The following is a 57,348-nucleotide window of genomic DNA, read 5'->3' as shown; positions in this document are numbered from 1 at the left end:
ATTCCGTCCCAAGCCACCATTTAATATTAGCATGTTTGGCGATTGTGGCGAAGTGGTTAACGCATCGGATTGTGGTTCCGACATTCGTGGGTTCGATTCCCATCAGTCGCCCCATTATATCTTTATGCGGGTGTAGTTTAATGGTAAAACCTCAGCCTTCCAAGCTGATGTCGTGGGTTCGATTCCCATCACCCGCTCCAATTATGGGCCTATAGCTCAGCTGGTTAGAGCGCACGCCTGATAAGCGTGAGGTCGATGGTTCGAGTCCATTTAGGCCCACCATATCCAATTGTTCCGCAGTAGCTCAGTGGTAGAGCAACGAGCGAATCCTCCATGATTTGCTACGAGTTGTACTCATCGAGCCGCATCTTGATTTTGCATACCGAGATGAGGACATTCGGCTATGCTAAAAGATGTTTAGGAAGTTATATTATTGTTCCGCAGTAGCTCAGTGGTAGAGCATTCGGCTGTTAACCGAACGGTCGTAGGTTCGAGTCCTACCTGCGGAGCCATATGGGGAAGTACTCAAGAGGCTGAAGAGGCGCCCCTGCTAAGGGTGTAGGTCGGGTAACCGGCGCGAGGGTTCAAATCCCTCCTTCTCCGCCATATGGCCCCTTGGTCAAGCGGTTAAGACACCGCCCTTTCACGGCGGTAACACGGGTTCGAATCCCGTAGGGGTCATTATTAAAAAAGACTGTATACATTTTGTATGCAGTCTTTTTTGCGTTCTTTTTTATTTCTGTAAATGTAGGAAACCCACTTAGCTTTGGCATACTATTTCTAAAAATAGTCCTCAGTTCGACAAAACTCTCTTATTTCCTTCCTTCGTAAGGGTTTATGATTAAGAAGTAACGGGTATATAATTATGTTGAATTATCGGTCTGTTTTCGTTGTAGCATCTTGTTATTACTTTTTTCATATAGCAATAACACTGTGAGTTTATATACAAATATAGCTTTTAATGGGAGGAAACCTTTTTAAAAACATGAAAAATTCGGAGTGTGCTTGAAAAATTTGTCGAATAAGTTTTAGAAAATTATTAAGATTCATACAGGAATAATAATAAAAATAGAGAATCAAATAAAATAGAAGCCTATTAGATGAGACAGGAGTGGACACATTGGTACAAGGTTTTCCTACAGATTATGAAATACATCTTTTCCATGAAGGGAACCTGAACGAGGCTTACAACCTATTTGGCAGCCACTTGGTTGAAAACGGAGGAACGGTTCATACCCGATTCTGTGTCTGGGCCCCGCATGCCAGAAAAATAAGGCTGACAGGGAGCTTTAATTCTTGGGATCCAGAAGGGTATGATTTGACTCGTATTAATAATGAAGGTATTTGGTTTATAACTGTTCCTTTTAATGCAACGGGGGCTCTATATAAATATGAAATAGAATCCGAGGATGGAAAGACTTTTCTTAAAGCAGATCCTTATGCATGCTATGCAGAATTACGGCCAAACACAGCTTCCATTGTTCATTCCTTAGATGGTTATGTGTGGCAGGACAGACATTGGCAACGGAAGAAGAAGTCTGAAACATCCTCAAGCCCTATTGCGATTTACGAATTGCATTTTGGTTCATGGAAGCTTAAAAAGGATGGAATTCTTTATTCTTACCGGGAGATGGCTGATGAAATTATTCCATATGTTAAGGAACGGGGATTTAACTTTATTGAAATTCTCCCTCTGATAGAACACCCATTTGACCTCTCATGGGGTTACCAAGGGACAGGCTATTTTGCCCCCACTAGCCGTTACGGCACTCCGCAAGACTTCATGTATTTTATAGACCGCTGCCATCAAAGCGGTATCGGCGTCATTCTTGATTGGGTCCCAGGCCATTTTTGTAAGGACGCACACGGGCTGTATATGTTTGATGGAAAACCTCTCTATGAATACCGTGACCAACAGCATAGGGAAAATTTGGTTTGGGGAACTGCCAATTTTGACCTCGGGAAAACAGAAGTTCAAAGCTTCCTAATTTCTAATGCAAGGTATTGGATTGAGCATTTTCACATCGATGGTTTTCGTGTTGATGCTGTTGCCAATATTATATTTTGGCCAGGTGGGGATGGAGGATACGAAAATCCATATGCTATCTCATTCCTGCAAAAGCTAAATGAAACTGTGAAACAATACAACCCGAATTTTTTAATGATGGCTGAAGATTCAACTGACTGGCCAAATGTCACTTCAAGAGCTGGATATGGCGGACTTGGTTTTGACTATAAATGGAATATGGGATGGATGAATGATGTGCTTACTTACATGGAGGCCCCTCCTGACTTGCGTTCTAGCCTTCACCATAAGCTCACATTTTCTTTAATGTATGCTTTTTCGGAAAACTTTATTTTGCCTCTTTCCCATGATGAAGTGGTACATGGCAAGAAATCGCTGCTGGATAAAATGCCGGGCCAATATGAGGAGAAGTTTTCACAGCTGCGCCTTCTTTATGGATATATGATGGCTCATCCCGGAAAGAAGCTCTTGTTCATGGGCGGGGAGTTCGGCCAATTTGCGGAATGGAAGGATAAAGAACAGCTTGACTGGAATTTGCTTGAATATGGAATGCATCAAAAAATGGATGCATACACTAAAGAGTTGTTATTTTTTTATAAAAGATCTAAAGCCTTATATGAGCTGGACAATGATCCTTCAGGGTTTCAATGGATTGATGTTCACAATAATCAGCAATCAGTTCTGTCGTTTATCCGAAGGGGAAAAAAGGAAGAAGATTTCCTTGTAATTGTATGCAACTTTAGAAATCATGCATACAGCGATTATAAGATTGGTGTTCCACAGAAACGAGAATACAGAGAGGTATTAAATTCTGATCGGGCAGATTTCGGGGGCAGCGGACACGTAAACAAGAAGGTCATAAAGAGCCATGAGGGAGTCTATCATGGAAACCCTTTTTATATAACAATGAATGTACCGCCATACGGAATTTCAATTCTTCGGCCAGTCCAAAAAAGAAAGGGGCAAGAGCAAAATGGTAAAGACAAAATGCGTAGCAATGTTATTGGCGGGGGGAAAGGGAAGCAGGCTTAATTCTTTAACGAAAAACCTTGCAAAACCGGCAGTACCTTTTGGAGGGAAATACAGGATTATTGATTTTACGTTGAGCAATTGCACGAATTCAGGGATAGATACTGTTGGGGTCTTAACGCAGTATCAGCCGCTTGTTCTTAATACTTATATTGGAATTGGCAGCGCATGGGATCTGGACCGCAAAAATGGAGGAGTTACAGTGCTTCCCCCCTATGCAGAGTCATCTGAGGTTAAGTGGTATACAGGAACAGCGAGCGCCATTTATCAAAATTTGAATTATATTGAAAGCTATAATCCGGAATATGTTCTGATTCTTTCAGGAGACCATATTTATAAAATGGACTATGATCTAATGCTCAGCTTTCATGAGGAAAAGGAAGCTGATGTCACGATCTCTGTTATCGAGGTTCCCTGGTATGAGGCAAGCCGGTTCGGGATTATGAACACAAATAGCGATCAGGAAATTATCGAGTTTGACGAGAAGCCTAAACAGCCAAAGAGCAACCTGGCCTCAATGGGGATCTATATTTTTAAATGGGAGGTTCTAAAGGAATATCTGGAAAAAGATGCACTAAATCCAGATTCAAGCAGGGATTTTGGAAAGGATATTATCCCGATGCTCCTGGAAGATGAAAAGAAGCTTATGGCCTATCCATTTAAGGGTTATTGGAAGGATGTAGGAACGGTAGAAAGCCTTTGGGAGGCTAACATGGACCTGCTTGATGAGAAATGCGAGCTTGATTTATTCGACCATTCATGGAGAATCTATTCGGTAAATCCAAATCAGCCTCCTCAGTATATTGCCCCTTATGCAAAGGTTGAAGAGTCGCTGATTAATGAAGGGTGCATGGTGGAAGGGAAGGTTGAGAAATCTGTGCTTTTCCAGGGCGTTACAGTCGGGCGCCATTCACAAATATCTGAATCAGTCATCATGTCTGATGCGGTTATTGAGGAAAATGTCATAATTGAACGTGCCATTATACCACCCAACTCAAGAGTACCTGCAGGAACGATTATCCGGCCGGAAGAGGGAAAAGAAAAAATCGTATTGGGGCCAGAAGAATATTGCCAATTAATAAATAACAGTAATTAAACACAGTTAATATAGATAATCACGGAGAGGAAGATAGATAACCATGAATAACAAGAGGATGCTAGGAGTAATCGATGCTACAACCTTTCATGAACCCCTTAGGGACTTGATACAACATAGGACACTTGCTGCTCTTCCGTTTGGTGGGAGGTACCGGCTGATCGATTTCGTTCTTTCAAGCATGGTTAACTCAGGCATCTCTAGTGTGGGAGTTTTCCCTAAACACAATTACCGGTCTCTTATGGATCACTTAGGGTCAGGAAAGAATTGGGATTTAAACCGAAAGCGGGATGGGCTTTTCTTTTTCCCGGCTCCGGTCCTGGACTTACCTGAAGAAATGGTCGGATCATTTCACCATTTTGACAGCCATATGAGCTATTTTAACCGTAGCAGAGAAGAGTATGCTTTAGTAGCAAACTGTTATTCCGTGCTGAATATGGATTTCAAGGCAGCCCTTGAGAGGCATATTCAGAATAGCTGCGACATTACAGAAATTCATCAGATGGGCCAGCCGATGGAAATCTATTTATTGAAAAAGGATCTTCTTATTGACCTGGTAAAGGATAAAGATAATACGGGTTATCGCAGCATCAAAGACGTCATAGAGAGCGGGGATCCCCGTTACACTTTCTGTACCTATGAATACACAGGATATGCAGCGCAGATCGATTCTATTGAAAAGTATTTTAAGTCGAGTATGGAGCTTTTAAATCAAAGCAAATGGCATGACCTCTTCAGAAAGGATAATCCGATTTTCACTAAAGTGAAGGATGAGCCGCCAACCAATTATAAAAAAGGAGCTACTGTAAAGAACTCCATGATTGCGAACGGCTGCGTGATTGAGGGACATGTGGAAAACAGCATCATTTCCAGATCAGTAAAAATCGGAAAAGGCACTGTCATAAAGAACTGTATCATCATGCAAAAGTCAGTTATAGGAGAAAATTGTCAGCTTGATTCGGTAATCCTTGATAAAGACGTGAAAATTACGGATAATACGGTGCTCGTTTCTGAAGCATATACCAGTCCGATTGTAATAAAAAAGGGAGTCGTGCAGGGAGAGTTGATGCAGTCGTGAAAGTATTGTTTGTCGTTTCAGAATGCGTTCCCTTTGAGAAGTCAGGAGGCCTTGCTGATGTAGCGGGTTCACTGCCAAAAGAACTGAAGAAGCAGGGGACCGATGTTAGGGTCGTAATGCCTAAATATGGCTCCATCCCTGAACATTTTCGTTCTGAAATGGAAAAAAAGGCAGAGTATACCGTTCAGGTCGGATGGAGATCGCAGTACTGCGGGATTGAAGTGCTTGAGAGTGATGGCTTAATCTATTATTTTATCGATAATGAATATTATTTTAAAAGAGGCAGCAGCCTGTATGGACATTATGACGATGGAGAAAGGTTCTCCTTTTTTTGCAGGGCTGTGCTCGAAATGCTGGAGAAGGTTAATTTTATTCCTGATGTTTTGCATTGCCACGACTGGCACACAGGCATGATACCGTTTTTATATAAAACTGAGTACCAGCGGCGAGCGGGTTATGGCCATATCAAAAATGTTTTTACAATTCATAATCTGCAATTCCAAGGGATTTTTCCTCGTGAAATTCTTGGTGAAGTGCTTGGCGTCAGTGATTATTACTTTCATCCGGAACAGCTCGAGTTCTATGGTAATGTCAATTTTATGAAAGCTGCGTTAGTTGCTTCCGATTTTATCACAACAGTCAGCCCTACCTATACGTCTGAAATACAAACCCCGTATTTCGGAGAGAGGCTGGATAGTCTGCTTCGGTATCGAAAAAAAGACCTTACAGGGATTCTCAATGGAATTGACGATGAGGTGTACAATCCTGAAAAAGACTCGTTCCTAGCAGCAAACTTCAGTTCTCAAAAGCCGGCAGGAAAAGCAAAGAATAAAGCAGCTATCCAAAAACATTTTGGTCTCCCCGAAATAGCTAATAAACCACTAATTGCAATGGTGACAAGATTAACAAAGCAAAAAGGCCTTGATCTGGTTCAAGCGGTATTGCACGAAATAATGGAGGAAGACATACAGATGATTGTCCTTGGGACAGGGGACAGGGAGTTTGAAAATTTCTTTCGTGAGATGGCTGCCCAGTACCCTGAGAAGCTGAGAGTGCAAATTGGATTCGATGAACGCTTGGCCCATAAAATTTACGCAGGAGCAGACTTGTTTTTAATGCCTTCCCAGTTTGAACCCTGCGGTTTGGGACAGTTAATAGCCATGCGCTACGGCGCTATTCCGGTTGTAAGGGAAACTGGCGGACTTAATGATACAGTCACTGCCTTCCGTGAGGATACAGGGGAAGGAAACGGATTTTCATTCACGAATTTTAATGCTCATGATATGCTTTTTACGATTCGGAGAGCGATTCATTATTATCATAATAAAACCATTTGGAAAACACTTTTGAAGCGGGCAATGGAACAGGATAATAGCTGGGCGCAGTCTGCTTTTAAATACAATTCCCTGTATGCTGGCCTGGGAAGCAGGAGTGAAAGCCATGTTTTCTAATAAAGAAGAATTTAAACAATCTTTTATTAAAAAGCTGGAGATGACGTATGGAAAAAGCTTCGAGGAAACCTCCAAGGAAGACCAGTTTCAGACTCTCGGCCAGATGGTCAGGGAATATATAAGCGAAAATTGGATAAAAACAAACGAATTATACCGTTCTTCTAAAACGAAGCAAATCTATTATTTTTCAATTGAATTTCTGCTGGGAAGACTGCTCAGCAGCAATCTATTGAATCTTCGAATAACCGGGGTTGTAAAGGAAGGGTTAGAAGAGCTGGGGATTTCATTGGACGAAATTGAAGAAGTAGAATCAGATGCAGGGCTCGGGAATGGGGGCCTTGGACGGCTTGCTGCTTGCTTCCTGGATTCACTCGCTTCTCTTAATCTGCCAGGGCATGGAAGCGGCATACGCTATAAGCATGGTTTGTTTGAACAAAAGATCGTTGATGGCTTTCAGGTTGAACTCCCTGAGCAGTGGCTGCGGCATGGGCATGTTTGGGAGGTTAGAAAGTCTGATTTAGCTGTTGAGGTCCCATTCTGGGGGAAGGTAGAAGCGTATATGAATAATGGCCGGCTTAACTTTCGCCATGTGGAAGCCGTAACGGTTATGGCTGTCCCTTACGATATGCCTGTTGTCGGCTATCATACAGAAACAGTCAATACGTTAAGGCTTTGGAGTGCAGAACCCTCACCTTTCCCGATTCATAAGGATGTACTTCAGTATAAGAAGGAGACAGAAGCTGTCAGTGAGTTTCTTTATCCGGACGACACGCATGATGAAGGGAAAATCCTTCGTTTGAAGCAGCAGTACTTCCTTGTTTCGGCAAGCCTGCATTCCATAATCAGGTCAGTTAAAAAGAAGTTTCCCCGAATTCAGGATCTTCCTGAAAAAATTGGGATACATATTAATGATACCCACCCTGTCCTCGCCATCCCTGAATTAATGAGAATATTAATTGATGAAGAAAAACTGGGCTGGGAAGAAGCCTGGGATATTACCGTAAGGACAATATCCTATACGAATCATACGACATTATCGGAAGCGCTTGAAAAGTGGCCGATTCGGATATTCAAACCGCTTTTGCCGAGGATTTACATGATTGTAGAAGAAATAAACGAACGTTTCTGCCGGCAGCTTTGGGAAGAATATCCGGGGGATTGGAACCGGATTGAGGAAATGGCGATCATTGCCCATGATCAAATCAAGATGGCTCATATTGCTATTGCCGGAAGTTTTAGTGTAAACGGAGTGGCTGAACTTCATACCGAAATATTAAAAACCAGGGAAATGAACCAATTCTTTGAGGTCTTTCCTGAGAAGTTCAACAATAAAACAAATGGTATCACCCATCGCAGATGGCTGCTTAAGTCCAATCCGGAACTCACAGGGCTGATTAATGAGTCCATCGGCGAGGATTGGATTAAAAACCCAATATTGCTGAGTGAGCTGGAGGCCTTTAAGGATGATAAATCTTTTGCCGGTAAGCTAAAAGATATAAAGCAGCAAAAAAAGGAGACCCTTGCTAAGCGGATTGAACTGCAATCCGGATTAAAAGTTAACCTGGATTCGATTTTTGATGTGCAGGTTAAACGGCTGCATGCTTATAAACGACAGCTGCTAAATGTGCTGCATATAATCCATTTATACAACAGGATAAAAGAGGACAGCAGCTTTCAGCCGTATCCGAGAACGTTTATCTTTGGAGCGAAGGCTTCACCGGGTTATTATTACGCGAAAAAAATTATTAAACTTATAAATGCTACGGCAGAATTGGTTAACAATGATCCAAAAGTCAACAAATATGTTCAGGTTGTCTTTTTGGAGAATTATCGCGTTTCTCTTGCTGAACAGGTATTTCCGGCCACCGATGTCAGCGAGCAGATTTCTACTGCAGGTAAAGAGGCCTCAGGTACTGGAAATATGAAGTTTATGATGAATGGTGCCATTACTTTGGGAACCTTGGATGGAGCAAATGTTGAAATTCTGGAACGGGTCGGCGATGAAAATATGTTTATCTTCGGGCTGAAGGCTGAAGAAGTGCTTCGTTATTATCTAAATGGTGATTACAGGGCAAGAGAGTATTACCATCATGATAAACGTATTAGACAAGTCATTGATCAATTAGTAAATGGATTCTTTCCTGATGCATTCGGCCAGTTTGAAGCTATTAATGATTCCTTATTGGTTGAGAATGACCAGTACTTTGTCCTTCGTGACTTTGCATCTTATGCCGAGGCTCATGAAAAAGTAGCGGAAGCCTTCGTAGATAGGGACAGGTGGATGAAAATGAGCATTGTTAATATCGCCCAGTCTGGGTATTTTTCAAGCGATCGGACGATTCAGGAATATGCTGAGGAAATATGGAATATCCAAAAAGTAAAATTGACTTCTTATAAATAAATCGTTTCAAAACTAAAACCCTTACCAAATGCGTAAGGGTTTATTTTTCTGAAGAAAAAGGGGGCTGCGCCGATAGTTCGTCGTAAAATTAATTAAATAAAAAATTTAAAATCTCTTAGAAAGTTTCGCTCAACACCGCATCTATTGTATTAGCATATGCTAATTATTTATCCGTATTTCCAGCTAAAGTCTGAGAGTAAAAGGGGTCTATAAACTACTTTTTATCGACATAACCATCAGACTTTTTATATGGCACATTGCCGAACGGGGCTTCAAGATTCTCGTCATCTAATTCTTGTTTGTATTCATCCTTGCGCTCTGAAGGGTACATGCTTCTGCCGTTGCCTTTAATATCGGTTCCAATAAAGCTTTCTATCGATTCCGTATAGCCATCATGGTTATCATCTTCGTCTTTATTGTAAATATGATCATAGCTGTCGAGATCGGCTACATAATCTCCTGGGGTTTCAGAAGTCCCATATCGGGCAACTTCAGCAAAGCTATCTTTACTATCAACGATGTCTGAATCTCTCCTGCGCTCAAATGAATCGAGGTGAGGTGGTTCTAATCCCTCCTCCTCGACAGGACGGCCTGAAGCAGGAGGGATCCGCTCAGGAGTATGATCGACACAGTGTAAAGCGGTTGGGATAATCTCCAGGCGTTCAAACGGTATCTCCTTCCCGCATTCGCGGCATATACCATAAGTCCCCTCCTCGATTGCCTCTAGTGCCAGATGTACTTTAGCAAGCCCACTTTCAGCATGGTTGTTAAGAGCAAGGTCTATTTCCCTTTCAGTAAGCTCTGTACCAAGATCAGCTGGATGGTTGTCTAAAGAGGTAAGTTCACCTACTGAATCGGTTTCCTTTTCATCGAATTGGCGCTCTTTTCTTATCATCTCCAATTCTTCCTTTTGCGAAAGCAGTTCTTTTTTTATAGTTTGGATTTCCTCTTTTGTTGGCATTTTTTCTCCCTCATTTCTTAATATATAAAGTTATAGATTTTTCTTAGCACATTTAAATTTGCGGTTATGCTGTAACATTACCCGCAAAAAGAAACAGGGAAACAAGTAAAAACAGCCAGTGACAAAACCAAAGCAGGTCTGCACATGAAAAAACCTTGCCATACTTTCATGGCAAGGTTTTTTACGGGCGTATAGAGCTTCTATTCATGAAAAAACCATAGAAGGGAATTGGGAGCAGCTTTTAGATGAAATAACTGATAAACAGGCCAATGGAGAGAAGGAAACCAAAGACAGTGTTTGTCTGTGCGGTTGCCTTCATCGCCGGCATCATTTGATTAGGCATTGTTTTTCCGATAAAGCCTTTAGTAGCTTTCACGGCTTTAGGTACGCTTAAAAACACAATTAACAGGAATGGGGATACAAGACCTGCAGCCACCATGCCAACAACCCATAAGTACGAAACTATAAACATTCCAGCCAAAAGGTATATTGCTTTCTCATGTCCAAAAAGAATAGCCAATGTTTTTCTGCCATTTTCTTTATCTCCATCAAGGTCTCTTATATTGTTCGCGAGCATGATCGCTCCTACAAGTATGGCTACTGGTATAGAAACTAAAACAGCAGTACTGGATACATATCCAGCCTGGATATAGAATGAGATCAGGATGATCAGAACACCCATAAAAAATCCTGCCATAAGTTCACCGAAAGGAGTGTATGCGATCGGAACCGGCCCTCCTGTATAGAAATATCCAATGGTCATACAGATAGAGCCGATTGCTGCAAGCCACCAGGATGTCTCCATACAAATATAGACACCAAGCAAAAGGGCAGTTCCATAAAAGGCAAGGGCCAATGTCATAACTGTTTTGGGTGTAATTCCTTCACGGACAATGGCCCCTCCGATTCCAACAGAATTTTCGGTATCAAGACCGCGCTTAAAGTCGTAATACTCATTGAACATATTTGTGGCCGCCTGAATGAGCAGGCTGGCAAAAAGCATGGCAAGGAATAATAAAAAGTGGATATCATAAGACTGCATGGCAAGGGCTGTCCCAATGAGAACAGGAACAAATCCCGCTGTTAGAGTATGGGGCCGCAAAAGCTGATACCAGACCCTCCAGCTCCGTTTATTGTTGTCTGCAAGCGGAGCGGAATTTATATCAAAACGAGGTTGCATATAGTATCTCCCTTGAAGTATATTTTGCCCGGGAGCAAGTGACCAGAAAGGACTTGCTGACCTGGAATGTAATAAAAACTTACCACTATTAAGTGTAGAAAAACGATTACTGGGTGTCAATGACTTTTTAGATGTTACACTCACCATAAAAAAGGAAAAATCAATGGATAGGGACCAAGATATATAATAAGGAAAAGAAGGGGTAAAATCAATGGGAAATAGGCCCGCAAAGATTGACATACCTGCAAATGGGGGTGTATCTTTAAATAGGTTTAAACAGAGATATTAGTTTGCAAAAATAAGGGGGGATTTTTTTGGCTATTTCATATGAAACTGAGCTTGCTGAAGGCTTAAATAAAGCCTTGCAAAAAGCTGCAAGAATAAACAAAAAGATACTGTTCAGTGAAGTATTAAGAATCGCTCCAATCGCCCCCCTATCATTTTACCATGCTGGCAAAGACATGTTTGCGGGGGAACGCTTTTTCTGGCAGGATCCCAATAAAGATCTGACTTTGGCGGGTGTAGGGAAGATTGAGACGATTCAAGCAAACCCTGATAGCTCCCGTTATGAAAATATTGAAAACCTATGGAATGGGCGTATTCAAGATGGCGTAAAATCCGGCATCCTGAATATTGCTGCCACTGGGCCATTACTGTTCGGCGGTTATTCATTTGATCCCGAAAAAAGCTCGTCAGCTCTTTGGGACCAATTTGGGGATAATCTATTTTATCTTCCAAAATTCATGGTTACAGTGACCAACGGGGAAACTTACTTAACGACTAATGTGATTTGCTGTCCTGAGGATCGGGCCGATTTATATATAAAATTGCTTCGCGAGCGTGAGCTTCTGCTGAAAGAAAATTTCTATTCTGTTGCTGAGGCAGAGCCCGAAATTACAGATGCAGAAGAAGTGGAGACAGAGCAATGGAAGCAGGCCGTTGCAAATTCCATTGAAGAAATCAAAACAACTGAACTAGACAAAGTGGTGCTTGCCAGGGAAATGAGATTAACTTTCTCAAACTCAGTCAGCTCAGAAGTTGTTTTAAAAACAATAATGGATGAACAGCCGGAAAGCTTTATATTCTGCCTGGAATCCGGAAGTGACTGCTTCTTGGGAGCAACTCCGGAACGCTTGGTAAAGAAGACAGGAAATGAAATTTTCTCAACTTGTCTGGCAGGTTCCATTGCCCGCGGAAAAACAAGTATGGAAGACGAACAGCTGGGGGAAGAACTTCTTGCTGATGAAAAGAATTTAATGGAGCATCAATACGTTGTATCAATGATAGCTGACGCACTGGGTTCCTTATGTAACGAGATTACGGTCCCTGAAAAACCGAAGCTTTTAAAGCTGCGCCATATTCAGCACCTATATACACCTGTTTCCGGAATTGGAAAAAAAGAAGCATCTATTTTTAAGATGATTGAAAAGCTTCATCCAACTCCGGCTCTTGGCGGGCTCCCGAAGGATAAAGCAGTGGTCATAATCCGTGAAGCAGAATTGCTGGAGCGCGGTTTTTATGCTGCCCCAATCGGCTGGACCGATGGATATGGAAACGGAGAATTTGCTGTTGGTATTCGTTCCGCTCTGATTCAGGGTAAGAATGCCTCATTGTTTGCCGGTTGTGGAATTGTAGAAAACTCCAACCCTGAAAGCGAATACAAAGAGACGCAAATTAAATTTAAACCCATGTTAAGCGCATTAGGGGGTCTTAGAAATGAATGAACGGGAAACAATGACCGCGTATCTTTCGGCCTTTGTTGATGAGCTTTCTATAAATCAAATTGAACATGCTGTTGTTTGCCCGGGTTCGCGGTCAACCCCGCTAGCCCTTTTGCTTTCAGAGCACCCTGATATTAAGGTGCATATCAATGTGGATGAACGATCTGCGGCTTTTTTCGCCCTTGGAATGGCCAAAGCTCTAGGTAAGCCAGTTGCGATTCTCTGTACATCAGGAACGGCAGCTGCCAACTTTTATCCCGCGATTGTTGAAGCATATTATTCGAGAGTGCCATTAGTTGTTCTTACAGCTGACAGGCCGCATGAACTCAGGGATGTGGGAGCGCCTCAAGCTATTGATCAAATTCACTTATACGGAAAGCATGTGAAATGGTTTGCCGAAATGGCTTTGCCTGAAAGCAGCCAGAGCATGATAACATATGTCCGGAATGTCTGTGCAAGGGCTGCTGCGACATCAGCCAACGATCCTGCAGGTCCTGTGCATCTTAATTTCCCGCTGAGAGAGCCGCTTGTCCCTGTACTAAAGCAGCATAATTATTTCAGCAACGGACGCAGGGAGAACCAAACAGACAGCAATTTCCAAAGTGGTTATGTTTCACTCTCCCAGGACCATTTTGACCGGATAGCTAAGCATCTTTCCGCTTCCAAAAGAGGTTTAATTGTCTGTGGAGATATTAAGAACCCGGGCTTCCGGGAAGCAGTTGTCTCATTTGCCGAAAAATCAGGTTTTCCTGTATTGGCTGACCCGCTTTCCCAGCTGCGCAGCGGTGCCCATAGTTCTGATTTGATCATAGATGCCTACGATACGTTTCTCAGATTTGATCAAGTAGCTGAGCAGCTGAACCCAGATGTTATTATCAGATTCGGTGCCATGCCTGTTTCAAAGGCTTTGACACAATTCTTGAAGCGACAACCCGAAGCCCGCCATATTGTTGTGGATAGTGGAGGAGGCTGGAGGGAGCCTGCAGGCATTACGGCACAGATGATTTATTGTAATGAGACGCTATTTTGTACCGAAATGCTCTCACGGCTAAATGAAAAGGACTCAAACGGATGGACTAACCTGTGGAAAAAAATTAACATCAAAGCAGTATCTGCTTTGATGTCAGTACGTGATGATACGGAATTAAATGAGGGCAAGTTATTTTCCCTTCTGCAGGATTACCTTCCTGAAAAAACAAACCTGTTTGTCAGCAATAGTATGCCGATCAGGGATCTTGATACCTTTTTCACCAAAAATGAGAAAGAAGTCAGGATTTTTGCTAACCGCGGCGTCAATGGAATTGACGGAATTATATCTACTGCACTGGGCGTTAGCACTGTTTCTCTGCCTACAGTCCTGGTAGTTGGCGACCTGAGTTTCTTTCATGATATGAATGGCTTGCTTGCTGCAAAGCAGCATAAGCTAAATCTAACAATATTGTTGGTCAATAACGACGGTGGAGGGATATTCTCATTCCTTCCTCAGTATGCTGAAAAAGAGCATTTTGAGGTCCTGTTTGGAACACCTCACGGGCTTGATTTTTCTCATGCCGTTCATTTATATGGGGGAACTTATTCAAGAGTTGAAACTTGGGATGAATTTAGGGACAATCTGTCAAAATCAGTAAATCTTGATGGGCTCAAGGTGATTGAAATCCCAACTGATCGGGAAAGCAATGTACTAAAACATCGAGAATTGTGGAATTATGTTTCCCAGGAAATAATCAATGCATTAATCGAGGAAAATAATGAAAATAATCAGTAATGGTGTCGCTTATTCAGTTCATGTACATGGAGAGGGAGAGCCGCTGCTATTGCTTCACGGCTTTACTGGATCATCTGCCGCCTGGGATTTTTTAATCGGTGAAGTTAGCAGTCAATTCCAGCTGATAATGGTTGATATAATCGGGCATGGGGATACAGATTCCCCGGCGAACCCCGATCGCTATCGAATTGAAAAGGCGGCAGAGGATTTGCGGAATATCATTAATGACCTTGGATATAAATCGGTACACTTGCTTGGATATTCGATGGGAGGCAGGCTGGCACTCACTTTTGCATGTATTTATCCGGAAATGGTTAGAACGCTGCTGCTTGAGAGTTCCACACCAGGGTTGAGAACCTCTGAGGAGAGGGAAGCAAGAAGACTTCAAGACAGTAATTTGGCTGCAAAAATCAAAACGGGTGGCATTGAGGATTTCGTTGATTATTGGGAAAACATTCCTTTATTTGCATCGCAAAAGCTTTTGCCCAAACATAGAAGACAGTTAATCAGAAAGGGCAGGCTTCAAAACTCTGTTATTGGCCTATCAAATAGCCTCCTGGGGATGGGGACGGGGAGCCAAACTTCGTGGTGGGACCATTTAGCGGAACTTGAAAAGCCTGTTTTGCTGATAACAGGGGAAGCTGATAAAAAGTTTTCCAGCATCGCTTCCGCCATGCAGAAAATTTTGCCGGACTGTGAGCGGCAAATTTTTTATGATGCAGGACATGCGTTACATGTGGAAGAACCCGAAAAGTTTGGTAAAATAATAAGTGAGTTTTTGTTAAAACACATAAGGAGGAGAAAACATGGCAATTGAATGGTCAACAGTTCGCGAATATGAAGACATTCTTTATCAAAATTACAATGGAATTGCAAGAATCTCCATTAATCGCCCGCAAGTACATAATGCATTCCGTCCAAAGACGGTAATGGAATTGATCGATGCATTTTCAAGAGCAAGAGATGATGCAAGCGTAGGTGTTATCATCCTGACTGGAGAAGGCGGCAGAGCATTTTGCTCTGGCGGTGACCAAAGTGTCCGCGGCCATGGAGGGTATGTAGGCGAAGACGAAATCCCGCGGCTGAATGTTCTGGATTTACAGCGCCTAATCCGTGTTATCCCTAAACCTGTTGTAGCCATGGTAGCAGGATATGCAATCGGAGGAGGCCACGTGCTGCATATAGTTTGTGATCTGACAATTGCTGCAGACAATGCAGTATTTGGTCAGACTGGACCAAAGGTAGGAAGCTTTGATGCAGGATATGGTTCCGGTTATCTTGCACGTATTGTGGGACACAAAAAAGCACGTGAAATCTGGTATCTGTGCCGTCAATACAGTGCACAGGAAGCCCTGGACATGGGCCTTGTTAATACAGTTGTTCCTCTTGAACAGCTGGAAGAAGAAACTGTAAAATGGTGCGAGGAAATGCTGGAGAAAAGCCCGACTGCTCTCCGTTTTTTGAAGGCTGCATTTAACGCTGATACAGACGGACTTGCCGGTATTCAGCAATTTGCCGGAGATGCAACGCTGCTCTACTATACAACAGATGAAGCAAAAGAAGGCCGTGATGCCTTCAAGGAAAAGCGCAAGCCTGACTTTGGCCAGTTCCCTCGTTTTCCTTGATGAAAAAGAAGCGGTTCTCCGGAAGGATAGATTGCTTAATTTTGCATCTTTAGCTGCTTCCGAAGAATAGGCTAACTTATATTAAGCGACAGACAGCTTGACGACACCGCTCGTTAAGCTGTTTTCTTATAATTGGTGATTGGAGCGGTTTTATGGATTTTAATCAGGAAAAATTGCCGAATTGGCTCAAAAAAAGAGCAGAGATTACTCCCGACCGGATTGCCCTGGAATTTAAGGAAAAAGCAGTTACGTTTAGAGAATTACATCTAACCGTCTCTCAAACAGCAGAGACCCTTTCCAGCTTGGGAATGAAAAAGGGAGACAGGGTAGCCCTTCTGGCCGGGAACCATCCTGAAAGTGTAATAATCATCCATGCTTCCTTTTATGCCGGGCTTGAAATTGTAATGCTGAACAGCCGTCTCACAAATAAAGAGCTGACGTGGCAAATCAGGGATTCACAGGCCCGATGGATTATTACAGAAGAGGCGTTTACTTCAAAAGCAGAAGATTTTAAAGAAGAAATCCCTGACGTTCCTATTTTCTTCAAGGAAGAGTTAAAGTATTTGGAAAGCAAGGCAAGTTTCCAACTTCAAGAAGAGTTTCTTATGCAGGATACCGCAACAATTATGTATACATCGGGAACAAGCGGAAATCCAAAGGGTGTCATACAAACGTATGGGAATCATTGGTGGAGCGCTGTTGGATCTTTGTTGAATTTAGGGTTGCGGGAAGATGATTGCTGGCTGTGCACTGTTCCCATTTTTCATATTAGCGGCTTTTCAATTCTAATGAGAAGCGTGATTTATGGGATAAGGGTGGTACTGTTTGATAGCTTTAATGAGCAGGAAGTAAATCGGGCCATTAAGGAACGGGGGGTGACGATTGTTTCTGTAGTGACGGCGATGCTGAATAGGATGGCAGCCGGACTTAAGGATGACAACTACCCTGAAAGCTTTAGGTGCATGCTTCTTGGCGGCGGCCCGGCCCCGCTTCATTTACTTGAACAGTGTGTGCAAAAAGGGATTCCAGTATATCAAACATATGGCATGACGGAAACATCATCCCAAATCGTAACCCTGGCACCGGAATATAGTATAGAAAAAATTGGATCGGCCGGAAAGCCATTGTTTCCATCACAGCTTAAAATTGAGCTAGACGGCAGAGAGGCATTTGCAGGAGAAGCGGGTGAAATTGTCGTAGCTGGACCAAATGTAACACGCGGATATTTAAACCGTAAAGAAGAAACAGTACAAACGATAAAAAATGGGTGGCTCTTTACGGGAGATATTGGGTACCTGGATGACGAAGGATTTTTATTTGTAGTGGACAGGCGTTCCGATTTAATAATTTCTGGCGGAGAAAATGTGTATCCCGCTGAAATTGAGGCGGTACTTGCAAAGCATCCTGCTATTTTCGAAGCAGGTGTTACCGGAATGGAAGATGAAAAATGGGGGAAGGTTCCAGTAGCATTTGTTGTATTAAAACCTGGAGCATCTCTTCATGAGGAGGAAGCTCTTTTGCATTGCCGTGAACTTTTGGCTCCGTATAAGGTGCCAAAGAGAATTTTGTTTTGCAATCAGCTGCCGCGCAATTCTTCAAATAAACTGCTCCGGCGGGAATTGAAAAACAGACTGAGAGATATTTTATAATGCAGCGTTAACTCACTGCATACTAAAGAGTCCTGCTTGAATGCAGGGCTCTTTTAAAAAGACAAGAAAGTATAAATTTTTTCACAAGTACAGATGAAGTCCGCTAAAAACTATTTTTGAGAGAAAAAAATTCCTCAAATTCTCTTTGTACAGAGAGAAAAAAATCGATTTCTGATTACATTTTTTTAAAAATAGGCATTTTGCCAATTTTTTCTTTTATGCCTTTTCCTATATAATGCTGCTAAGGATAAAAAAATCTTATAAGTAAGGCAGGGAATCGATATGAATGGTACTGACAAACCTTATCTTATAGCGGAGATTTTAATTGATAGAGGAATGCCTGCTATTGTTATTAAAGAAATTACTAATTTTTGTGATGACGAACTTTCAAAGCTCATGAAAAAAAAGAACAGTACGGAATCTTAGTTCCGTTAAAAACCTTATCGAATATATTTCAATATATATTTATTGACGGGGCGACCGATGCCTCCATATTGCATGTCCAGTTCCAAGGTGCCGGTTTCCTTTAAATAATCTAAATATCTTCTTGCCGTTACTCTTGCAATTCCAATACCATCCGCTACTTCTTCAGCAGAGAGTGCGCTATCCTGTTTAGTAAGGAACTCATAGATCTGCTTTAAGGTTGCTTCGTTGAGTCCCTTTGGCAAAGTTTCCTGTACCCCTTTTTCAACAAGTACGGAAGAATTACCGTTTTGGAACCGCACTTGGTCAAGCTGATTTTGGGACATGAGTGCATCCATGGCAATTTGAGTCCTAAACAGGTAATACTTTTTAAGTATTTTCTTAAGTCTTTCAAATTTAAAAGGCTTAATGATATAGTCGAAAGCTCCGTTCTGGATCATTTTCCTTATCGTATGCTGGTCGTTAGCAGCAGAAACAACTATTACATCTACATCAAGTTGTTCCTTCCTTATTTCATATAGAGTTGTAATCCCGTCCTTTAAGGGCATGAAAACATCCAGAATGACAAGATCGGGGGATAGTGTTCTGATTTTTCTGATTCCATCTTCACCATTTGATGCAGTTGCAATGATCCTGAAATTATCAAGGCGTTCAATAAACTGCCTGTTCACTTCTTGTACCATAGGATCATCTTCTATCAGCAGCACTTTAATATATTTATCATCCATGTGTTATCCCTCCTTGGATTTTTTCATTGGGAAAGACAAATAAAATGCTGTCCCTTCATTAGGTATTGAGTCTATGGAAAGCTTCCCATGTGCCTTTTCGACTATCTGTGAAATTAAATAAAGGCCAATGCCGGATCCTTCATTTCCTTTAGTAGTAAAGCCATACTGGAAAATCTGATCCTGTATGGAAGCTGGAATGCCCGGACCATTATCTTCATGAACGATATGGCAGGCTGTTTCATCATGATGGATGCAGAGATAGACCTGTTTCTTTTGTTCACTTGAATGTTTAAAAGCTGCAAAGGAATTTTCAATTAGATTCCCTAGTATTAATACAAAATCATGGTGGTCTAAATCCTCAGGAAACCGTTCCAGGCGGGAGTTTTTATCAATAATCAGCTCAATTCCAAGTTCCTTGCCGCGGGCCACCTTGCTCAGAAGCAGTCCTGCCAGACTTTCATGGTGAATATGCTTGCTTAGGAACCGTGTCATTTCTTCCTGCTCTTCCGTCGTTTTAAATACATATTGAAGAGCTTTCTCCAGGTTGCCAAGCTGAATTAAACCTGCAATGGTATGTAGTTTGTTCATGTGCTCGTGATTTTGGACACGCAGAGCCTCTACAAATGCTTTAACCCCTGTGAGCTCTTCCGCGAGTTTAGTAACCTCTGTACGGTCCTGGAAAATGGCAACAGCACCAATGGTTTTGCCATCCACGTTAATAGGAACGCGATTCGATAGAATGTTCTTGTGCTGGACCTGTATTTCCTGATTGTATATCGGCTTTGTGTTGTAAAGCACTTCCGGAAGGCGGGTATCATCAATGACTTCCCAAATTTTCCTGCCGATCACATTCCCGCTGATATCGAGCATCTGTTTTGCCTTTTCATTAAAAACAGTAATGTTTTCAAGATTATCAATCGAAATGACACCTTCGTGCATCGCATTAAAAGCTTCCGTCCTTTCAACCAGCATTCGTGAAATTTCATGCGGCTCAAGCTGAAATGTTTCTTTTTTAATATGACGGGCCAGCAGCCAGGAACCCAGCGCCCCAAATAAGAGAGTCAGGAGCAATAAAAGGGCAATGTTATTCCGGGATTCAAAGACTAAATCTTGTACGGTGGGCAAAATATTGCCTACAATCACAACACCCACCTGTTCTTTTCTTTCATTCAATATAGGAACGAAAGCTCTGACCGATATCCCCAATTCCCCTTTAGCCTTCGATAAGTAAACATGTTCTGCAAATGCAGCGCTTTCATCCTTGCTTCGTGAGACTGTTCCCAGTTTAGAATAAACCGGGTGGGAATAGCGGATTCGGTCCTGATTTAATACTACGATATAATCAGCATTATGAATAAACCGGATATTTTCAATTACTCTATTTAAAGAATGCCATCCATTGGGCTTCTGAACCATTTCTTGGACTTCAGGAAGCTCTGCAACAGTATGGGCTGTTATCATGGTCCGTTTTCCGGATTCTTCTTCTTTAACAGACACAATATTCCCAAGAATCATCAATCCTCCGATTATAATCGAAAAGGCAACAATTCCAAAAGTCAGCAATGTAATCTTTAGTTGGATCGGGGTGTGGGAGAGTTTCATATTATTTCGCCTCCGATAGTTCTACAATAATTTTAACATGAAAAAATTGCTGTGATACAATAGTTTTATAATTGCTTAGATTTACAAGGGGTTGTTGGAATTGAGGTTCTTCTGGGGATTTTTTTTGCTGGGGGTACTTGGAATTGCGCTTGCCGTAATTATTGGCTATCAGTCGTACTCATCCAATAGAGAGCTAGCATTTGATTATGAACAACAGGGAATGAAGGACCAGATTGTGATAAAGTTCAGCCATGTTGTAGCCGAAAATACGCCTAAGGGTCTTGCGGCGATCAGGTTTGCCAGGCTGGTAGATGAATATACAAACCATCGTGTCAGAGTAGAAGTGTATCCTAATGAAACTTTGTTCAGTGATGCGAATGAACTGGAAGCTCTTAGGAAGAATGAGGTACAGATGATTGCGCCGGCGACTTCAAAGCTTACATTAGTGGCTCCCGAGTGGCAGCTGCTTGATTTGCCATACATTTTTCCAAATTATGCGGCGCTAGAGGAGTCACTAACAGGCGAGGTCGGAGAGGAACTGCTCCAAAAGCTTGAGAGAGATCAATTGAAAGGGCTTGCGTACTGGTCGAACAATTTTAAGCAGATCACGAGTAATACGCTGATACGGACTCCTGCTGATTTTAAAGGAAAGCAATTCAGGATTATGCCGAGCGAAGTTCTTGAAAGACAATTTGAACATTTTGGTGCTTCGACTTCCATGCTGGGCTTCAATGACACGTTCCGCAATTTGGAAGGTCATCATTTAAACAGTCAGGAAAATACGATTTCCAATATCAACTCCAAGAAGCTTTATCAAGTTCAAAAATATTTAACAATCAGCGATCATGGATACCTTGGTTATGCTGTTGTGGTAAATAAGCAATTTTGGGATAAAATTCCAGATGATATTCAGGAGCAGGTTAAGAAAGCGATGGATGAAACCTCAAACTGGCTATGGTCTGCTTCCCAGGAATTAAACAAGGAGCAGTTTGAGCATATACGTGCCAGCTCTGATATAAGCATTTATCAGTTATCAAAAACTGAAAAGAAACATTGGATGAAAGAAATGGAGTTCATTTATCCGGAATTTGAAAAGCAAATAGGACATGACCTGTTAAAAAAAGCGCTTGAAATAAGAAATAAACATGTACATCACTGAATTTATGGTAATAAAAGAAAAGAGGAAGCCTTGGAAAAAAGGCTTCCTCTTTTTTAAGTAAGTTTATCAAGTACAGATGTCAAGCTCCAGCGCCCAGTAACTTTTTTTTCTTAGGGGAAAAACCGCAGAAAGTGGGGATTTTAGCCGTTCTTCCTCTGACAGGGCACTCGCGCTTTTGTTAATTCAAAGCTTTTTCAAGTGTTTTGAGGTTTTTGTCCATCAGGCTAAAGTAGTCTTCTTTTGACGCTTGTTCCTTTTCAGTCAAAACAGAAAGGTTATGAAGCTTCAGCGGTTTCGCACCTATTTCCTTTTGAACAATCTTTGTAAGCTTTGAACTGATATTTTGTTCAAAAATTATATACTGAATGTCATTTTTTTTGGCTGTCTGGACAATTTCCTCCAGCTCTTTTTGAGATGGCTCACTGGTAGAAGCAAGGCCAGAAATGCTGATTTGTTCCAAACCATAGCGCTTCTCCCAATAGCCATAGGCTGAATGAGAAACAATTATTTGGTCTTTTTTCGCCGATTTTATTGTACTTTCAAAGCGGTGATGCAGTTCATCCAGCTGTTGCGCCAAATTATCATAGTTCTCTTCAAAATAAGCTGACTGTTCAGGATATTCTTTGCTTAATTGATTTGTTATGATTTTTGCCATTTCAATGGAATACACAGGGTCAATCCAAAGGTGCGGGTCAATATCCCCGTGGTTGTGGCCGTCACCGCTTGTATGGTCACCCGGGTGTTTATCTTCATGCCCATGCTTTTCATCATCGCTATGACCTTCATGGCTGTGCTCGTGAGTTTCCTCCGCTGCTTCGATTTTTAGCTTTTCACCAACGGCCAGCATCGTGACTCCTTCCTCCTCAAGGATAGGCCGCGCTTTATTCACAAAGCCTTCCAGGTTGTGTCCAACATAGAGAAAAAGATCACTTTCAGCCATTCCAATAATATCTTTTTGAGACGGTTCAAAGGTATGTTCATCTGATCCTGGGGGATATATTGTGTGAACATCTACAAATTTGCCGCCAATCTTCTCCGTGAAATCCTCGAGAGGAAAAACTGTTGTATATATCTGCAGCTTGTCGTTTTTTGAGGCAAGCTTTGCCTTCTCATTTTTTTGATCAGTACCACAGCCAGCTAAACCAACCGCTGCGGAAAGAATGATCGCGAGTAGCAATCTCATTTTCATGGTGAAGCGCTCCTTTAATTATCAATAATTTTAATAATGTTCAAATTTAATTAAAAATATAAGAAATCAGAATGATTACGATTTAAAATAAATTGCAATCCGAAATCATTACGATTTAATCCTTCAATTATCATACAATGGCTAAATGCAGAAATCAAGTAAAAATAAAGCTCCGTGTTATTGTTGTTATTTTTCCTTCTTCTCTGGTACAGGATCAAATCCACCAGGATGGAAGGGCTGGCATTTAACTATTCTTTTGATAGCCAGCCAGCTTCCTTTTAAAGCTCCAAACCGCTTAATGGCTTCTATGCCATAATGAGAACAAGTGGGATAAAAACGGCAGGTCGGCGGTTTTAGAGGTGAAATGGCAATCTGGTAAAAGCGGATTATACTTATAAATATTTTTTGGAGCATTAATAATGCCTCCTTTTATAAATGAAAATTTTTTGCAATTATTCCTATCTTACATAAGCAATGCCACTGGGGCAATTCATCGGATTGTACTATGAACCTCAAAAAATAAGGAATTTATCTTTAAATGATGAAATATCTCATATTTAGCGTTAGAATAGATAGCAGTTATTAAATAAGGAGTGATTTTATGCCTTCAGTAGAAAGTTTTGAATTAGATCATAATGCCGTGAAAGCTCCGTTTGTAAGACATTGCGGCGTTCACAAAGTAGGAACAGATGGTGTTGTCAATAAATTTGATATCCGTTTTTTCCAGCCTAACAAGCAGGCGATGAAGCCGGATGCTATTCATACGCTTGAACATTTACTGGCATTTAACATCCGGAAGCACTCAGAGAAGTATGACCATTTTGATATTATTGATATTTCCCCAATGGGCTGCCAGACCGGCTTTTATTTAGTAGTAAGCGGTGAACCGACTGTTACCGAGATTATCGATGTGCTGGAAGATACAATGAAAGATGCCGTTCAGGTTACAGATATTCCAGCAGCCAATGAAACACAGTGCGGACAAGCTAAGCTCCATGACCTTGAGGGTGCCAAGAAGCTGATGAATTATTGGCTAACTTATAGCAAAGAGGATCTTCATCAAGTTTTCGCGTAATACATTTTGCTTTGAACCTTCATGGGTGTGCAGGCATTCCATCTGTATGCTTTAGAGTTCTGACTATGCGAGCGTCATGCTGCGTACCGGCGATTAGAACCAGTTGGCTAATACAGGAAACAATATTTGTTCACCAAACGAAAAAAGCGCTCATCTGGGCGCTTTTTCTTATCTCTCTTCCTGCCGGTTTTCATTTGATAACTCAGCCGGAGGCTCATCAATTTGATCCACAGAATGCTGGAATTTATAAGCTTTTCCAATGGTCAGTACTGTTGCCAGCAAAACTAACAGTACTATTATTATTGAAATGATCATGATGGTCATCATTTTTATCACTTCCCAGATATTATTGCTATTGTGATTTTAACACTTATAGGGAGATTTTGTTAGTTCAAAATTCTGTCAAACTTTTTTATGGATAGATAATGTTTTAAGAAATTAGAAAATGGGAAAATATAAACTGAATGGGAGGTTGTAACTATGTCAAAACAATTAGTCGACTTAGTAAATCAGGAAATTGCAAATTTTAGCGTTCTCTACACGAAGTTACATAATTACCATTGGTTCGTAAGCGGTCCGCGTTTTTTTGAACTTCATGTAAAGTTTGAAGAGCTCTATAATGAGACGACTGCTTATTTAGATGAAGTTGCTGAGCGTCTGCTTGCTATTGGAGAAAAACCAGTGGCAACTGTGAAGGAATTCCTTGAACTGACAACCATTGAAGAAGCAACTGGTTCTGAGACAACCGAAGATATGGTATCAAATTTAAGCAATGACTTTCAAAAAATCGCCAAGGAATTGGAAGAAGGCATCAAGCTTGCCGAAGAGGCAGGAGACGAAGGAACAGGAGACATGCTGCTTGGCATAAAGAAAAGCTTTGAAAAGCATGCATGGATGCTGAATTCTTACTTAGGAAGATAATGCAATGTAAAAGGGCTCTGCAGAGAAAGCTGCGGGGTCTCTTTTTGTGCAGTGAAAGCTGGGCTGCGATGAGGTTTTCCTTTTCGTTAAGTGGCTGTGGAACCCGCCAAAATGGCAATTGTACAATAAAATTGAATATGTTACTATGAAGCTAACAGATTATGCAACCGTTTTCATAAGCGGCAGAATGGATTCTTTCTAATATTTGAATGTTAATGCTCATTGTGATTTTTCCGCTATGTTGATTGGAGCAAGCGAATGGAGCGGAATTCAACAGCCAAGTTTATTAGAGCCTAATGTTTAGAAAAGCTATAAATACAAACGAAAACGTTTTAACACGATTTTCCATACGGAATTTGGAACTGCATCATGGGGGAGAAGATATGGCTGCTACGATAAAAGATGTTGCCAGGGAAGCAAATGTTGCTCCCTCGACAGTCTCCAGGGTAATTGCCAATAACCCGCGAATAAGTGAAAAAACAAAAAAGCGGGTAAGAGAAGTCATGGATAAGCTTGGGTATCACCCCAATTTCCAGGCGAGGAGCCTCGTTGCGAAGAATACTCAGACAATAGGAGTAGTTATGCCTACTTCCGGATATCATGCTTTCGACAATCCCTTTTTTCCTGAAGTATTGCGGGGAATCAGCGAGAATGCACATGTAAATAAATACGGCCTCTACCTTACAACTGGTTCGGCAGAGGCTGAGATTTACGAAGAGGTAGTATCAATGGTGCAGGGGAAGCGTGTAGATGGAATTGTTTTGTTATACTCCAGAATATCTGACAGAACAAAAGATTTCCTTGAGAACGCCGGTTTTCCTTTTACCGTGGTTGGCAGGCCTTATTCAAATGAATCGAATACTTCCTTTGTAGATAATGATAATATCAGCATTACAAAACAGGTTACAAACCACCTTATTCAGCTAGGACATCAGCACATTGCATTTGTTGGGGGGAACCTCGACTTTGTCGTAACAATAGACCGGCTAACGGGGTATAAACTTGCCTTGGAGGAGGCTGGCCTCGCTTTCAAGGGAAGTTATTTCGTTGATGAACAGCAAATTAAAATGAACGGCAGAGAATCGGTTGCTTCCCTGATGGCATTGAGTGTGCCTCCTACTGCACTGGTGGCGCAGGATGACTTAATAGCTTACGAAATCATTAGCCATTTGGGTAAGTTAAATATAAAGGTTCCAAAGGACATTTCAATCATCAGTTTCAATAATATAAAGCTTGCCGAATTCTCCACACCACCTCTGTCTTCAGTAGATATCTGTATTTATCAATTAGGTTTTGAGGCAGCAAAATGCCTGCTGCATCAGATAAAAGATCCAGATGCCTTACCGAAACGGATTACCATTCCAGCAAAGCTGATTGAAAGGAATTCATGCCGAAAGCTGCAGGACAAGGCAGAATAATATACAAAAAAGCCGCAAACTATGTTTTGCGGCTTTTTATTGACTATGAATTTGAAAAATTCCAGAGTTTGGATAGATAACAAAGATAACGTGTCTATCTCTAGCTCCAGCACCTTTATACTTAATGGATATTTCGGTTTTGGTAGGGTGCCTGCTTAAAGCCATCCATTTCTTCCTGGGCGAATTTGCCCTTTAAAGATTCTATAATGTACAGGCCAAGCAAATTATTTAGTTCCTGGTCTTCTAATTCATTCATTAATCCGATGATTTCTTTCCTGGTCAATTGTTCAAGCACTGCGAAAGCAAGCATATCAATATCTTCTTCGTCCCCAGTCAGTTTATTCCGATATAGATTGTATAATTCATCAATTAGTTTCATTTCTTCACCCCACAGTTGTTTATGAGTAATCTTAAGATATGTAAACACGAATGGAAATGTTCAGCTAAATAAGCGATCGTAATGGATATATATATGTTTTACCCGTAGGCACTGATTTTAATCTGTCTTTTCTTCATTTTACAGTATAAAAGTTCCAACTGAAACCAAAAAGACAAAAGAGAATGAAATTCTTTTCATTCAGGAAGAATAAATGCATCTCTTCGCCAAAAAGGGGGCAATCAAATGGATCAGCAAAAGAATACATACTATATCTGGCTCCAAAACGGGCAAATTTCAAGGGATCGGGATACCTCGCCATGGAATTTCCAGGTGGAAGCAACCGATGAAGAAATTTCACAGCTGCGGGAATATTTCGATCAGAATTACTCTGTTGAATGGCAAAACTTCTATCGCTCTCATGTACCTTATGTACAATATCATTATGATCGGGAAAATGATGCTTATGATAAAGGAATGCAAAAAATATACGAAATGATTTATAAAATTGGGAACGAAGAAGCCCGAAAACATATTGAAAGTATGGGGATACTTGAAAGTCTTGCTAAGGAAACAGATGGATTTACAAACTGATAATCAAAGGAACCTGGAGAAACTAGGCCAGGTTCCTTTTTATATAATTTATTACCCACTAGGGAAAAAGTTCAAATATAATGGAGAAAGGAATTAATCAACACAAAATGGACAATTTTTTTCATGCATTTTGAAAGGGTCGTATACATGATATCTTTTTTTGACTTCAACGGGCATAAGGTTGAATTTTCATCAGAAAATGGAGTTTTTGGAGAAGCACATCATGTCCTTGTCCTGTGCCGCTGGAAGAATCAATGGGTGCTGACAAGGCACTCAGTAAGAGGACTGGAGTTTCCGGGCGGAAAAAGGGAAGCTGGGGAAACAATTGAACAAGCAGCCATAAGGGAAGTGCTTGAAGAAACAGGCGGTGTGGCAGGAGAATTGTTTTTTATCGGTCAATATAGAGTACACGCCCTAGGCGGTTTTTTTGTTAAAGCACTTTGTTATACTGAGCTTGTGAGTTTGAAATCAAAGGAAGACTATTTAGAGACAGAAGGGCCCGTCCTGAAAAAAAGACTGCCTGAAAACATTCAGGGAGACCCGGAATTCAGCTTCATTATGAAAGACCAAATTCTCCCGCTTAGCTTAAAAAGAGTCGAAGAATTAAAAAGAACAGCAGGCAAAGAATCTTGATTGCGTCTGCTGTTCTTTTTAGGGTGTTTTCATATAGATTGTTGCTTATCGTATAGGAAGACCTTCCCGTATGGTCAGGCTTCGTGGCATCTTTTCATAAGACTTTGAAAAAAGTTATCTTGAAAAAATAAGTATAGCCCCTTAATTAGGCTGAAGAAGGAACAAAGTTTCCGAAAAGAGCCTTTAGTTAAGATATTATCCATTTTTAATAAGTCTTCTTTCGAGAAGCTCTACAAGCTGATACATAATCGTGGCGAACACGGCTATGATGAGCAGTGATAAGAGCACAAGGGTAAAGTTGAAGACCTGGAAACCGTAGATAATCATATAGCCTAGACCTTTTGACGAAACCAGGAATTCACCTACTATGACACCCACCCAGGAAAGACCTACATTTACCTTCAAAGTTGAAATAATCGTAGGAAAAGAGGCTGGAAGTACAGCTTCTCTAAAGGATTGTGCCCGCGTTGCCCCAAAGGTTTGGAGGACTTTTAAATAGTTTGGATCCACTTCCCTGAAAGAGGTATAAACAACAATGGTCGTGATAATGATGGAAATGATCGCTCCCATTGCAACAATTGAAGTGAAGCTGGGTCCGAGGGCCACTATTAAAATCGGTCCTAATGCGACCTTTGGCATGGCGTTTAAAATGACTAAATAGGGATCAAGGATTTTTGAAAGTAAAGGTGACCACCAAAGGGCCGCAGCAAGAACCGTCCCGCAAAGCGTTCCAAGAATAAAGCCTAGTATTGTCTCAAAAACAGTTACCCCAAGATGGGAAAAGAGCGATCCGTCAATGACCTTTTCAAGAAACAAACGCCCAATATCTGTTGGAGAAGAGAAAACCAAAGGGTCTACCCACTCCATACGGCTAGCTGTTTCCCAGCTAGTGAAGAACACAATGAAAATAATGACTTGATAGAACCTGACCCATCTTTTTTCCTTTTTTAAAGAATCATTATACTGTTTATGCAGCTTTTGGATGCTATTGCCTGTCGGATTCAAGGCTTTCAAGCTCCTTCCAGATAGATTGAAAGAGATTGGAAAAGGACGGATGATTTCGGGCTTCAAATGGTGTCACATTCCTTAGCTCCTCATGGACATTAAACACCTTGAAAATCCGTCCGGGGTTGGCGGAAAATAAATAGATCCGGTCGCTCATGGCGATAGCTTCCCCAATGTCATGTGTTACCAGTACGGCCGTTTTGTTAAAAGCCTTCAACGTCTCGGAAACAAGATCCTCCAGCTTCAGCTTTGTCTGATAATCCAGGGCAGAAAAAGGTTCATCCAGAAGAAGTACCTTCGGATTCACGGCAAGTGTTCTCGCAAGCGCAGCCCGCTGCCGCATTCCTCCTGACAACTGTTTTGGATACTGTTTCTCCGTTCCCTGTAAGCCAACTTCTGCTAACAGGCTGAGGGCATCAGTTATTAAATTAGGAACATTCTTCTTTTGGATTTTTAAACCGAGAGTAATATTTTCTTCAATCGTTTTCCATGGAAACAAGTAATCCTGCTGAAGCATGTATCCAATCGTATGCTTACTTACATCCTGCACGGGCTGCCCTTCAAGGATAACCTCACCCTGTGTTGGGTTAAAGAGTCCGGCAATAATAGACAATAGCGTTGTTTTTCCGCAGCCGCTTGGCCCGAGGAAGGAAATGAACTCCCCTTCCTCGATATCTAAAGATATGGATGCCAGCGCTGTAGCAGCAGTCAATTTTGTGAAATAGGTATGATGGATATCTCTAATTGACAGGAAGCTCATATGCCAGGCCTCCTTTATTTCGTTACCATTTCGGCAATTTCTGTATTAACCAATTGTTTATAGTCCATCCGTTTTGGTAATTCTCCTGCTTCATCCATGATATCCTGAAGGTTGTTCCACTCTTCTTCATCCAAAATCGGATCTGATGCAAAGGAACCTTGGCTTTTATAGCGGTCTACAACCATTTCAATCGTTTCAAGATCGGTATCCTCGAAAAATGGCTTGATTACCTTGGCGGTTTCTTTGGCACTTTGCTCCTGCACCCAGTCCTGTGCCTTCTTTATTGCCCGTGTAAATTTTTCCACTGTTTCACGGTTTTCCTTAAGGTAGCTGGATTTTGTCATAAATGTTGTATACGGCACATGGCCTGATTCCTTGCCAAAGGAGGCAACGATATATCCTTTTCCTTCTTGCTCAAATATGCTCGCTGTCGGTTCGAAAAGCTGTACAAACTCCCCCGTGCCAGCTGCAAATGCAGGGGCGATATTTGCATAATCTACATTCTGGATTAATTCGAGATCTGCGTGAGGATCAATGCCATGCTTCTTCAGCACAAACTCGCCAACCATCTGCGGCATGCCGCCCTTTCTCTGGCCAAGGAAGGATTTGCCCTTAAGCATATCCCAGTTGAAGTTATCTATCTTATTGCGTGAAACCAGGAATGTGCCGTCTGTCTGGGTAAGCTGGGCGAAATTAATAACAGGGTCATTGGAGCCTTGGGCTGTTACATAAATTGACGTTTCAGAACCTACAAGGGCTACGTCGGCCCCATCTGATAAAAGGGCTGTCATTGTCTTATCGCCGCCTGGTGTAGTCTTTAAATCGATCTCCAGACCCTCTTCTTTAAAAAAGCCCTTTTCAATCGCTACATATTGTGGTGCATAAAAGATAGAATGAGTCACCTCTGCTATTCTTACTTTTTGCATTTCTTCTTTCCCGCAGGCGGCAAGCGGGATAATGAGAATACAAACTAAAAGTAATAGGCTGCCAGTTTTTATCCACTTTTTCATGTTAACCCTCCTACTTGTTTTTCGTGTAAGTATGTGCCTAACATATCGTATGAAAGAATGAAAAAATGTGTGATTGCCTATGGTACACTTTAAATGGATAATATGAAAAAGGATTAATATCGTATAGAAAAGGATAAAAGAACTATAATGTTTACAAAATACTTATTGGATTTCCGACTGGAGGAAGGAGAGAAAAATGCTGCCAGAGGATGGGACGATTATTTCAAAGGAGCGGTTTCCATCACCGCATCCGAGGATTCATTTATATACAATTACTTATTTTTCCCAGGGTCTGAAAATCAAAGGCCTGCTTGCCGAGCCTATTGGGCAGGAGGTATATGACGGCTTCTTATATTTGCGCGGAGGGATAAAAAATGTCGGTAAGGTAAGGCCAGGAAGGATCATTCAGTTTGCAGCCAAGGGGTTTATTGTATTCGCACCATATTATCGGGGGAACCAGGGTGGTGAAGGCTATGAAGATTTTGGCGGCGAAGACCGGCTTGATGCTATCTCTGGATTTAAACTGCTTGAAAACCATCCAAGAGTCCGTAACGATTCCATCCATATATTTGGTTTCTCACGCGGCGGAGTAATGGCTTTATGGACAGCGATTCTTTGCAGGACAGCAGCTTCGGTCGTTACCTGGGGAGGAGTGAGTGACATGTTCCTGACCTATGTGGAAAGGGAAGACCTGCGCCGAATGATGAAACGGGTAATTGGAGGGACGCCGACGAAACTCCGGAAGGAATATGAATACAGGACCCCGTTATTTGCAGCTGATGAACTGGATGTGCCAGTGCTGATCATTCATGGGGAACAGGACCAAAATGTTTCAGTCGATCACGCTTATCGGCTTGAAAAAATATTAAACGAAAAAGATAAGCATGTAGAAAGCTGGTATTTCCGTGAATACACCCATTATTTCCCGCCAGCTGTCAATCGCCAGGTTGTAGAAGATTTAACACAGTGGATGAAACAACAGACCCAAAAGTGATAAGATGATGGTATCAGTATTAGGAGGGTGAAGAGTATGGGAATGCCACTAGAGCTTAATACCATGATTGTCACAAAAGGCAATGAAAAGAGGGAGCAGGAGAATCTTTTCAGTCTTGTCAAAAAAGGATACCGCCTATATCCGATTGATATCCCGATTGATATCAGAAAAACACTGCAAAGCGAAGCCAGCGGCACTGCTGTAATTAAAAAGGTGGAATGGCAAGGAGAAGAAACGACTATAACCTACCAGCTGGTATCCTTAAATTCAACGAATTAAAACTGGCATTCACTAGGCTTGTTTTTATGGATATTTGATGAAAAACAATGAAGAGCCAAAAAACCCCTATCAAATTGATAGGGGTCTTAGTCTTACCTCCTGGATAAGAAAGAATATCTTTTTAACGGGTCAAGATGTTAGGCCCAAGCGATGAGCTTATACTTTAAAAATTAAGCTGTTGGTCCGCCAAGCTCTTCAATCTCAGGTGATACGCTTGAGAATTTTTTGAAGTTAGTGCGGAATTTTTCTGCAAGTTCGGTAGCCTTTGCTTCATACGCAGCCTTGTCAGCCCATGTTTTGCTTGGCTGAAGCACTTCATCAGGTACGCCAGGTACGTGGGCTGGAATCTCAAGGCCAAAGAAGCTGTCTTTAACAGTTTCAACGTTTGTTAACTCACCTTCAAGTGCAGCCTGCACCATCGCACGGGTATAAGCAAGCTTCATACGGGATCCTGTTCCGTATTCTCCACCGGTCCAGCCAGTGTTAACAAGATAGACCTTAGCGTTGTGCTCATCGATTTTTTGTCCGAGCATTTCCGCATAACGAATAGCCGGGAGCGGAAGGAATGGAGATCCAAAGCAAGTGGAGAAAGTTGCTTCTGGGGAAGTAACTCCACGCTCTGTACCTGCAAGCTTGCTTGTGTACCCGCTCAAGAAGTGGAACATTGCCTGCTCTTTTGATAGCCTGCTGATTGGAGGCAGAACTCCAAATGCATCAGCTGTAAGGAAAATAATTGTATTTGGGTGCCCTGCAAGGCTTGGATTAACAATGTTATCAATAGCCTGGATTTGGTAGGCAGCACGGGTATTTTCCGTTAAAGAATTATCATCATAATCAGCTTCGCGTGTATGTTCGTGGACAACCACGTTTTCCAGAACAGCACCAAAACGGATAGCATCAAAGATTTGCGGCTCTTTTTCACGTGAAAGGTTAATGCACTTCGCATAGCAGCCGCCTTCAATATTGAATACTCCATTTGAAGACCAGCCGTGCTCATCGTCGCCAATTAGCTTGCGGTTGGAATCGGCTGATAATGTAGTTTTCCCTGTTCCGGATAATCCAAAGAAAAGGGCTACATCTCCTTCTCTGCCCACGTTTGCTGAGCAGTGCATAGGAAGGATATCATTTTCTGGAAGCAAATAGTTCATGATTGAGAAAATGGATTTTTTCATTTCACCAGCATATTCTGTACCGCCGATAAGAACGGTACGACGTTCAAACGACACGATGATGAATGTTTCTGATGTTGTTCCGTCGACAAGAGGATCTGCTTTGAAATCAGGTGCTGAAATTACAGTGAATTCAGGATTGTGAACGCTTAATTCTTCTTCAGTTGGGCGAATGAACAACTGGTGAGCAAAAAGGTTGTGCCAAGCATATTCGTTAACAACCTGGATCGGAAGGCGATGTTTTTCATCTGCCCCTGCAAAGCCTCTAAATAAGAACACTTCATCTTTTAGCTGCAAGTGCTGGATCACTTTTGTATAAAGATTGCAAAAAACTTCTTCTGAAATCGGCTGGTTGACTGAGCCCCAGTCGATCTTGTTTTTTGTGGATGCTTCTTCAACGATATATTTATCCTTTGGCGAACGCCCAGTATATTTGCCTGTTTCAGCCTTTACAGCGCCGGTAGAGGTCAGAACACCTTCCTTACGGTTTAGCACCTTTTCAACTAGCTGTGGTACAGATAGCTGCACATTTACGTTGTTTCCAGATAATAATTGGTGCAGCTCATTTGAAATATCGACGGAATTCATCTATGAGATACCTGCCTTTTTGGATGATTTTAAGTTTTTAGCTTCTTAAATAGTATAACACATTAAACTGATTAGTCTATACTATTTGTGTCTTAATTTGTGAAAATTTTGCATCAATTTTTAAAGTTAATAATTCATTTTAAATAGTAATACCCGGAAAGTAAATTCTTTTTATTTTCAAAAAATCTGCCATAATAAATTTATTCAACCCAAAGGTGTGGTAACTGATGAAAGATATAGCGCTCTATGACAGAGAATGCATACTTTGCCAGAAGACAAAAAAAATGCTTACGCGTTTTGACTGGCTTTCCAAAATAGAATGGGTGTCTTTGCAGGAATATGAAAAACACAACAAAGTGAACGTATATAATAAGAAGGATTTAAGAAGAGAGCTTCATTTACTGGCAGGGGAAAATAAGGTTTATAGAGGTTTTTTTGCCGTACGGAGAATGATGATCAAATGCCCGCCATTGTTTTTGCTGGGAACGCTTTGCTATCTTCCATTCGCCCCACTGATAGGCAAACCTGTTTACCGATATATTGCCGAAAGAAGGCACATTATTTTTCGCTCAAACTGCAGTGATGGCAAATGCTCTATTTAAAAAAGTTAAGGTTAAATTATTGACATTTTTCGATATTTTACGGTATGATTCTACCTTGTACGGATTCTCTTATCCCGAGTCGGTGGAGGGACAGGCCCGATGAAACCCAGCAACCTGCCAGAAGTATAGATGATCTTAAGGAATCAATTGCGAATAAATGATGCAACCTAATCATTAAAGTGATTAATTTTATTAAGCATTTGCGGTTCTTCAGGCGAAGGTGCTAACCTGATGCAAGGCTATAATAAGCCCTTGAACGATAAGAGCGAAAGGCTAGATGTAAGTTAACAACCTTTCCTCACTATTTCAAGGAAAGGTTTTTTTGTATGCAATCCGCAAATGGCCAATACATAACGCCGTGATTGCCGCTTGGAAAAAATCTGCATCTTGAATCGGATAAGACTTTTGGAAACGAGTTCCGTCAAAACGGGGGAAGAGGGAAACGCATATGATGGAGTTATTACCACATGTGTTTTTTCGTTCTAAACCACAAAAAATATTATCTTCTTTAGGAGGCAAATAAGATGTCTAAAAACCGTCGTCTATTTACTTCTGAATCTGTAACTGAAGGTCATCCGGATAAAATTTGTGACCAGATTTCAGATTCAATCCTTGATGCAATCCTTGCAAAGGATGCAAACGCACGTGTCGCTTGCGAAACGTCCGTTACAACCGGTCTTGTACTGGTTGCGGGAGAAATCACAACTTCTACTTATGTAGACATTCCTAAAATTGTTCGTGAAACAGTCAAGAACATTGGCTATACTCGGGCAAAGTACGGCTTTGATGCTGAGACTTGTGCAGTATTGACTTCAATCGACGAGCAATCTGCTGATATCGCTATGGGTGTTGACCAGGCGCTTGAAGCGCGTGAAGGAATGATGTCCGATGAAGAAATCGAAGCAATCGGAGCTGGGGACCAGGGCTTGATGTTTGGATTTGCCTGCAATGAAACGAAAGAGCTTATGCCGCTTCCAATTTCATTGGCTCACAAACTTGCACGCCGCCTGACAGAAGTACGTAAAGAAGAGATTCTTCCTTACCTTCGTCCAGATGGCAAAACTCAGGTTACGGTTGAGTATGATGAAAATGACAAGCCTGTGCGCATTGACACAATTGTTATTTCAACTCAGCATCACCCTGAAATCAGTCTTGAGCAAATTCAGCGAAACCTTAAGGAACACGTAATCAACCCGGTAGTTCCTGCAGAATTGATCGATGAAAATACTAAGTACTTTATCAACCCGACAGGCCGCTTTGTTATCGGAGGCCCTCAGGGCGACGCAGGTTTGACAGGCCGTAAAATCATCGTTGATACTTATGGCGGTTATGCACGCCACGGAGGCGGTGCATTCTCCGGTAAAGATCCTACAAAGGTTGACCGTTCTGCAGCTTATGCTGCCCGTTATGTAGCAAAAAATATTGTGGCTGCCGGCCTTGCGGATAAAGTTGAAGTTCAGCTTGCTTATGCAATTGGTGTTGCTCAGCCTGTTTCCATCTCTGTTGATACATTTGGAACAGGAACAGTAGGGGAAGATATTTTGGTTGATCTCGTCCGCCAAAACTTTGATTTACGCCCAGCTGGCATTATAAACATGCTTGAGCTTCGCCGCCCAATCTACAAGCAAACAGCTGCTTACGGACATTTTGGCCGCAGTGACGTTGATTTGCCTTGGGAGCGCACAGATAAAGCAGAAGCTCTTAAAAATCAGGCTGCAAATGCTTAATTTTTGCATAAAAGATGAGATAGAGTAATTTTCACAAAAAGAGGGAAGAGGGTACTAAATGTATCCTCCTCCCTTTTTCTTTTATTGTTTAGGCTCTGTTAATCTTGGCTGTTGATTTCCGTTCGGATCAACATAGCGGCAAAATTAACAATGAGCTTTAATATAGCCATTGTTTAAACAATTATTTGTTCCTTTGAATAATCCATTTAAACATAGGGCCTGATGGTTAAAATACCGCTTTCATTCATATCTTAATAAAAACAAATTATTTTTCTGGATAAGCGTCTACAAGTATGGGTCACAAGGTTCCGCCGCTTTATAATATTGTGCTTTTTCCGCATATTCACGACAGATTCTTTCCATATCCCTTTTATCCTCATCGGTTAGGGAGCGGATCACCTTTGCGGGGCGACCAAATGCAAGTGTGTTCGGAGGGATCACTTTCCCTTGCGGAACGAGGCTTCCAGCTCCTATAAAGGCACCTTCCCCTATTTCTGCTTGATCAAGGATAATAGAGCCCATCCCGATAAGTGCACCTTTTTTTATTTTACAGCTATGGAGGATAACCTGGTGTCCTACTGAAACTTCGTCTTCGATAATTAGCGGGTTGTTGGGACTCTGGTGAAGGACACAATTATCCTGAATATTAACTTTTTTTCCAATAATTGTGGAGGCCACATCCCCTCGGATTACGGTATTGAACCAGATGCCTGACTCGTCTGAAATCTTTACATCACCTGTGATGACTGCATTATCAGCAACATAGCAGCTCGGTGCAATTTCCGGTTTTTTATCTTTATACGGATAGATGATCATTGATTCAAACCCTTTCTTTCCAAACTGTATTTTATGTATTGGCAAGGTTACTTATAGTGTAACTTGAATAATAAGAGCTGAAAATACCATTTGGCTGAGTTTTTATATAAAATAAAAAATACTATGAAACGTTTTTTTTGAAGGAGGAATTCGCATGTGGAAATACGAGGCGGAGGGCAATGCCAGGGCTGTAATAGTGATAATCCATGGGGCGATGGAACATCATGGCCGTTATAAATGGCTTTCCCAGATGTGGTGTTCTGCAGGTTATCATGTTATTGCAGGGGATTTGCCTGGCCAGGGAATGACCACCCGTTCGGGAAGAGGCCATATCGATTCCTTTGATCAATATTTAGATGAAATTAAATTATGGATTGAAGAGGCTTTCACCTATGATCTGCCTGTCTTCCTGCTTGGACACAGCATGGGAGGATTGATCGCGATCAGGACGCTTCAGGAAGAACAAATAAATTTGGCTGGTGTGATCCTATCCTCACCGTGTCTTGGATTGGTCACTGCTCCTTCTAAAACACTGGAGGCTGTTTCCTCTGTCCTTAACATAGTTTTCCCTAAGCTGAGAATGGATTCTGGCCTTACGATTGATATGGCTACAAGAAATGCCGAAGTAAAGGAAATGGATGTCAACGATACCCTATATATTACAAAGGTATCTGTGAGGTGGTACAAAGAGCTTACAGCTGCGATAAAGGAAGCCTTTGAAAGGATTCCGGATTTGCAGGACGTACCTCTGCTTCTTATGCAGGCTGGAAATGATTTGATTGTGGATAAAAAAATGGTCAGGGAATGGTTTAATTATACTCTTTGCAGTGAAAAGCAATATAAAGAGTGGCCGGAACTGTACCATGAAATATTTAATGAGTCAGAGCGGGAAGATGTTTTTCAATATGCTTTATCGTTTGTCGAAACCCGGCTCAAGACGCTCGGCTATATTATAAAGTGAGGTGAAAAAATGACTGTTCCTACTAATCCGCTCACGCTTATGAAAAAAGTGTACCGTGGTGTATTTCCGGTCGTACACAGTGAGCTGGCCTTTTGGACGGACCGTGCAAAACAAATACCGGATCCGGAATTAAGGAAACAGGCTTTGGCTAGTATTGGGTCGAAAACATTTCATTGCGAAGGCGGGGCAATTCTTTCCCTGCTTGCAGAAGACAATAAAGCTGAAGCTATTAAATTTATCGTAGCGTATCAAACCATCAGCGACTACCTCGATAACCTATGTGATAGAAGCACCTCGATGGATCCCGAGGACTTCAGGGCACTTCATCAATCAATGGAGCATGCACTGGATATCGATGCAGTTCCAGTAAATTATTATCGAAAAAGGCAGGAGCAGAATGATGGAGGCTATTTAAAGGATCTGGTTACAACCTGCCAGGAAATGCTGCGCATTAACCAGCATTACCACGAAATTTCTCCCTTTCTTAACGAGCTATGCTCCTATTACTGCGATTTGCAGGTACATAAGCATGTTATTGTAGAGGAGAGGATTCCACGGCTGAAAATGTGGTTCAATTCCTATAAGCAAGATTTGCCCTCAATGACATGGTATGAATTTTCCGCTTGCTCAGGATCAACTCTGGGAATATTCTGCCTTGTTTCCTATGGTTTGCGGAAAGATTTTGAACCTCGAAATGCTACTGAGGTGATGAGCGGTTACTTTCCGTATATTCAAGGACTTCACATCCTGCTTGATTATTTTATCGATCAGGAAGAGGATAGGGATGGGGGAGACCTCAATTTTTGTTTTTATTACAAAAATGAGGAAGAAATGGTTGACCGGCTTTCTCATTTTGTGGAAAAGTCAGCACAGCTTGTGGACAAACTTCCGCACCCCCGTTTTCACAAATTGATTCAAAGAGGATTGCTTGGTCTATACTTATCAGATAGTAAGGTTCGTAATCAAAAAAGCGTCAGGTCCCTTTCAAAACGGATGATCCGGCTAGGCGGCATGGAATCATTATTTTTTTACTTGAATGGCAAAGCATATCGCAGCCTGCAAAAAACGATGGCTTCAAGCAGGATTGTTCTTTCTTCGGCGAAGTAAAATAAAACCCCTTGTCAATGCGTTCACTGACAAGGGGTTTTAAGGTTTAGATCCATTTATTTTCCTGTAAAAAAATCATTACCGTTTTTCAAGTGCCACAATAAAGGGCGGATTATTCGCCTGATTGATAAATCGATATTGAAGTACATGGGCTTTATCCTGTGGGAGTGAAGCCGCGAATTCTAAGATGGCATCGCGTTCGACTGTTCCCTCCGGATGGCCATGGTAAATCACCAGGACGATGATCCCTGCTGCTGCCATGACCTCCAAAAGCTGTTCAATTGCTGTGATGGTTGTCTCCGCCGCGGTCACGATTGACTTGTCTCCGCCTGGTAAGTATCCAAGATTAAAGATTGCCCCTGTTACTTTCCCGTGATATTTTTCAGGGATTTTATCTTTAATATGTTCATGTCCAGCCAAGAATAGGGTACATCTTGAATTCAGCCCCCCGGACTTTAGCCGCTTTTCTGTTTCTGTAACAGCCTGGTCCTGAATATCAAACCCGTAAACATGTCCGGATTCACCGACTAAATTAGCCAAAAACTCTGTATCGTGGCCATTTCCCATTGTGCCATCCACGGCGATATCGCCAATATTTACGGCTTTCTGGAGCAGCAGCCGCGCGAATGGAAGGATTCTATCGAGCTTCATTTGTTTCTCTCACACCTTCAGAAAGATAGTATTTACCTTGCCAGCTTCCACGCCTCTTAAGCTCTGCGTCAATAGCGTTTAGTACTTCCCATTTATTTACACTCCACATGGGCCCAATCATCAGTTCAATCGGACCGTCTCCTGTTATGCGGTGAACAACCATTTCTGGAGGAATGATTTCCAGCTGATCGCATACAAGGTTTACATAATCATCAAATTGTAAAAACTCAAGCATGCCTTTTTCATATTGCTTTACCATTGGGGTACCTCTTAAGAGGTGAAGCAAATGAATTTTGATTCCCTGAACATCAAGCTTGGCGACTTCCCTGGCTGTTTCCATCATCATTTCTGGAGTTTCAAGGGGAAGGCCGTTAATGATATGGGAACATATGCGGATGCCATGTTTCCTGAGCTTTTTAACCCCCTCCGCATAGCATTGAAAATCATGTGCCCGGTTAATTAGTAACGCAGTCCGTTCATGTATAGTCTGAAGTCCAAGTTCTACCCACAGGTATGTTCTTTGATTTAATTCTGCCAAATACTCAACTACATCACCAGGGAGGCAGTCAGGTCTCGTTGCAATAGAAATCCCGATAACGCCCTCTTGCTTCAGCACTGTCTCATATTTTTCTTTTAATACATCAAGTGGGGCGTGTGTATTGGTAAACGCCTGAAAGTAGGCCATATACTTGCCATCTTTCCACTTTTTATGCATTTTTTCACTGATTTCTTTAAATTGTGTTTCGAGGTCCTCAGCGCGATTTCCGGCAAAATCACCTGATCCTGCTGCACTGCAAAAAGTACAGCCTCCATGGGCTACGGTGCCGTCACGATTGGGGCAGTCAAATCCGCCATCAAGGGCAACTTTGAAAACCTTATGCCCAAAGGTTTCCCGCAAATGATAATTCCATGTGTGATATCGCTTATTGTCTGCAGCATATATAAATGATTTCAAAAGTCAGATCCTCCGATCGAATAAAATCCCTTATTTGAAATTTTTAGAAATGCAGAGCATGTAGCAGCTCTTAATTAAAACCAAAACAAAATGAGAAGTTATAAATTGTTCCTCAACAGCCAGTGGTATTTTATCATGAACAATGATGTTATCCAATTTCTTTTCTGTGCGGCAGGAAAATAATATGCAGGGAACTGTACAAAATAAAGGGGAAGATGATTTTTCATCTCATATGCTTTGAGGAGGGGACAGCAATGGCAACCAGGGAAGCAGTCGAAAAATGCCTGCAGCACTGTGAGGCAACTCTCCAGAATGCCCACGAACACTTTGAAGAAGGATCCATTCAGCAGCATTACAATGAGACAGGCTATTCAAACTCTCAAATGGAAATACAATCAGCGCTAAATGAGCTGGAAAAACTTTCGCAAAGTGCGAATGACCAGCAGCGCGAAAGGCTATACAGAATGAGTTTGCAGCTGCGGCAGCTGCAAAACCATATGATCTTGCTTGATCATTAACAAAGAGAGGTTTAAATGCAATCTGGCTTCCTGCTTAAAGGAGTCTCAGACTGTAGACAAACTCGATGAAATCGAGTTTGCCTGCAGTTATTTTTTTTATTTGGCCTGATAATGGGGTCTGTTGATTTCCGTTCCAGGCGCTTCGCTTTCCGCGGGGCGGGCGGTGAGCCTCCTCGTCGCATGCTCCTGCGGGGTCTCACCTGTCCCGCTGCTCCCACAGGAGTCTTCGCGCCTTCCACTCCAATCAACTGGCTTTTAAACGTTTACAATGAAATATTCCTATCTATTATAAAATTGATATATAAAATGATTGGGGTGACAAAGATGCTTTCGAAAAACAATCCTATAAAGCCCATTTCTCGGCCTTTCCATGTCCAGTTTTCCATCGTCATTAAATTAATGGCAGCGAAAATAAGCCTCGCCTGCATCGACAATTTTTTAAGTCCCCTTAACGTTTATCCAACGCATGCCATGCTTCATTTGCGACCCCACAGGGAAACGCAAAGAAACGATCGAACGCGTATCGCAGATGCAATAGAAATAATAAATAAATGCTAAGAGAAGTCAATTCATCTCAAAATAAGAAAAAATAGAAATAATCACTAAAAAGGGGTTCGAATGAGACCATTCCGAACCCCTTTTGTCGACAATCTGCGACTTCCTACTTAAGGGAGTCTTTTTGTTATCGTTCGAAACATTATAGGGCATTCGGCAGTTTATTTGCTGGTAAGTACCGATTTGGATCATCCGACACAATTTACCATTCTGGTGTGGAAATAATGTATTGCAACTTAAAGTGAAAACCACTAGAATTATTCTGGCCGACGAAAATAAGGTAAGTAATCTTTTCGGCTAACAAGGAAAACGTTGGGTACCAGAAAATTAATCACGCGAAAAAAGGCTACTACAGCCTATGATTGTTTAAATGCGGCACATATCTTCATTGCTGGTTTTCAACGGTAATTGGCGCCGCTTTCGTATTGATACAGTTCTAAGGATTAATGTGCAGTGAACTACAAGTTCTTTAAAGAGACTTATACTTGAGAGGGGACATAAATATGCCTCGAGCTTTATGGCTTCTTATTATCGGGATGGCAGTCAATGTAACTGCGTCTTCTTTTTTGTGGCCTCTTAATGCAATTTATATACATGAGCATCTTGGTAAATCATTATCTGTTGCGGGGCTTATCCTGATGGCAAATGCACTGGCTAGCGTAGCAGGAAATCTTGTCGGAGGAGGTTTGTTTGACCGGATAGGCGGTTATAAGACGATATTAATTGGTACGGCCATCACCTTATTATCTTTGGTGGGGCTGACAGTTAACCATGATTATCTTTATTACATTGTTTTTCTGACTATTTCAGGATTTGGGACCGGAATTATTTTTCCTGCCATATATGCAATGGCTGGGTCAGCTTGGAAAGAAGGGGGCAGAAGAGCTTTTAATGCGATTTATGTAGCCCAGAATCTGGGGGTAGCCGTTGGCTCTGCATTGGGCGGCTGGGTTGCTTCGTTTTCATTTGATTATATTTTCACGGCAAATGCAGGTTTATTTTTCGTGTTCTTTCTTATTGCAGTTTTCGGCTATAAAGGGATGAATGGCCAAAGTTCAAAGCAGACGGTATCTTTCAATGAGCAAAGAACGGTTAAAAACAATTCGAAAATATATGCCCTTTTTCTGCTGTGCTTCGGGTATTTTCTCTGCTGGATTGGCTATGTTCAATGGCAATCCACCATTTCTGCATATACCCAGGAAATCGGGATTTCGCTTAAGCAATACAGCTTACTCTGGACAATTAATGGTGCACTAATTGTGGCAGGACAGCCGCTTGTAAACATATTGATCAAATTAATTGCGAAGACCATGAAAATCCAGCTCATTCTGGGTATGGCGATTTTTATTATTTCTTTTTCAGTTGCAGCCAATGCCTCAGCTTTTGCAGGCTTTTTAACAGCGATGGTTATCCTGACAATTGGCGAGATGTTTGTCTGGCCAGCCGTTCCGTCCGCGGCAAATGAGCTGTCCCCAAAAGGCAAAGAAGGGTTTTATCAAGGAGTTGTTAACAGTACCGCTACCGGAGGCAGAATGATTGGACCGCTGCTAGGCGGGTTTTTGGTGGACAGCTACGGAATGGGAATGATGTTTATTGTTCTCTCGGTTCTGTTTGTTGCAGCCATTGGAACGACGCTTATTTATGACCGCTGGATGAAAACAGATGCTGCAGAACCAAAAGTGGTTTCTGCAGTAAAATAAAGCATGTAGGTATTAATTAAGTTGTCTCTCATCCGATTTTTAGGGTGGAGACTTTTTTTGTTCATTATGGGAAATCTGTTTTATCCCAATCGGGCTATGCCCCTAACAGTCGGATTAAGTGCTTAAACGGCAATTTAAGAGAAAAGGTGAATAATTGTACGAACACGAGCCACCTTTTTGCATCAAAAACTTGATTATCTTTTTTAGGACTCCTGCATCTTCCAGCTGCAAATTAAAAAACCGGCTATGCTTAAAGGCTAGCCGGTTTTGCACTGCATTAAAATTATCTTCATCCCAGCAAAAAAATTCAATCTACCACCAGATAGGCCACCATAGGCCCCCCGCTGCCTATTTCCAAATGTGTGTCACAAATTAAACGATAGGTTCCTTCTTTCTTAAACAGAAGGGGAATGACAGTTTCCTCACCTTTCTTTACAACACCTTTAATATTAGTTCCTTCAATATGAAATGGATGCTCGCTGCCGTTTACACCTAAAATTTTTAACGTTACTTGCTGATCCTTGGGAATGACTATTGTGCCGGGATCCCACCTATAGGCTTCAAGCTCTTTTCCGTCTTTGACGGTTGTCTTGTATTCTCCTGTTACCATATTGATTTCATAGCTTTGACCTGAAGCTTCCGTACTGGCGGTTTCCGCTGTTTTCGGGAATAAGTAGTACCAGCTGCTTATGTTTACACCTAATGCAATCACAGCCAATGCTATAAAAAGCCATTTTCTTCGGATAATTACAAATTTCATAATTTGTCCCCCTTATTCTTGTGTTAATAATCTATATGTTACCGAAAAAGAATTCTTGTCCCAAACACGCTAAATAAAGAACTTTTTTCAGAAATTATGCATATAAAAGTAAAACTCAGCTGATAATGTACTATAACTCTTCTTGCAATCGCGGGAGAAATTGACTAGAATATGCTATATAATGACATAATTTTTAAAAGCCATGACAAGGAGCAGTAGCGGTTTGATCCCGTTTTAGAGAGTTGACGGAAGGTGCAAGTCAACCGGGAAGACCTGTGAACTCGCCTTTAAGCTGCAGGCATGAACAAAGAGTAATGCTTGCCGGTTTATCCACGTTACGGATCTCGAGTGGGGCGTGAAATTTGCGCCAACTAGGGTGGTACCGCGGGAAGATATATACATAATCCTCTCGTCCCTTATTGGGATGAGGGGTTTTTATTATTCCAAAAATAATATAGAATGCCGTTTTATCAGGTAATGGGCAGGTCTTAGCCTGGTAAAAGGCGCTAGAGGATCACAAACTTAGGAGGAAACAGATATGAGTTTCGATCATAAAACAATCGAGAAGAAGTGGCAGCAATATTGGGAAAGCCATAAAACATTTAAAACAAACGAAGAGAGCGGTAAGCGGAAGTTTTATGCGCTTGACATGTTTCCTTATCCATCCGGAGCTGGTCTTCACGTTGGCCATCCCGAAGGCTACACAGCAACCGATATTTTATCCCGCTTAAAAAGAATGCAAGGATATAAAGTATTGCACCCGATCGGCTGGGATGCATTCGGTCTGCCTGCGGAACAATATGCGCTGGATACGGGGAATGACCCTGCTGAATTCACTGAGAAAAACATTGATACATTCCGCCGGCAAATCAAATCATTGGGCTTCTCTTATGATTGGGACAGAGAAGTTAATACAACAGACCCAAGCTATTACAAATGGACACAATGGATCTTTTTAAAGCTGTATGAACATGGTTTAGCATACATTGATGAAGTGGCAGTAAACTGGTGCCCGGCATTAGGCACTGTATTGGCTAACGAAGAAGTTATCGATGGAAAAAGTGAGCGCGGTGGACACCCGGTTGAGCGCCGGCTAATGAAGCAATGGATGCTTAAGATCACTGCTTACGCGGACCGCTTATTGGATGATCTGGAGGAAGTGGATTGGCCAGAAAGCATCAAGGAAATGCAGCGCAACTGGATTGGCCGTTCTGAAGGCGCACAGGTTACGTTTGCAATTGACGGGCAGGACGAAAGCTTTACTGTATTCACGACTCGTCCTGATACATTATTTGGGGCAACTTATGCAGTACTATCTCCTGAGCATCCTTTTATTGGAGAAATCACCTCACCTGAACAAAAAGCTGAAGTAGAGGCATATGTTGAAAAAGTTAAAAATAAAAGCGATCTGGAAAGAACAGATTTGGCAAAGGATAAAACAGGGGCATTTACCGGGGCTTATGCAATCAATCCGGTTAATGGCGAGAAGATGCCAATCTGGATTGCCGATTACGTATTAATGAGCTATGGTACTGGAGCCATTATGGCTGTTCCGGCCCATGATGAGCGTGACTACGAGTTTGCAAGAAAATTCGATTTGCCGATAAAGGAAGTCGTAGCTGGCGGCGATGTCGAGAAGGAAGCCTATACTGGCGATGGGGAGCACGTTAATTCCGGATTTCTGGATGGCTTGAAAAAAGAAGAAGCAATTAAGAAAAGCATTGAGTGGCTTGTTGAAAAAGGCATTGGCGAAAAGAAAATCACTTACCGCCTGCGCGACTGGCTGTTCAGCCGCCAGCGCTATTGGGGAGAGCCAATCCCAATTATCCACTGGGAGGATGGTTCGGCAGAACCTGTCAGTGAGGACCAGCTTCCATTGGTGCTGCCTAAGACGAAGGAAATCAAGCCTTCCGGAACAGGTGAATCACCGCTTGCCAATATTGAAGACTGGGTAAATGTAACGGATGAGAACGGCCGGAAAGGGCGCCGTGAAACGAACACAATGCCTCAATGGGCAGGCAGCTGCTGGTACTTCTTGCGCTATATTGATCCAACGAACGAAGAAGCGCTTGCCGATGCTGAAAAATTAAAAGAATGGCTTCCGGTTGATATTTATATTGGCGGTGCAGAGCACGCTGTCCTGCATCTTCTATATGCCCGCTTCTGGCATAAATTTTTATATGATATCGGAGTGGTTCCAACGAAAGAGCCGTTCCAAAAGCTGTTTAACCAAGGGATGATTCTTGGTGAAAATAACGAAAAGATGAGTAAATCAAAAGGAAATGTTGTAAATCCTGATGAAATCGTAAATTCCCATGGTGCAGATACACTTCGCTTATATGAAATGTTTATGGGTCCATTGGAAGGTTCAATTGCCTGGTCTACGAACGGACTGGATGGTTCCCGCCGCTTCCTTGACAGGGTATGGCGTTTGCTTGTCGATGATAATGGATCCATCACTGCTAAAATCAGCGATAAAGATGATAGCGGCAAATTGGAAAAGGTCTATCATCAAACGGTGAAAAAAGTAACCGAGGATTATGAAGGAATCCGCTTCAATACGGCCATTTCCCAACTGATGGTGTTTATTAATGAGGCTTACAAGGCAGACGCTCTTCCAAAGGCTTATGTGGAAGGATTTACAAAGCTATTGTCACCTGTTTGCCCTCATATTGCTGAAGAGCTTTGGGATTTGCTTGGCCATAAAGAAAGCATCGCTTATGAAGCGTGGCCGGCCTTTGATGAAGCAAAAATTGTTGATAACGAAGTTGAAATTGTAGTTCAGGTTAATGGAAAAGCAAAAACTAAACTGATGGTGCCTACCGATACACCAAAGGAAAAGTTAGAGGAAATCGCAATGGGCGATCATGTTATTAAAGAACAGATTGACGGCAAAACAGTTCGTAAGGTTATTGCCGTTCCTGGCAAGCTTGTAAATATCGTAGCCAACTAATAAAGCATATATTTTTTGAGAAAAGCTCCTTCACAGGGGCTTTTCCCTGTAATGGAGTGGTTATACTGGTATAGTTGTATATGTTGTTTGATATAATGTGATACATAACCATTTGATGAGGTGATTAATATGGATGAAATAAAGCAAATTTCTACTGAAGAGCTTGAAAAAAAGCTGGAGGCCGGTGAGAAATTACTTCTTGTTGATGTGCGTGAGGATGAAGAAGTGTCACAGGGCATGATCGAAGGGGCAGAACATATTAGAATGGGTGATATCCCAGCCAATCTGGACCGGCTAGATAAAGACAAGGAATACATAGTCATTTGCCGTTCAGGGGGCAGAAGCACAAATGTATGTCATTACTTGCAGGACCAAGGCTACAAAGTAGTGAATATGACAGGCGGAATGCTGAACTGGCAAGGAGAAGTAATCGTAAAATAAGTGATTAAATTAATCAGAATCGGTCAATGCTGAAAATAAAAAAGGCAGGGAGAGACCGTGGTTCAGGTAAAACTGTTTGATTGCGAACATGAAAAAGATTTGGAATCAGAGATTAATTCATTTTTGAAAAAAATTGATGAAGATAATCTTATTGATATTAAATTCAATGTCGCAACTATAAATGAAGAACAGAATGAACAGATTTATTGCTTCAGTGCAATGGTCATCTATAACAAGTAGGATCGGGGTTCAGACCCCTAGTTGTCAAAAAAGCAGTGTTCGGTATTTTTCCCCCGGACACTGCTTTAATATTTTCTAATTTAACCCCCGGCTGTAAATGGCTGCATTTTTCCCGGCGAGCCTGCCTGTTACGAGTGCAGATGTAATGTTATAGCCGCCTGTATAACCATGGATATCAAGAATTTCGCCGCAAAAATAAAGCCCTGCCATCAATTTAGATGCCATTTCCTTTGGATGGATTTCCTTTACAGAAACCCCTCCTCCTGTAACAAATGCTTTCTCGAGAGGCAATGTTCCATTGACCGAAAAAGTGAAGCTTTTACAAAGCTCCGAGAACTGGCGGATTTTTTCATTCGATACATTAGCTCCCTGCTCTTGAAGGTCAATCCGGCTTCGCTCTAGGAGAAAATGCAGATAGCGTTCCGGCAGAATTCCTTTTAAAGTATTCTTGATCGCTTTTTTTGGTTCTGCCTTGATTTCCTTCATTATTATTTGAAAGAGTTCTTCTTTATTTTTATCAGGCACAGCGTCTATTTTCATCGTAACCCGGGCCAGATCCCACTTTTTCATCGCTTTTACAACAAACTGGCTGCAGCGGAGAACAGCTGGGCCTGAAATGCCAAAATGGGTGAACAGCATGTCCATTTGATGGGTGATCAATGGCTTGCCCTTTGGGTTAAGCACGCTAAGAGCAACATCTCTCAATGCCAAGCCCTGTAGGTTTTTTTGCTTAATGAATGCTTCATCCGATGTAACGGGAACTTCCGTTGGAAAAAGATCGGTTATCGTGTGGCCGGCCTTCCTTGCCCATGCATAGCCATCGCCTGTTGATCCGGTATGGGGAACCGATTTTCCTCCAACTGCGATAATAACAGCGTCCGTTTCAAAATATTGCCCGTCCCTCATTCGGACACCTGAAGTTTTACCGTCTCTATATTCCACGTCCGCTGCCGGTGAATTTGTAAAGATCTTAACCTTTAATTGTGAGAGGCGGTCTATCAGTGCATCCACTACACTCTGTGCCTTATCGGTAACCGGAAACATCCTTCCATGGTCTTCTTCCTTCAGCTCAATTCCAAGCTTCTCAAAAAATGCAATAATATCTTCATTGCTAAATTCCGAAAAGGCGCTGAACAGGAATCGTCCATTCCCGGGGATATGCTTAATGATTTCATCGATAGATAGCCGGTTTGTTACATTACAGCGTCCTCCTCCTGAAATAGCGAGCTTGCGCCCGAGTTTATCGCCTTTATCAACCAGCAGTACCTTTACCCCTTGTTCCCCGGCCGCAATCGCAGCCATCAAGCCTGAAGGGCCGCCCCCAATTACAATCACATCATATTTCATAAAATCACCATCTTTAACCTAGTCTATTAAGTGTCTCCATTATATAGCATTCTGGAACGAATGAAAAAAATGCATACTGGCAGTACCTAATTAAAATTGTAAATCTCGAATAAAAGGAGTAAACTTACAATTGTGCTTTTAGAAGGCCAATAGGCAATTTTGCGGGCCTTAGATGGGCCAGAGTGTGCATGTGAAACGTATTTGAAATCATCTGGGATGGGATATTATGTCGTCTAAATTGCTGCGAGGCACTTTTATTTTGACAGTGGGAATGATGCTGTCCAAAGTGCTTGGATTAATATATGTTATACCGTTTGACGCGATTGTCGGGGAAAAGGGTGCGGGTCTTTATTCTTACGCGTATGTTCCGTATACCATTTTTATAAGTATAGCTACAGGCGGATTGCCTTTGGCTGTTTCAAAGTTTGTGGCAAAGTATAATGCGATAGAAGAATATGCGGTGGGTCAGAAGCTTTTTAAGTCAGGCTTGAAGATTATGCTGATAACAGGATTCCTTGCATTCCTTATATTGTTTCTTAGCGCCCCGGCTATAGCAGCTGCCATATTGGAAAACAGGAAGGAAGGTTTTACTGTTGAAGACGTGACAACCGTTATCCGAGCCGTCAGTTTTGCGCTTATATTAGTACCGTTTATGAGCTTGATACGAGGATATTTCCAGGGACATCAATCTATGGGACCAACGGCCATTTCGCAGGTTGTTGAACAGCTGGTGAGAATCGTCTTTTTGCTGGGCGGTGCACTTGTGGTTATGAAATTTCTTGATGGCAATATCGTTACGGCTGTCAGTGCAGCAACGTTCGCAGCCTTTACAGGTGCCATCGGGGGCCTTATTGTTCTGCTTGTATATTGGAAGAAAAGAAAAGCCGATTTGGATGATCTTATTAAGCAAGATAAAGGGACAATCGATGTTTCTTTAACGGACATTTATAAGGAAATTCTGTTATACTCCATTCCTTTTGTATTTGTCGGAATTGCGATGCCCCTTTTTCAGCTGGTAGATGTATTTACATTTAACAGAGCAATGGGTTCAATCGGTTTGGGAGGCGATGTGGCTGACCGTGCATTTGGAATCCTGAATGTTCAGGCCCAAAAACTTGTAGTCATTCCCATGACATTAGCAACTGCCTTTTCTATGGGACTTGTTCCTGCAATAACAAAAGCTTTTGCAGCCGAAAAGATGGATACATTCAGTACACAAATGAACCAGGCTTTTCAAATCCTTTTATTTTTGACCATTCCTGCCGTTGTAGGTATGGCATTGCTGGCTTCACCGGTATATTCAGCCTTTTACGGATACAGTGAAATTGGAGCTAAGGTTCTGGAAGCATATGCTCCAGTTGCAATCCTGTTTGCTTTATTCTCTGTAACTGCGGCAGTTCTGCAGGGCATTAACCAGCAAAAATTTACTGTCCTGAGCTTGCTGGTCGGATTGCTGATTAAATTGAGCGTTAATATCCCGCTCATTAAAGCATTGGAAACGGAAGGATCTGTATATGCCACTGCGTTAGGTTATCTTGCAGCATGTCTTATCAACATGTATGTGATTTACTATTTTACTGGATACAGCTATTCACTAGTTCTAAGGCGGACGCTATTGATGGGGATATTTGCAGGGATTATGGCGGCATTTGTGTTAGGTGCAGAAAAGCTTTTGGGCCTTGTACTTAATCTTCACCATCAGGGGCAGGCTGTAATTGTTATCACTATCTGCGCGGGCATTGGAGCACTTGTCTACTTCGCCTTCTCGTTAAAATCAAAGCTGGCCCACCGGCTGTTTGGCAGCAGAATTGAAAGCTTCCAGAAGAAGCTTAAACTTAGAGCATAATTACTTTTGAAAGGCCATCCAAAAAGGTGGCCTTTTTTAAAAAATAAGAATGTTTACTTTTCTATCAAGTACAGATGTCCAGCTCCGACGCACAGGACAAGGAAAGCTAGGGCAGTGTTACATCGAACGAAACAAAGCTTATAGCTTTGTGAGGACGCGCTAGTGCCAACGTTGCCACAGGACGAAGGTGGTAACACGATCTAAGTTACAACACTGGCGAACTTAGCCGTTCTTCCTCTAACAAGGGCGCTTGTGCTTTTCTAAATCGGAAATAATAATCATAAGGGGGAATAACAAGATGCGAATCGACAAATTGCTCGCCAACGTCGGATATGGAACGAGAAAAGAAGTGAAAAAGCTTCTAAAAACTGGTGCCGTGCTTGTTAATGAAAAGATTGTAAAGGATGCGAAGGAGCATGTAGATCCCGAAAGTGACATGGTGACAGTCCATGGCGAACAGGTGGAATACCGGGAGTTCATTTATTTAATGATGAATAAACCTCCTGGAGTGCTTTCAGCGACAGAGGATAATTATCAGGAAACAGTCATTGATATGCTGGAACCGGAGGATGCTGTGTTTGAACCGTTTCCTGTTGGCAGGCTTGATAAGGATACAGAGGGGCTATTGCTGATCACGAACGATGGTCAATTGGCACATCAGCTGCTCTCGCCGAAAAAGCATGTGCCCAAGACTTACTTTGCGGTCATTGAAGGAGAAGTGACGGAACAGGATATCGCTGATTTCAAACAGGGGGTAACCCTGGATGATGGCTATCATACAAAGCCAGGAAAACTTGTCATAATCAAATCCGGGCTGCGGTCGGATATTGAGCTGACCATAATGGAAGGAAAGTTCCATCAGGTTAAAAGGATGTTTGAGGCGGTTGGAAAGAGAGTAGTGTATCTAAAGCGGATTTCAATGGGAAGCCTTGAGCTTGATCCAGAATTGGAGCTTGGTCAGTACCGGGAATTGACGGAGGATGAAATTGAATTTCTTAAAGCAGGCGGCACTTCCTCCGATCATTAGTAACTTTCGACGATCCTGCCTTTAGTACTTAACAATTAGAAGCTAAAAAAATGCCAGGCAGCAGCTGCCTGGCATTCCATTATACAGGTGGAATTTACAATTAAGATGATATTTTTACTTTCTTATTAGTTGTTGTCCAAAGGCCGCGGCCTGGACTCTTCACTAAATCGTTATATGCTAACACATTTAAATCGCGCTGGATGGTACGAGAAGTGATGCCAAATTCCTCCACAAGTTCCTGTGTTGTCACCGGACCGTTATTGCTGATGAACATATAAACGGATTTGATGCGGGTCAGCATGCGATTTGTTGAAGGTTTCAAAAAATCACTCCTTATTCATTAATTCAACTGTTTGTCTTAAAAAACAGTGAAACAACTGATTAAAGCCGAGTTTTCTCTCTTCCAAACCTATGTAATTTCTTTACCACCCTGCAGCTTCTCTAAAACCCTTGCAATTTCATGTGTTAGTACTTTTCTATTGTACCCTGTTAAAGCGATATATTCTATATAAATGAACTTAATTTACAAAATATTAATTTTTTTTAATTTATTTTCAAATGGTGGAAAATATTACAATTTTAAACTCTGCACCTTTTCTATATAATATTCTTGATTTAAGTGCTATGTATTTCCATTCAAGGAGGATCTTATTTGTTAAATCAAGATAAACTGCAGCACCGGCTGGTTCATGAGAAAGAGAATATGTACTTTGCAATTACAGTATTGTTTAGCATAATAACTTATATTGCTTTTGTTTTTTCCATTATCGGAATTGCTATTATGGCTGGCATGATCATTTTCGCTTACTTTTTCCATGCTCTGTCTATGGCTTCTATCAGAAGGAATGGGGTCCGCATCAGTGAAAATCAATTCCCGGAAATTTATCAAAAAGCGGAAGAAATAGCTGGAAAAATGGAATTAAAGCAAATGCCATCGATATATGTTATGGAATCTGCAGGATTTTTAAACGCTTTTGCCACACGTTTTTTTGGAAAGAATATGGTAGTCGTATACTCGGAAATTTTCGACCTGATTTCCGAGGATAAAGATGATCAATTATTGTTTGTGCTTGCGCATGAGTTTGCGCATCTCAAAAGGCGCCATGTTTTGGTTCACTTTCTATTGCTGCCTGCCATGTTCGTGCCTTTTCTGGGAGAAGCCTATATGAGAGCTTGTGAATATACATGTGACCGCTACGCAGCCTTCTATGTAAACAATATGATGGCATCGCAGGAAGCTTTGACAATGCTGGCCATCGGCAAGAAACTGGCTCCTAAAGTGAATAGAGAAGCTTATATTGAGCAATTGCGCGAGGAAAAAGGCTTTTTTGCAGTACTAAGTGAAATGATGTCAACCCATCCGGATTTGCCGAAGCGGCTGAATGCTCTTAACCACTGGAATGAGCCGGAAGCGTATCCGCTTGTGAAAGACAAAAAATGGATTGCCATTGCCGGACTTACGTCTGGTTTACTGCTATTTCTACTCTTTGTAGGAGGAATCGTTTACGGATTTTATACTTTTGGCGAACAAACCTTCAGTGAAGAAGAGTTTGAAGTTGAAGATGTCACACCATTAATGGAAGCATTAGAATCGGAGAAAAGCATTGATGAGGTTCAAAAGCTTGCTGATGCAGAGAAAGATATCAATGCAGCTGACAGCAGCGGTGCAACTGCCCTTCATTATGCTGTCTACTACGACAATCTTCAGGCAGCAGAACTTCTGCTTAAGAAAGGTGCAAATGTAAATGCGCAGGACAGCTACTCAACTACACCGCTGATGGATGCTGTATATATGCCAAGCCTGGAAATGGCTAAATTGCTGATTAACAATGGGGCTGATCCTTTACTAGAGGACGAAAGCGGCTATACAGCATATGACTATGCCAAAGAAGAAGATTATAAAGATATAATGAGTTTGTTAAAACCTTATAATGAGTGATTAAAAGAGGCTGAATTTTCTTCAGTCTTTTTTGTTTTCGGGATTTCCAGGTTAACGGGAAGTTATCTGACATAAGCAACTTGACATGCAGATAAATGGTTGCATATAATTGTAGTATGGATAAGATATTTAAGGCTCTTGCAGATTCAAGCCGGCGACAACTCCTTGACGAGCTCTTCAAGAGAAATGGTCAAACTTTAAGTGAGCTGTGTGAACACCTTGAAATGACCCGTCAATCTGTTACCAAACATCTTGTTATTTTAGAAGAGGCAAATTTAATTATTGTCGAATATAAAGGACGGCATAAATTTCATTTCCTGAATGCTGCTCCTATTGGAGAGATAGCTGACCGTTGGATTGGAAAATATCAACTGCAACGGGTTAAAGCATTGAGTGATCTGAAAAAAAGTCTTGAGGAGGAGTAAAATGACAGACACGACATTTGTTTATGTTACTTACATAGCAACGACACAGGAAAAACTCTGGGAGGCACTGACAAACGGGATTTTACTAAAGAATATTGGTTTGGACATGAAGTCCAATCTGATTGGAAAGAAGGCTCAACGATTTCTTTCTTAGACAAAAATGGGAATGTGGTTGATTACGGAAAAGTATTAACGAGCGAGCCGTATCGTCTTCTTTCATATACTTTTAACTGGGTGGAAGACAAAACAGTACGCGAACGTTCGCCAAGAGTGATATTTGAACTGGAGCAGATGGATTCGGCTGTAAAGCTGACGCTTAAGCATGAAGATTTGCTGCCATCAGATCTTAGTGAAGCAAATGAAGGATTCTATGGATATAATAACGGCTGGCCAGCAATCCTGAGCAATTTGAAAAGCCTGCTGGAAACAGGACACACTTTGCCGCCATTGAAGGTATAAGCAATGGGTTTGTGTTTCAATTAATATAATTGTAAATATAATAAAAACTTATAAATTTGGACAAATGCTAAAAATAGTGAATGAATCGTTACTTACTATAAAAGGGCAAACAACAATAAGGGAGAATTGTATATGGAAAAAGATAGCTTATACCTGCAGACAGTTGATAGGAAGGGGAATCCCCTTACTATATCCGTTGAAGGAGTAGATGAGCAGGAACTGGCCCATTTTGGCGGTCTTGATTTGCATGTGAATGCCACAAAAGCAATGATTAGTGATACAAATGGAATGTCTTTTCCAGAAAAAGAAGGGGACTTTTTGATTAAAGATAAGGTTGCTGCCCTTTATCTAAATGAAATTGGTGAAATGTTAAGGAATGAATCACCTGAGCCAAGTTTATTAGCTGGTATTACAAACATTGAATTAGTTAAGGAGTTCTTAAATCAGCCTCTAGCAAAAGAAGTCGAGGGATTGATTGCCAAAGAAAATGATTTAATTCGAAAAGATAAAGAAGCACGTAAGAAGGAAGAAGATGAGAAATGGGATAATATATTTCGTAGATAAATTGAAGGGAGTCGCCTCATGCCGTAAAAGGTCACTCCCCATTTAGGATTGCTTAGAACCTTGTTGTTCCGCCTACTTGCTGTTGAGCCATTGCGACCATACGTTTTACCATTTCACCACCGACGGAACCGTTGGCTCTTGCTACTTGTTCCGCTCCTATCTGTCCTTACTTTTTCCAAATACCGACTTTACTTTTCTTAGCCGTAGCTAATGCATTACGTACCTTTGTTTCGTACTTATAAGTTCCATAGTCATAAAAGTAATCAACTAATCCTGCTTTAGTGATGTCTTCTTGATGTAATCTTCCGTCTAACCACACCCATGCTAATAAGCGTCCATATTTGTCATACGTATCTTTTCCGTCAGTTTCTAATACGATCTTCTTAGCGTTCTTGATACGAGTACACGTAAAGGTAGCTGCCTCTTTACCGAAGGTTCAATTTTATTAGTACTTTCCGGTGTATCAATAAAAAGGAAACGCGTTTTGTAGACTTTACCATTAATCTTAAAGTTTGCTGTATCACCATCTGTACATGATGAAAATGTAGCAGTGTACTTTTTGTTGATTGCTAACTTAGGAGCAGTAGTTGGTTTAGCTGCAGGTTTAGGTGTAGCTTTAGGTACAGTTCCAGTTGGTAAGGCAAGTGAACCTGTGTTTATTTTAGCTACTGTAAGGGTGTTCTTACATTTGTTACTGCTATACTTTTTGATTAAGGATAGTAAGGCAGTTTTTGACTTTGCTGACTTAGCGAGTGAAGTAGGTTTGTGAAGTAAGTATGAACATGATTTGTTGTCGAAATGACCTCCCAGTTTATGCCAATGCCCCTCTATGTGCTGATGATTGAGTCGGGAATAGGGATAAGAGTAGGAATGAGGCAACGACTAGGATTGTAAGTTGTAACTTTCTCATTTAGATCCTCCTTGGTAAATTTTAACCAAGATAATATTACCATAAATCTGGATATTTTAGGGAGAAAAATTTAGTGATGTTCCATTGGAAAAGTTTAGAAAAAAGCTCTTTACCCGTCAGGTTTTGCCAATTATAATCTGTCCTGAATAGGGAGGGGATTTAATGTCTGAAACTGCTAAACTAAAAGAAAGTCTATGGAATGATGTGACAACTGAATCTTCAAAAAGAGGGTACATTTCGACTACAAGAGGTAAGGCAAAAGCAAAAGTCGAAGGTATATTCAGATCGGAGATATTGTTGTCGATATTCAGAAATAATGAAAAACGTATGTTTAAGATATACAGAAGAGATTTTGATCAAGCAATTGATGTCTTAGAATCAAAAGGAAGAGTTAGACAGGGTGAAATATCAAATAAAGATAGAAGATACGTTATTGGAGCCATGACCATATTTGTTAACAATTATTTTACTTATACCGATGAAATGGATAGCGATGGTAAAAATCACCCTTTTCTTCGTTGGAGTGCTTATGGTAAAGAAAATTTATTAATGAGAAAGAGGGCAACTCATGAATAGTGAAGAAATGAGGCGAGAATTTATCAAATTAATAAAGTTGAATTTTCCTAGTGTACAATTCAAAGAAAGAACACTTCCTTCTGGAAACAAAAGAATCAGTCCCTATATCCCAAACAAAAAAAGGAATAAGAGATGGATGCAACTTGATGCGAATCCAGAATACTTTTCTATAGCTATGGATCATTATCCTGGAGATATCACAGAAGAAGATTTGAGGAGTATTAATATCCCACTAGGATTAGATGGTAATAGAACAGGGTGTAAGCTTCAAAATAATAATGATGCCGTGAATATTTCAGTTTTCAATAATGATGTTTATAATTTCAATTCTGATTTTTTTACTGCATTTTTAGAGAAGCATTAC

56 protein-coding genes, 6 tRNA genes, 2 pseudogenes, 1 riboswitch and 1 other annotated feature (1 of these 66 running past the window's edge) are annotated in these 57,348 nt (G+C 41.5%); of the genes and pseudogenes, 43 read left to right on the top strand and 21 right to left on the bottom strand.

What is annotated here, in order from left to right; all coding sequences use genetic code 11:
* Positions 1–38: 38 nt before the first annotated feature.
* The 11 genes from CVD28_RS26005 to CVD28_RS25955 all read left to right on the top strand — a co-directional run bounded on the left by CVD28_RS26005 (position 39) and on the right by CVD28_RS25955 (position 9,081).
* Positions 39–114, top strand: a tRNA-His gene (locus CVD28_RS26005).
* Positions 115–126: 12 nt separating this feature from the next.
* Positions 127–200, top strand: a tRNA-Gly gene (locus CVD28_RS26000).
* A gap of 5 nt (positions 201–205) precedes the next feature.
* A tRNA-Ile gene (locus CVD28_RS25995) sits at positions 206–282 on the top strand.
* A gap of 155 nt (positions 283–437) precedes the next feature.
* Positions 438–512, top strand: a tRNA-Asn gene (locus CVD28_RS25990).
* Between the two features lie 3 nt (positions 513–515).
* Positions 516–606, top strand: a tRNA-Ser gene (locus CVD28_RS25985).
* Between the two features lie 3 nt (positions 607–609).
* A tRNA-Glu gene (locus CVD28_RS25980) sits at positions 610–681 on the top strand.
* Between the two features lie 439 nt (positions 682–1,120).
* Positions 1,121–3,058 carry a 1,4-alpha-glucan branching enzyme gene (gene glgB / locus CVD28_RS25975; RefSeq protein WP_101597564.1) on the top strand — a complete coding sequence of 646 codons (1,938 nt, stop codon included), beginning with the start codon at positions 1,121–1,123 and terminating at the stop codon, positions 3,056–3,058.
* Positions 3,000–4,151 (top strand): glucose-1-phosphate adenylyltransferase, encoded by a 1,152-nt coding sequence (locus CVD28_RS25970; protein ID WP_101597563.1) that lies wholly within the window; start codon positions 3,000–3,002, stop codon positions 4,149–4,151. Before glgB ends, CVD28_RS25970 begins: the two co-directional genes overlap by 59 nt.
* 43 nt (positions 4,152–4,194) lie before the next feature.
* Complete coding sequence (locus CVD28_RS25965) at positions 4,195–5,229, top strand: sugar phosphate nucleotidyltransferase (RefSeq protein ID WP_101597562.1); 1,035 nt, start codon at positions 4,195–4,197, stop codon at positions 5,227–5,229.
* Positions 5,226–6,680, top strand: a complete 1,455-nt coding sequence (gene glgA / locus CVD28_RS25960; RefSeq protein WP_101597561.1) for a glycogen synthase GlgA — start codon at positions 5,226–5,228, stop codon at positions 6,678–6,680. Before CVD28_RS25965 ends, glgA begins: the two co-directional genes overlap by 4 nt.
* Entirely contained in the window at positions 6,670–9,081 is a 2,412-nt protein-coding gene (locus tag CVD28_RS25955) for a glycogen/starch/alpha-glucan phosphorylase (protein WP_101597560.1), read from the top strand. Before glgA ends, CVD28_RS25955 begins: the two co-directional genes overlap by 11 nt.
* Positions 9,082–9,295: 214 nt before the next feature.
* On the opposite strand, the gene CVD28_RS25950 is transcribed toward CVD28_RS25955, so the two are convergent.
* Both CVD28_RS25950 and CVD28_RS25945 read right to left on the bottom strand, forming a co-directional pair.
* Complete coding sequence (locus CVD28_RS25950) at positions 9,296–10,042, bottom strand: TraR/DksA C4-type zinc finger protein (RefSeq protein ID WP_101597559.1); 747 nt, start codon at positions 10,040–10,042, stop codon at positions 9,296–9,298.
* Between the two features lie 241 nt (positions 10,043–10,283).
* Positions 10,284–11,222 (bottom strand): 1,4-dihydroxy-2-naphthoate polyprenyltransferase, encoded by a 939-nt coding sequence (locus CVD28_RS25945; RefSeq protein WP_101597558.1) that lies wholly within the window; start codon positions 11,220–11,222, stop codon positions 10,284–10,286.
* 314 nt (positions 11,223–11,536) lie between these two features.
* Here CVD28_RS25945 and CVD28_RS25940 point away from each other — a divergent pair, with 314 nt between their 5' ends.
* From CVD28_RS25940 to CVD28_RS28380, 6 genes are all read left to right on the top strand, one after another.
* Positions 11,537–12,946: an isochorismate synthase gene (locus tag CVD28_RS25940; RefSeq protein ID WP_101597557.1), complete on the top strand. Its 1,410-nt coding sequence runs from the start codon at positions 11,537–11,539 to the stop codon at positions 12,944–12,946.
* Positions 12,939–14,708: a 2-succinyl-5-enolpyruvyl-6-hydroxy-3-cyclohexene-1-carboxylic-acid synthase gene (gene menD, locus CVD28_RS25935; protein WP_101597556.1), complete on the top strand. Its 1,770-nt coding sequence runs from the start codon at positions 12,939–12,941 to the stop codon at positions 14,706–14,708. Before CVD28_RS25940 ends, menD begins: the two co-directional genes overlap by 8 nt.
* Positions 14,692–15,525 (top strand): 2-succinyl-6-hydroxy-2,4-cyclohexadiene-1-carboxylate synthase, encoded by an 834-nt coding sequence (gene menH / locus CVD28_RS25930; RefSeq protein ID WP_101597555.1) that lies wholly within the window; start codon positions 14,692–14,694, stop codon positions 15,523–15,525. The genes menD and menH overlap by 17 nt, the downstream gene beginning before the upstream one ends.
* Positions 15,515–16,333, top strand: a complete 819-nt coding sequence (gene menB / locus CVD28_RS25925; RefSeq protein WP_101597554.1) for a 1,4-dihydroxy-2-naphthoyl-CoA synthase — start codon at positions 15,515–15,517, stop codon at positions 16,331–16,333. The genes menH and menB overlap by 11 nt, the downstream gene beginning before the upstream one ends.
* A gap of 152 nt (positions 16,334–16,485) precedes the next feature.
* A complete protein-coding gene (locus tag CVD28_RS25920; RefSeq protein ID WP_101597553.1) occupies positions 16,486–17,982 on the top strand; it encodes an o-succinylbenzoate--CoA ligase in 1,497 nt (498 codons plus the stop codon).
* 282 nt (positions 17,983–18,264) lie between these two features.
* A complete protein-coding gene (locus tag CVD28_RS28380; protein ID WP_180954314.1) occupies positions 18,265–18,408 on the top strand; it encodes a hypothetical protein in 144 nt (47 codons plus the stop codon).
* A 14-nt stretch (positions 18,409–18,422) separates the two neighbouring features.
* Here the strand turns inward: CVD28_RS28380 and CVD28_RS25915 are convergent, their stop codons facing one another.
* A complete protein-coding gene (locus CVD28_RS25915) occupies positions 18,423–19,133 on the bottom strand; it encodes a response regulator (RefSeq protein ID WP_101597552.1) in 711 nt (236 codons plus the stop codon).
* Positions 19,134–19,136: 3 nt separating this feature from the next.
* Entirely contained in the window at positions 19,137–20,735 is a 1,599-nt protein-coding gene (locus CVD28_RS25910; RefSeq protein ID WP_101597551.1) for an ATP-binding protein, read from the bottom strand.
* 100 nt (positions 20,736–20,835) lie between these two features.
* On the opposite strand from CVD28_RS25910, the gene CVD28_RS25905 reads away from it, so the two are divergent.
* The gene (locus CVD28_RS25905; RefSeq protein ID WP_257985984.1) at positions 20,836–21,894 is read left to right on the top strand and encodes a DctP family TRAP transporter solute-binding subunit; all 1,059 of its coding nucleotides are present in this window, start codon (positions 20,836–20,838) and stop codon (positions 21,892–21,894) included.
* A gap of 178 nt (positions 21,895–22,072) precedes the next feature.
* Here CVD28_RS25905 and CVD28_RS25900 read toward each other — a convergent pair whose 3' ends face one another.
* Complete coding sequence (locus CVD28_RS25900) at positions 22,073–23,083, bottom strand: metal ABC transporter solute-binding protein, Zn/Mn family (RefSeq protein WP_101597550.1); 1,011 nt, start codon at positions 23,081–23,083, stop codon at positions 22,073–22,075.
* A 186-nt stretch (positions 23,084–23,269) separates the two neighbouring features.
* On the bottom strand, positions 23,270–23,497 hold the full coding sequence (gene yidD / locus CVD28_RS25895; protein WP_101597549.1) for a membrane protein insertion efficiency factor YidD: 228 nt from the start codon (positions 23,495–23,497) through the stop codon (positions 23,270–23,272).
* A gap of 187 nt (positions 23,498–23,684) precedes the next feature.
* Between yidD and CVD28_RS25890 the strand changes: the two genes are divergently transcribed.
* On the top strand, positions 23,685–24,158 hold the full coding sequence (locus CVD28_RS25890; RefSeq protein WP_101597548.1) for an S-ribosylhomocysteine lyase: 474 nt from the start codon (positions 23,685–23,687) through the stop codon (positions 24,156–24,158).
* A gap of 168 nt (positions 24,159–24,326) precedes the next feature.
* On the opposite strand, the gene ytzI is transcribed toward CVD28_RS25890, so the two are convergent.
* Positions 24,327–24,485 carry a YtzI protein gene (gene ytzI, locus CVD28_RS25885; protein WP_101597547.1) on the bottom strand — a complete coding sequence of 53 codons (159 nt, stop codon included), beginning with the start codon at positions 24,483–24,485 and terminating at the stop codon, positions 24,327–24,329.
* Between the two features lie 153 nt (positions 24,486–24,638).
* On the opposite strand from ytzI, the gene CVD28_RS25880 reads away from it, so the two are divergent.
* Together CVD28_RS25880 and CVD28_RS25875 are read left to right on the top strand one after the other, a co-directional pair.
* Positions 24,639–25,079, top strand: coding sequence for a Dps family protein (locus CVD28_RS25880; protein WP_101597546.1), 441 nt, complete (start codon positions 24,639–24,641; stop codon positions 25,077–25,079).
* Positions 25,080–25,462: 383 nt separating this feature from the next.
* A complete protein-coding gene (locus tag CVD28_RS25875; RefSeq protein ID WP_101597545.1) occupies positions 25,463–26,497 on the top strand; it encodes a LacI family DNA-binding transcriptional regulator in 1,035 nt (344 codons plus the stop codon).
* Between the two features lie 121 nt (positions 26,498–26,618).
* Here CVD28_RS25875 and CVD28_RS25870 read toward each other — a convergent pair whose 3' ends face one another.
* Positions 26,619–26,876, bottom strand: coding sequence for a DUF6154 family protein (locus CVD28_RS25870; RefSeq protein WP_101597544.1), 258 nt, complete (start codon positions 26,874–26,876; stop codon positions 26,619–26,621).
* 243 nt (positions 26,877–27,119) lie between these two features.
* Here CVD28_RS25870 and CVD28_RS25865 point away from each other — a divergent pair, with 243 nt between their 5' ends.
* Together CVD28_RS25865 and ytkD are read left to right on the top strand one after the other, a co-directional pair.
* Entirely contained in the window at positions 27,120–27,467 is a 348-nt protein-coding gene (locus tag CVD28_RS25865) for a hydrolase (RefSeq protein WP_101597543.1), read from the top strand.
* Positions 27,468–27,614: 147 nt separating this feature from the next.
* Entirely contained in the window at positions 27,615–28,100 is a 486-nt protein-coding gene (ytkD, locus tag CVD28_RS25860) for an RNA deprotection pyrophosphohydrolase (protein WP_101597542.1), read from the top strand.
* 195 nt (positions 28,101–28,295) lie between these two features.
* Here ytkD and CVD28_RS25855 read toward each other — a convergent pair whose 3' ends face one another.
* Genes CVD28_RS25855 through CVD28_RS25845 form a run of 3 tightly spaced genes read right to left on the bottom strand, consistent with a single transcriptional unit; the run spans position 28,296 to position 30,875 of the window.
* Positions 28,296–29,105 carry an ABC transporter permease gene (locus tag CVD28_RS25855; protein ID WP_101597541.1) on the bottom strand — a complete coding sequence of 270 codons (810 nt, stop codon included), beginning with the start codon at positions 29,103–29,105 and terminating at the stop codon, positions 28,296–28,298.
* Positions 29,086–29,865, bottom strand: a complete 780-nt coding sequence (locus tag CVD28_RS25850) for an ABC transporter ATP-binding protein (protein WP_101597540.1) — start codon at positions 29,863–29,865, stop codon at positions 29,086–29,088. Before CVD28_RS25850 ends, CVD28_RS25855 begins: the two co-directional genes overlap by 20 nt.
* 14 nt (positions 29,866–29,879) lie before the next feature.
* Complete coding sequence (locus tag CVD28_RS25845) at positions 29,880–30,875, bottom strand: ABC transporter substrate-binding protein (RefSeq protein WP_101597539.1); 996 nt, start codon at positions 30,873–30,875, stop codon at positions 29,880–29,882.
* A 196-nt stretch (positions 30,876–31,071) separates the two neighbouring features.
* Here CVD28_RS25845 and CVD28_RS25840 point away from each other — a divergent pair, with 196 nt between their 5' ends.
* Both CVD28_RS25840 and CVD28_RS25835 read left to right on the top strand, forming a co-directional pair.
* Positions 31,072–31,869 (top strand): alpha/beta hydrolase family protein, encoded by a 798-nt coding sequence (locus CVD28_RS25840; RefSeq protein ID WP_101597538.1) that lies wholly within the window; start codon positions 31,072–31,074, stop codon positions 31,867–31,869.
* Positions 31,870–31,905: 36 nt separating this feature from the next.
* A complete protein-coding gene (locus CVD28_RS25835) occupies positions 31,906–32,148 on the top strand; it encodes a DUF2584 domain-containing protein (RefSeq protein ID WP_101597537.1) in 243 nt (80 codons plus the stop codon).
* Positions 32,149–32,318: 170 nt separating this feature from the next.
* On the opposite strand, the gene pckA is transcribed toward CVD28_RS25835, so the two are convergent.
* Positions 32,319–33,905, bottom strand: coding sequence for a phosphoenolpyruvate carboxykinase (ATP) (pckA, locus tag CVD28_RS25830; RefSeq protein WP_101597536.1), 1,587 nt, complete (start codon positions 33,903–33,905; stop codon positions 32,319–32,321).
* A 227-nt stretch (positions 33,906–34,132) separates the two neighbouring features.
* On the opposite strand from pckA, the gene CVD28_RS25825 reads away from it, so the two are divergent.
* A complete protein-coding gene (locus CVD28_RS25825; protein ID WP_101597535.1) occupies positions 34,133–34,507 on the top strand; it encodes a thiol-disulfide oxidoreductase DCC family protein in 375 nt (124 codons plus the stop codon).
* A 66-nt stretch (positions 34,508–34,573) separates the two neighbouring features.
* Positions 34,574–34,773: riboswitch (SAM riboswitch) on the top strand.
* A gap of 258 nt (positions 34,774–35,031) precedes the next feature.
* Entirely contained in the window at positions 35,032–36,234 is a 1,203-nt protein-coding gene (gene metK, locus CVD28_RS25820; RefSeq protein ID WP_101597534.1) for a methionine adenosyltransferase, read from the top strand.
* 285 nt (positions 36,235–36,519) lie between these two features.
* On the opposite strand, the gene CVD28_RS25815 is transcribed toward metK, so the two are convergent.
* The gene (locus tag CVD28_RS25815) at positions 36,520–37,047 is read right to left on the bottom strand and encodes a gamma carbonic anhydrase (protein WP_101597574.1); all 528 of its coding nucleotides are present in this window, start codon (positions 37,045–37,047) and stop codon (positions 36,520–36,522) included.
* A gap of 157 nt (positions 37,048–37,204) precedes the next feature.
* On the opposite strand from CVD28_RS25815, the gene CVD28_RS25810 reads away from it, so the two are divergent.
* The gene (locus CVD28_RS25810; protein WP_101597533.1) at positions 37,205–38,011 is read left to right on the top strand and encodes an alpha/beta hydrolase; all 807 of its coding nucleotides are present in this window, start codon (positions 37,205–37,207) and stop codon (positions 38,009–38,011) included.
* 9 nt (positions 38,012–38,020) lie between these two features.
* Positions 38,021–39,118, top strand: a complete 1,098-nt coding sequence (locus CVD28_RS25805; RefSeq protein WP_101597532.1) for a tetraprenyl-beta-curcumene synthase family protein — start codon at positions 38,021–38,023, stop codon at positions 39,116–39,118.
* Between the two features lie 78 nt (positions 39,119–39,196).
* Here the strand turns inward: CVD28_RS25805 and CVD28_RS25800 are convergent, their stop codons facing one another.
* On the bottom strand, positions 39,197–39,769 hold the full coding sequence (locus CVD28_RS25800; protein ID WP_101597531.1) for a class I SAM-dependent methyltransferase: 573 nt from the start codon (positions 39,767–39,769) through the stop codon (positions 39,197–39,199).
* Positions 39,756–40,724 carry a TIGR01212 family radical SAM protein gene (locus CVD28_RS25795; RefSeq protein ID WP_101597530.1) on the bottom strand — a complete coding sequence of 323 codons (969 nt, stop codon included), beginning with the start codon at positions 40,722–40,724 and terminating at the stop codon, positions 39,756–39,758. Before CVD28_RS25795 ends, CVD28_RS25800 begins: the two co-directional genes overlap by 14 nt.
* Positions 40,725–40,978: 254 nt before the next feature.
* On the opposite strand from CVD28_RS25795, the gene CVD28_RS25790 reads away from it, so the two are divergent.
* Positions 40,979–41,242, top strand: a complete 264-nt coding sequence (locus CVD28_RS25790; protein ID WP_101597529.1) for a YtzC family protein — start codon at positions 40,979–40,981, stop codon at positions 41,240–41,242.
* Between the two features lie 263 nt (positions 41,243–41,505).
* Here CVD28_RS25790 and CVD28_RS28990 read toward each other — a convergent pair.
* Positions 41,506–41,719, bottom strand: a pseudogene (locus tag CVD28_RS28990) (hypothetical protein); the annotation flags it as partial.
* A 581-nt stretch (positions 41,720–42,300) separates the two neighbouring features.
* Between CVD28_RS28990 and CVD28_RS25785 the strand changes: the two are divergent.
* Positions 42,301–43,497, top strand: coding sequence for an MDR family MFS transporter (locus CVD28_RS25785; RefSeq protein WP_101597528.1), 1,197 nt, complete (start codon positions 42,301–42,303; stop codon positions 43,495–43,497).
* Between the two features lie 307 nt (positions 43,498–43,804).
* Here CVD28_RS25785 and CVD28_RS25780 read toward each other — a convergent pair whose 3' ends face one another.
* Positions 43,805–44,257: a cupredoxin domain-containing protein gene (locus tag CVD28_RS25780; RefSeq protein WP_101597527.1), complete on the bottom strand. Its 453-nt coding sequence runs from the start codon at positions 44,255–44,257 to the stop codon at positions 43,805–43,807.
* 193 nt (positions 44,258–44,450) lie between these two features.
* Positions 44,451–44,677: a binding site (T-box leader), on the top strand.
* A gap of 118 nt (positions 44,678–44,795) precedes the next feature.
* On the opposite strand from CVD28_RS25780, the gene leuS reads away from it, so the two are divergent.
* From leuS to CVD28_RS25765, 3 genes are all read left to right on the top strand, one after another.
* The gene (leuS, locus tag CVD28_RS25775; RefSeq protein ID WP_101597526.1) at positions 44,796–47,210 is read left to right on the top strand and encodes a leucine--tRNA ligase; all 2,415 of its coding nucleotides are present in this window, start codon (positions 44,796–44,798) and stop codon (positions 47,208–47,210) included.
* A 129-nt stretch (positions 47,211–47,339) separates the two neighbouring features.
* Complete coding sequence (locus CVD28_RS25770; protein ID WP_101597525.1) at positions 47,340–47,651, top strand: rhodanese-like domain-containing protein; 312 nt, start codon at positions 47,340–47,342, stop codon at positions 47,649–47,651.
* 57 nt (positions 47,652–47,708) lie between these two features.
* Positions 47,709–47,891 carry a sporulation protein Cse60 gene (locus CVD28_RS25765; RefSeq protein ID WP_101597524.1) on the top strand — a complete coding sequence of 61 codons (183 nt, stop codon included), beginning with the start codon at positions 47,709–47,711 and terminating at the stop codon, positions 47,889–47,891.
* A gap of 75 nt (positions 47,892–47,966) precedes the next feature.
* Here CVD28_RS25765 and CVD28_RS25760 read toward each other — a convergent pair whose 3' ends face one another.
* Positions 47,967–49,238 carry an NAD(P)/FAD-dependent oxidoreductase gene (locus CVD28_RS25760; RefSeq protein WP_101597523.1) on the bottom strand — a complete coding sequence of 424 codons (1,272 nt, stop codon included), beginning with the start codon at positions 49,236–49,238 and terminating at the stop codon, positions 47,967–47,969.
* A gap of 226 nt (positions 49,239–49,464) precedes the next feature.
* On the opposite strand from CVD28_RS25760, the gene CVD28_RS25755 reads away from it, so the two are divergent.
* Together CVD28_RS25755 and CVD28_RS25750 are read left to right on the top strand one after the other, a co-directional pair.
* Positions 49,465–51,084, top strand: coding sequence for a putative polysaccharide biosynthesis protein (locus CVD28_RS25755; protein WP_101597522.1), 1,620 nt, complete (start codon positions 49,465–49,467; stop codon positions 51,082–51,084).
* Positions 51,085–51,382: 298 nt separating this feature from the next.
* Complete coding sequence (locus CVD28_RS25750; protein WP_101597521.1) at positions 51,383–52,111, top strand: pseudouridine synthase; 729 nt, start codon at positions 51,383–51,385, stop codon at positions 52,109–52,111.
* Between the two features lie 100 nt (positions 52,112–52,211).
* Here CVD28_RS25750 and CVD28_RS25745 read toward each other — a convergent pair whose 3' ends face one another.
* On the bottom strand, positions 52,212–52,433 hold the full coding sequence (locus CVD28_RS25745; RefSeq protein ID WP_101597520.1) for a DeoR family transcriptional regulator: 222 nt from the start codon (positions 52,431–52,433) through the stop codon (positions 52,212–52,214).
* Between the two features lie 330 nt (positions 52,434–52,763).
* On the opposite strand from CVD28_RS25745, the gene CVD28_RS25740 reads away from it, so the two are divergent.
* The 4 genes from CVD28_RS25740 (at position 52,764) to CVD28_RS25725 (ending at position 55,498) form a co-directional block, all read left to right on the top strand.
* Positions 52,764–54,050 carry a M48 family metallopeptidase gene (locus CVD28_RS25740; protein WP_257985983.1) on the top strand — a complete coding sequence of 429 codons (1,287 nt, stop codon included), beginning with the start codon at positions 52,764–52,766 and terminating at the stop codon, positions 54,048–54,050.
* A gap of 116 nt (positions 54,051–54,166) precedes the next feature.
* On the top strand, positions 54,167–54,475 hold the full coding sequence (locus tag CVD28_RS25735; protein WP_101597572.1) for an ArsR/SmtB family transcription factor: 309 nt from the start codon (positions 54,167–54,169) through the stop codon (positions 54,473–54,475).
* A gap of 15 nt (positions 54,476–54,490) precedes the next feature.
* Positions 54,491–54,934 (top strand): SRPBCC domain-containing protein, encoded by a 444-nt coding sequence (locus CVD28_RS25730; protein WP_219621212.1) that lies wholly within the window; start codon positions 54,491–54,493, stop codon positions 54,932–54,934.
* A gap of 132 nt (positions 54,935–55,066) precedes the next feature.
* Positions 55,067–55,498 (top strand): hypothetical protein, encoded by a 432-nt coding sequence (locus CVD28_RS25725; RefSeq protein WP_101597519.1) that lies wholly within the window; start codon positions 55,067–55,069, stop codon positions 55,496–55,498.
* A 52-nt stretch (positions 55,499–55,550) separates the two neighbouring features.
* On the opposite strand, the pseudogene CVD28_RS25720 reads toward CVD28_RS25725, so the two are convergent.
* A pseudogene (locus CVD28_RS25720) lies at positions 55,551–55,661 on the bottom strand (small, acid-soluble spore protein, alpha/beta type); the annotation flags it as partial.
* Between the two features lie 3 nt (positions 55,662–55,664).
* Complete coding sequence (locus CVD28_RS29415) at positions 55,665–55,877, bottom strand: thermonuclease family protein (RefSeq protein WP_374702570.1); 213 nt, start codon at positions 55,875–55,877, stop codon at positions 55,665–55,667.
* 180 nt (positions 55,878–56,057) lie between these two features.
* Here CVD28_RS29415 and CVD28_RS25710 point away from each other — a divergent pair, with 180 nt between their 5' ends.
* The 3 genes from CVD28_RS25710 to CVD28_RS25700 form a co-directional block, all read left to right on the top strand.
* Positions 56,058–56,267: a hypothetical protein gene (locus CVD28_RS25710; RefSeq protein ID WP_101597517.1), complete on the top strand. Its 210-nt coding sequence runs from the start codon at positions 56,058–56,060 to the stop codon at positions 56,265–56,267.
* A gap of 303 nt (positions 56,268–56,570) precedes the next feature.
* Positions 56,571–56,984 carry a hypothetical protein gene (locus CVD28_RS25705; protein ID WP_101597516.1) on the top strand — a complete coding sequence of 138 codons (414 nt, stop codon included), beginning with the start codon at positions 56,571–56,573 and terminating at the stop codon, positions 56,982–56,984.
* Positions 56,977–57,348, top strand: partial view of a hypothetical protein gene (locus CVD28_RS25700; protein ID WP_101597515.1) — the 5' portion only. 30 nt of this gene lie beyond the right edge of the window; only the first 372 of its 402 coding nucleotides appear in the window; its start codon is at positions 56,977–56,979; its stop codon lies off the right edge, out of view. Before CVD28_RS25705 ends, CVD28_RS25700 begins: the two co-directional genes overlap by 8 nt.

Origin of the sequence: Bacillus sp. M6-12 (assembly GCF_002860285.1) — a bacterium.
GTDB lineage: Bacteria > Bacillota > Bacilli > Bacillales > DSM-1321 > Peribacillus.
This window is presented reverse-complemented; position numbering and strand designations above follow the sequence as displayed.

Coding starts and splice junctions, on each gene's coding strand:
- CVD28_RS25970 (WP_101597563.1), top strand. CDS start 3,000: ATGGTAAAGACAAAATGCGTAGCAATGTTATTGGCGGGGGGAAAGGGA.
- CVD28_RS25965 (WP_101597562.1), top strand. CDS start 4,195: ATGAATAACAAGAGGATGCTAGGAGTAATCGATGCTACAACCTTTCAT.
- CVD28_RS25955 (WP_101597560.1), top strand. CDS start 6,670: ATGTTTTCTAATAAAGAAGAATTTAAACAATCTTTTATTAAAAAGCTG.
- CVD28_RS25950 (WP_101597559.1), bottom strand. CDS start 10,042: ATGCCAACAAAAGAGGAAATCCAAACTATAAAAAAAGAACTGCTTTCG.
- CVD28_RS25945 (WP_101597558.1), bottom strand. CDS start 11,222: ATGCAACCTCGTTTTGATATAAATTCCGCTCCGCTTGCAGACAACAAT.
- menD (WP_101597556.1), top strand. CDS start 12,939: ATGAATGAACGGGAAACAATGACCGCGTATCTTTCGGCCTTTGTTGAT.
- menH (WP_101597555.1), top strand. CDS start 14,692: ATGAAAATAATCAGTAATGGTGTCGCTTATTCAGTTCATGTACATGGA.
- menB (WP_101597554.1), top strand. CDS start 15,515: ATGGCAATTGAATGGTCAACAGTTCGCGAATATGAAGACATTCTTTAT.
- CVD28_RS25920 (WP_101597553.1), top strand. CDS start 16,486: ATGGATTTTAATCAGGAAAAATTGCCGAATTGGCTCAAAAAAAGAGCA.
- CVD28_RS28380 (WP_180954314.1), top strand. CDS start 18,265: ATGAATGGTACTGACAAACCTTATCTTATAGCGGAGATTTTAATTGAT.
- CVD28_RS25915 (WP_101597552.1), bottom strand. CDS start 19,133: ATGGATGATAAATATATTAAAGTGCTGCTGATAGAAGATGATCCTATG.
- CVD28_RS25910 (WP_101597551.1), bottom strand. CDS start 20,735: ATGAAACTCTCCCACACCCCGATCCAACTAAAGATTACATTGCTGACT.
- CVD28_RS25900 (WP_101597550.1), bottom strand. CDS start 23,083: ATGAAAATGAGATTGCTACTCGCGATCATTCTTTCCGCAGCGGTTGGT.
- yidD (WP_101597549.1), bottom strand. CDS start 23,497: ATGCTCCAAAAAATATTTATAAGTATAATCCGCTTTTACCAGATTGCC.
- CVD28_RS25890 (WP_101597548.1), top strand. CDS start 23,685: ATGCCTTCAGTAGAAAGTTTTGAATTAGATCATAATGCCGTGAAAGCT.
- ytzI (WP_101597547.1), bottom strand. CDS start 24,485: ATGATGACCATCATGATCATTTCAATAATAATAGTACTGTTAGTTTTG.
- CVD28_RS25880 (WP_101597546.1), top strand. CDS start 24,639: ATGTCAAAACAATTAGTCGACTTAGTAAATCAGGAAATTGCAAATTTT.
- CVD28_RS25875 (WP_101597545.1), top strand. CDS start 25,463: ATGGCTGCTACGATAAAAGATGTTGCCAGGGAAGCAAATGTTGCTCCC.
- CVD28_RS25870 (WP_101597544.1), bottom strand. CDS start 26,876: ATGAAACTAATTGATGAATTATACAATCTATATCGGAATAAACTGACT.
- CVD28_RS25865 (WP_101597543.1), top strand. CDS start 27,120: ATGGATCAGCAAAAGAATACATACTATATCTGGCTCCAAAACGGGCAA.
- ytkD (WP_101597542.1), top strand. CDS start 27,615: ATGATATCTTTTTTTGACTTCAACGGGCATAAGGTTGAATTTTCATCA.
- CVD28_RS25850 (WP_101597540.1), bottom strand. CDS start 29,865: ATGAGCTTCCTGTCAATTAGAGATATCCATCATACCTATTTCACAAAA.
- CVD28_RS25845 (WP_101597539.1), bottom strand. CDS start 30,875: ATGAAAAAGTGGATAAAAACTGGCAGCCTATTACTTTTAGTTTGTATT.
- CVD28_RS25840 (WP_101597538.1), top strand. CDS start 31,072: ATGCTGCCAGAGGATGGGACGATTATTTCAAAGGAGCGGTTTCCATCA.
- CVD28_RS25835 (WP_101597537.1), top strand. CDS start 31,906: ATGGGAATGCCACTAGAGCTTAATACCATGATTGTCACAAAAGGCAAT.
- pckA (WP_101597536.1), bottom strand. CDS start 33,905: ATGAATTCCGTCGATATTTCAAATGAGCTGCACCAATTATTATCTGGA.
- CVD28_RS25825 (WP_101597535.1), top strand. CDS start 34,133: ATGAAAGATATAGCGCTCTATGACAGAGAATGCATACTTTGCCAGAAG.
- metK (WP_101597534.1), top strand. CDS start 35,032: ATGTCTAAAAACCGTCGTCTATTTACTTCTGAATCTGTAACTGAAGGT.
- CVD28_RS25810 (WP_101597533.1), top strand. CDS start 37,205: ATGTGGAAATACGAGGCGGAGGGCAATGCCAGGGCTGTAATAGTGATA.
- CVD28_RS25805 (WP_101597532.1), top strand. CDS start 38,021: ATGACTGTTCCTACTAATCCGCTCACGCTTATGAAAAAAGTGTACCGT.
- CVD28_RS25800 (WP_101597531.1), bottom strand. CDS start 39,769: ATGAAGCTCGATAGAATCCTTCCATTCGCGCGGCTGCTGCTCCAGAAA.
- CVD28_RS25790 (WP_101597529.1), top strand. CDS start 40,979: ATGGCAACCAGGGAAGCAGTCGAAAAATGCCTGCAGCACTGTGAGGCA.
- CVD28_RS25785 (WP_101597528.1), top strand. CDS start 42,301: ATGCCTCGAGCTTTATGGCTTCTTATTATCGGGATGGCAGTCAATGTA.
- CVD28_RS25780 (WP_101597527.1), bottom strand. CDS start 44,257: ATGAAATTTGTAATTATCCGAAGAAAATGGCTTTTTATAGCATTGGCT.
- leuS (WP_101597526.1), top strand. CDS start 44,796: ATGAGTTTCGATCATAAAACAATCGAGAAGAAGTGGCAGCAATATTGG.
- CVD28_RS25770 (WP_101597525.1), top strand. CDS start 47,340: ATGGATGAAATAAAGCAAATTTCTACTGAAGAGCTTGAAAAAAAGCTG.
- CVD28_RS25760 (WP_101597523.1), bottom strand. CDS start 49,238: ATGAAATATGATGTGATTGTAATTGGGGGCGGCCCTTCAGGCTTGATG.
- CVD28_RS25755 (WP_101597522.1), top strand. CDS start 49,465: ATGTCGTCTAAATTGCTGCGAGGCACTTTTATTTTGACAGTGGGAATG.
- CVD28_RS25750 (WP_101597521.1), top strand. CDS start 51,383: ATGCGAATCGACAAATTGCTCGCCAACGTCGGATATGGAACGAGAAAA.
- CVD28_RS25735 (WP_101597572.1), top strand. CDS start 54,167: ATGGATAAGATATTTAAGGCTCTTGCAGATTCAAGCCGGCGACAACTC.
- CVD28_RS25725 (WP_101597519.1), top strand. CDS start 55,067: ATGGAAAAAGATAGCTTATACCTGCAGACAGTTGATAGGAAGGGGAAT.
- CVD28_RS25705 (WP_101597516.1), top strand. CDS start 56,571: ATGTCTGAAACTGCTAAACTAAAAGAAAGTCTATGGAATGATGTGACA.